Below are 56,990 nucleotides of genomic sequence, written 5' to 3' on the forward strand. Positions count from 1 at the left end.
GTAGGCAGAGAGGAGGAGAATGCCTTGCAACAGCGACTCAAGGAATTAGGATATCCGATGAAATTCGTTATCTATATAATGCTATTCATCGCAACGATAATTGGAATGAAATATGTAGCGGAGACGAGATTGCCGAGCGGGGGCAGACCCCCTTATTTATTTTTGATCTGGAACACTTTTCTTGCCTGGATTCCACTCGGATTTGCCGTAATGCTAGACCTGGTCAGCCTGCTCCATTCCCGTACCGCAAGAAGAGGATTGTATTTGATATTCGGTCTGTTATGGCTGTTTTTTTATCCGAATGCGGCTTATTTGATTACAGATCTATTGCATCCCTTTGTGCGCTATCCCACCCAATCTCCACGCTTCTGGGAGGATATATCCTTCTGGAATCATTTAAATACGGTATTCTTTACAGCTATTATCGGTCTGGCTCTAGGTTCGCTGGCGCTTGCTTCGGTACATCAACTGGTGCGCAGAGCCTACGGCAGCTTCGTCGGCTGGTCTTTTGCTATCGCCGTCCTGCTGCTCAGCAGCTTCGGGGTTTATCTGGGCCGCTTTAACCGCTGGAACAGTTGGGATATTCTGCGCACCCCGATCATTGTACTACGGGAGACGGCGAAGTATTTTTTACAAATAGATAATTTACGACATGCGTGGGGCTTCTGCAAATGGGTTTTTCTGGTGACTGCCTTTTGTTATTTGTTGCTCTATTTATTCGGGAAACTCGGGAGCAGTATGGCTTCTATTGAAAGGGAGCGAGAACATGGACACGAAGCAGCAGTTAAGCATGCAGCAGCAGCTGAAAATGAAATTTCCCGTATTGGAGAGCGAACGGCTACGGCTGCGAAAAATAGAGTCTGAGGATAGCAAGCTATTATTTCAATATGTAACGGATCCCCGTACCCAGCGGCATATGTCTTTTCAACCGGACACCTTGCTTTTTCCAAAGCGGCTGTTTCGCTACTTTGAGGAGAGTTACCGGAATCTGCATGATTTGCACTTCGCGGTGATCTGGAAAGAGACAGATGAGGTGATTGGCATTTGTTCTCTGCAACAGTGGTCAGAGCTGAACGGTAAGGCGCGGCTGGGGTACCTGATATCGCCGCCCTTCTGGAACCTGGGGATTGCGACTGAGGCCGCAGGATTATTGCTTCACTTTGGTGCTGAAGTGCTTGGATTGAATGAAGTCGAGGCGCGATGCGGGGTAGACAATCCTGCCTCTGAACGGGTGCTGCAGAAGCTGGGGTTGTCCTTCCAGGCTTATGCGGATAATAGCGTAGGTCATCGCAGCGATGAATATTGCCGATTGAAGGTGTATTCAATACGACTTTAATAGATAATTATTATAGCAGGCGACTCCAAAAGTACGCTTTTGGATTATGAGGTGATTTGTTACACAAATGAAATATTACTGTGATCGAACCCTAATAGTCAGGGGGTACACTTAATACATGACCCCCTTTTGAATATATTTGTATCTGGAATCCGGCGAGATTGCTCGGGTTCCCTTTTTTTGTCTATATGTGCATATACGTGATCGCAGTTAATACGTGAGCATCGGAAGGCCCGGTTGAAGTCAAGATTCGAAGCCGAATCTGCCTCTTAGAGAGGTACGCTTATTTTTTGCTTGTTCTTGAAATAAACCCAATGATCAAACCCAATCTCGCGCAGCCGGTTGGCTACATCTTCCCCTTCATCCCCGACCCGGGATGGGATATGAGCATCAGATCCAAAGGTGACCTCTACTCCATAATGAAGCGCTCGCTCCAGGATTGAATCAGCCGGGTACCATCCTCCGGACAGCTTGGTCTTGCCAGAGGTGTTGATCTCGATCGCGACCTTGTGGTCGGCGATGACCTGCAATGTTTCGTCGATCGCTGCAGCAGCCGGGATATCCGAGAAGGCGGGATAGTTGCCCTTCATGGCATCGATATGGCCAAGAATCTGGAACATTCCGGAGCGTGCCGAATCACGAATCAATTCATAATAGGCTTCTTTATCGGCAATTTGTTGTTGAGGGCTGAGTCCCTTCCAGCGGTTCTTATTGAAGATACTCACATCCTTGACGCTATGCACGGAGCCGATCACATAATCAAACGGGTACTGACTTAGAATATCTCTATAAATCTCGACATGCTCCGGAAAATAATCGGATTCAATACCGAGAAGAACATCGATCTTTCCTGCGTACTTCTGCTTGAGGGATAGCACTTCCTCAACATAGCCTGCAAATGCCGATTTGGCCATGGCAATGCGCGGATGAGCTTGATCCTCCTTGCTCCCGAAATAAGGGGTATGATCACTGATGCCAATAACAGACAATCCGGCAGCGATTCCCGCTTCAATGTAATCGGAGATATTGCCATCGGCATGACCGCACCGGAAATGATGGGTATGAAGATCAAATTTCATAATTAAGGACTCCTTTCTTAGCTGTCTCAAGATTGGGATTATTCTGAGCTAATAAAGTGGGTCTCAGGCATCCCTTTCAGGTCACCGAGAAATTGCTGCATGGCGGAGTTAATGTATCTGCTGGACTTATAAATGACGCCAACGGGGTGAGTGACCTCCAGTTCAGGAATCGCGATTGTCTTTAAGCTTCCCTGGCGAAGCTCGCGCAGAATAGATTGCTTGGAGATGATGGCAGCTCCAAGATTAATCTCGATCATACGCTTTACTTCCTCACTGCTGGACAATTCCATGACGATATGAGGTTCAATGCCATTCCGCTTAAAAAGGTTGTCAACGAACATCCGTCCAACAGTATCCGGGGAGAGCATAATCAGTGGAACATCCTTCAGTGAATCCAGTGTAGGCGAGGTCGTACTGGCTAATGGGTGAAGCGGAGATACCGCCAATTCAAACGTATCGTAGTATAGCACTGAGGATAATACATGGGGATTATTCTCAATCAGATAGCCTATACCGATATCCACCAGTCCTTGCTCCACGTTCTGATAAATAAGAGATGAAGGCATGGATTGGATCGTCGTCTTGATCATTGGAAATTGATCTTGGAAATAGGATAATATCCGAGGCAATATTTGAATGGCGATAGAGGTCGTTGTGCCAAGCACAATATGCCCTTGAGGCGTATGCTCCATGTCGGATAGCTTCTGCTTCAGTTCTTCAACGATATCCAGAATTTGTTCCGCTTTCTCCAGGAATACCTGACCGCGGTCCGTAAGTGTCACCGGCTGATTGCGGTCGACCAGGACGCTTTTGAATTCATCTTCCAAGCTTTTGATTTGCGCAGAGACGGCTGGCTGAGTCAGATTCAGCAATTCACCTGCTTTGCGGAAGCTTTTCGTTTTGGAAATGGTGATTAGTGTCTCCAGTTGACTGATGTTCATCCCACATCCTCCTTTCTTCCACCGTACTCCACTAGTCCGCTGAGTGCGGTCATAAACCTTATAATATTTATTTTAATAATTATAGGTGATTTTTATAGCCTAAGGCAATGATAGGGTGCGAACCCGCCTTTCTCGTGACAAAGATCTAGTTCATTCAGCATAGTTCAATTTATAATGACTTATATCTGGTAATAAAGTATAATAAATTTAATCAAATTACGGGACTTTAGTATCGATTAACTTTCTGTGAAAAGGGGACCAAATAGTGAAAGCGGAAATGATAAATCCTTTTCTTGAGTCAGCTCGGTCTGTGATTGAACAAGTAGTACAGATTAGCCCTTCTACTGGAAATTTGGGGATTAAGGACGTTGTGCCGGCCCGGGATCATATTTGGATTCAGATTGATATGAGCGGTCATTTTAGCGGTATGGTTGTATTTGGACTGCAGGAGAGCGTAGCTCTGCGGATCGTATCGGCCATGATGGGCGGGTTTGTGTTGACGGAAATGGATGAAATGGGACAGAGCGCGATCTCTGAGCTTGGAAATATGATTAGCGGCAATGCGAGTACGATTTTGTCCAACCAGGGAATTATTGTAGACATCACTCCGCCTCGCGTTATTAAGACCGGGCAAAATGACCTGCCGGCACGCAAGGCTTTATGTATCCCGTTATTGATGGAAGGGATCGGCGAACTAGATATTCAAGTCATGGTTTCATAAGAGGTAGAGCCTGGCATATAATAGGAGCTGGGAGTTGAATAACCATGACGCTGAATAATAAAGTGATCGTTGTGACAGGGGCTTCTAGCGGGATCGGGGCATTGACGGCGCAGATGCTGTCGGAGCGGGGAGCAACGGTTGTGATCGCTGCGAGATCATTACATAAATTGCAGAACGTAAGCACTGGAATGATGGGACCTTGCAGAATGCTTGAGCTTGATGTAAGTCAGGATGAATCGGTTCAGGCTGCTTTTGAACAGGTGATTAAGGAATTTGGACATATTGATTGTCTAGTGAATAATGCCGGCTTCGGAAAGTTCGAATATTGCGAGGCCATGCCTGTCACGGAGTTTGCAGAAATGATGAATGTGAACTATATGGGAGTCGTACGCTGTACCAAGGCTGTGCTTCCCCATATGAAGAAAGCGGGAAGCGGGATCATCGTGAATGTAGCCTCCATGGCCGGGAAGCTGGGAACGTCTAAATCGACGGCCTATTCTGCGACAAAGCATGCGGTGCTGGGTTTCAGCAATTCATTGCGTCAAGAACTCCGCGAGCATGGAATTCAGGTGACGACGATTAACCCGGGACCGATTGACACTCCATTCTTCAGCATTGCCGATCCGGAAGGTCATTATGTGAACAATGTGAAGTGGTTCATGATGAAGCCGGAACGGGTCGCCAAGGCAATGGTATCAGCGATTGAGAAGCGGAAGGCAGAAGTGAATCTGCCAAGGCTGGCGGCGGCAGGAATCAAACTGTATCAGCTGTTTCCAAGACTTGCGGACCGCTTAAGCTATAGTATGCTGAACAAGAAATAAGTGAGCTATTGAGCCGGCTGGCAGCAGCCGGCTTTTGTATCGTACAGCGATCATTTGTTGTGTTCTACTGTTATCGCATATAATGGAAATAATAAAATGATTAGGAAGAGGTTGTTTGATAAATCGGCTATCTCTAACGAAATGATTTGAACAAGTATTTTATGATAAGGATGAAAAAAATGTCTAATACAACTTTTACAGGCCTCGGAATAGGCGAGAAGCTTGCGGGGAAGCTCGCTGATTATGGAATTCAGCAGCCGACTCCCGTACAGGAGGAATGCATTCCGGCAGCTCTGGATGGCCGGGATGTGCTTGCCCAATCCCAGACGGGAACCGGCAAGACATTGGCTTATTTGCTGCCAATGCTGGAGAAGATGACCCCTGACAAGATGCTGCAGGGCCTTATTCTTGCGCCTACGCAGGAATTGGCTATGCAGATTCAGCGCGAGGCTGAGAAATATGGGGAAGCTCTGGGAATTACAGTCCAAGCTCTAATTGGCGGTGCAGCGATCAAGAGACAGCTGGAACGGCTGCGTCAGCATCCTCAGCTTGTGGTGGGCACTCCAGGACGAATTCGCGAGATCGTTGAAATGAAGAAGCTCAAGCTGCATACTTTACGGACGGTCGTAGTGGATGAGGTCGACCAAATGTTCAAGCTGGGCGGGACGGCGGATGTAGAACGAATTTTGCGCGGTACGCTTCGTGACCGTCAGCTGCTGTTCCTGTCGGCAACGATTGACGAGCATATTCGCGCTCTGGCAGGGCGGGAAATGAAGGAGCCTGTTGAGGTAGGCATCGAGCCGGAGCAGCGGACTTCGCGGAGCCTGGAGCATCTTTACTTCAAGTGTGAAGACCGGGATAAGATCGATATGGTGCGGCGGATCGTACGTCACTTTAATCCCGAGAGGGCAATCGTATTTATTAACAATACAACCGATATCGCCGAGGTTGAGGCGAAGATGAACTATGTTGGCTTAAGCGCAGGAGCGCTCTATGGCGATGCCGACAAGACGGTGCGCAGCGTAACGCTGCGCCGGTTCAGGGAAGGCAAGATCCGCTTGCTCATCGCCAGTGATGTCGCCGCTCGCGGCCTTGATGTCGAGAATCTGACATTGGTAATCAACCTTGATCCGCCGATTGATGCAGATCATTACGTTCACCGCGTGGGCCGTACTGGGCGCATGGGCCGCTCTGGTCTGGCAGTCTCGCTCGTCTCGTCCAAGGAAGAATTCATTATGCGCAAGTTCTCGCGAGAATTAGGCATCGAGATAACACCGCGCCAGTTATATAAGGGACAGATTGTTGAAGGTGATGCACTTCCTGGAACGAGAAGCAATACGCCTGCTGGAAGGCAAGCCTCCAAAGGAAAAGAGCGGAGTAATGACGCCGCTCGCATCTCGGAGTCCGGGCAGCCCAGACGTCCTGCCAAAGCCAAGGAGAACAATAAGGCGGGGAATCAGCCGAGCAAGTCGGCTCCAGCTCCTGCCCGCAAGAAAGCCCGCGATCAGGATCGGAAAAATAAAGGGGCGCCGAAATGGCTTAAGGATAAGCAAAATAATCAGTAATCCATGAATGTTAAAGGGGGGATTCAACGATGAGTGAGACACCCGTATTGCAAGTGGAGGAACTAAGCGGCGGTTACAGTATAGGACGTCCTGTATTACACGATGTTCAGTTCAACGTGAACAAGGGGGAAATGGTCGGCTTAATCGGCCTGAACGGTGCAGGCAAGAGCACGACGATGAAGCATATACTGGGCCTGATGTCGCCTCACCGTGGTGGAATCACCGTCCAGGGCAAGACCAGGGGAGAAAATCCGGAGGCCTACCAATCTTCACTCGCATTTGTACCGGAATCTCCGCTGCTGTATGAGGAATTGACGGTGCGTGAGCATCTGGAATTCGCGGCCAGAGCGTATAATGTAGCGAAAGAAGACTATGAAGAGAGGGCTGCAAGATTGCTGAAGCTCTTCAATATGGAGGAGAAAGCGGATAGCCTGTCCATGCATTTATCCAAAGGGATGAAGCAAAAGGTCATGATTATGTGTGCCTTCGTGGCCAGACCGCCGCTTTATATCATTGATGAGCCGTTTCTGGGCCTGGACCCGCTGGGCATTCGCTCTTTGCTGGACTTTATGATGGAGATGCGGGCGCAGGGCTCGTCAATTCTTCTTAGCTCTCACATCCTGTCCACGATCGAGAACTATTGCGATCGCTTCATTGTGTTGCATCGGGGGGAGGTCATCGCCCAGGGGACGCTTGCCGAGATTGCAGAGCAGGCCAAGCTGCCGGGGGCTGCGCTGGAAGACATTTTCTATTCTTTAGTTAAAGGCGGAGATTAGAAGATGGAACTACAGGAGCTGCGCCGAAAGCGCAAATCTTCGTTTTGGAGCAAAGTTCTCCCGTTTATACCCTATGTCATTCAGAGCGGCGTTGCTGTTCTGTTCTTATTGCTGCTGATCGCGTTCGCAGCCTGGTACACTAATTTTCTGCAAAATATCCCGCCAGGGCTGCCGGTTCTGTGGATTATGCTGCTCTTGCTCGGTCCGATGACGGTTTATTCGAGTTTTCGCACCTATATGCAGCCCGCTGATATTATCTTCCTGTTGCCAAGGGAAGCTGACATGAAGCAATATTTGTCGCCGTCCCATCGCAGCGGTGTGATATACAAGCTGATCGGCCTGTTTCTCATCTTAGTGCTTGTCTGGCCGTTGTACATCCGCAGCGGAGTGGATACCAAACCGCTCTGGATGGTCATGCTCGTCCTGCTTCTGCTTAAGATCCTCAGCGCCTATGGCTCTTGGCAGGAGCTTAGAATAACAACTGCCCGGGCCAGAACGGGCTATCGCCTGCTTCGTTGGTGCGTTATTCTGCTTATGCTTGCCGCCTGGTTATGGCAGCCTGCCTGGAAGAGCCTGATCTTTATGCTGTTAGTCGGCGTCAATTATGTATTGGCTCTGCGTTTTCCAATGAAGCATGCGGTGGCATGGGACAATCTGATCGAGGCGGAGAAGATCGGGGCGTCTAAAGTGATGATGTGGCTGGGCTGGTTTGTTGAGGTTCCGGCTGACGGACAAAAGGTTATTCGCAGACGCTGGTTGTCTGGTTTGGGCAACAGAACGCCTTGGCAGCGTTCTACCGCGTACCGTTTCTTGATTACCAAGACGTTTCTACGTAGCGAACTGTTAGGGATTGTAGCGAGATTGACATTGCTGGGGATGGTGCTTACCGGTTGGAACGGTGCAAGCTGGCTCGGGATCGGGCTGTATCTGTTCTTTACTTTTCTGATCGCTACCCAGCTTACTTCATTGCACCAAATTCATGCGGATTCGCCGGCTACGGCCTTTTATCCGCTTCCAGCTGGAGCCCATAAAATAGAGGCAATCCGCCTTGCATCGCGCTTGCTCTTGGCACTGACGGTTCTGATGTGGATTCCTCTAGCGGCAGCATCATGGATGGACAATTTAATGTGGGTCCTGCTGAGTCTCGCCATCTCCGTGCTTATGGTATTTGGATTAAGATCTACCTGGATTAAGAAATGGAAAGACGAAGACGAATAATTAGGGGCAGTTTAAAACCACTCTATCATAACAACAGGCCAGCGGCGATATGCCGACTGGCCTGTTGAACGACTATAAGGTATGGTCGAGTTAGATAAATGTACGGCTAACAATAACAAGCAGGATAAAGAGCACGAGAATAACTCCAGTACTGGTCCACAGACCACCATATCCGCCTCTTCCTTCTTCGACAACTCCGCTCATGTACAATTCCCCTTTCTGATTAAGAAGTAATTTATACAATGTATGGTATGACTATAGCCGGGAATGTGCTTGGGCGAATGTATTGGTGGTCTCCGTAAAAATGTATCTAAGCCTGTAGGTCCATAACCCCTTGGTAGATCAGATTAAACAAATCCTCAAGATTCTCTTCGCCGATGCAGGAGAAAGCGATACGCAGGTCAGTATCGCCAAGCGCGATCGTGCCGACGCCGTATTCGCGAATCAGATGCTGACGCAGCGCTTCAGCATTTACTGTCTTCAGCTTGAGACACATAAAGTATCCGGAATTGAAGGGATAGTAATCCCATACGTCTCCGTAGTTACCGCTATCGAGCAGCGTCTTCACCTTATTGGCGCGTCTCTTCATAATTTGGAACTTCTCTTCCTTCTGCGCATGGAAATCAGGCGACTTGAGCGCTTGAAGGATGAAGGTCTGCGAAGGGTGCGAGCCGCTGGAGATCGTGGCGCGAATAATACCTGTTGTCTTCTGGTCCAACGCGGCAAGGACATCAGCATTATCGTTCGCAAAGGTAATAAAGCCGACTCTAAAGCCCCATACATACTCTTCCTTCGTGGCTCCGTCCACCTTGATCGGAAGGATTCGCGGATGGAGGCCAGCCAGCTTGCCGAACAGGGATTCCGTCATCGATTCCTCGAAGAACAGGCCGAAATAGGCGTCATCCGTAACGACAACGACATTGATGCCGGCTTCAGCAGCTTCGTGAATCGCCGACACGATCTCTTGACCTTCCTTGGCTCCCGGCGTATAGCCTGTCGGGTTGTTCGGAAAATTAAGAATGACGATCGCTTTGCCTTTGTCTTGCTGCGCCAGCAGAGCCTCGCGAAGGCCAGCACTGTTAAACTTCATATCTTCAGTAAAGAGGGGATAGTTGACAATATGGGCATGGCGGCGAATGCCGAAGGTCAGCTCATAATTCTCCCAATTTTTATCCGGATAGACGACGACATCGCCTTCATCCACAAACAGATCGGCAACTACGCTCAGACCATGCGTCAACGCATTAGTAACCACCGGGTTCCCGAAGCTCTTACCGTCAAGTGCAGGATTCTCCTCGATCATCTTCTCACGCCATAATTTACGCAATTCCGGTTTGCCAGCCGGTGGTGCATAAGGGTACAAATCCTGCGGTTTATAGGCGGACAGGGTGTCTTGAATGGCGGAAAGATGCATAGGGATGCCATTTTCGGTTGCGATACCAATCGTCGCATTATACTTCTTAGCCCCTGCGGATGCTTCAGCGGACTGGCTCAGGATTCCTTCCTTCGGGAAGTAAATCTCCTTACCCAGCTGAGATAACATGTCATAAACATAGCCTTGCTGCAAGGTCTGGTTCAACTGCTCTGCAAGTGGATTCAGGCTCATTCTCGTTCCATCCTTCCGATCGTTTATTTTTATGGTTTCCAGTAGCAGGCTGAATTCAAGATTTGATGCCGAGTATACCGCTTTTGAACAGCCGCTTTAGGACAAATCCGTTTTAGACTGCCTTACATTATATCATTTACAACATAAGCCGTCACGATGATTTCCTTCTATTCCTCTAGGTGAATGGAACCCCAAGAAGATGTTCAACTGGTATTAAAATGAGTATAATACTTACAAGCCTCTAGAAGGTATCCGTAGAAAACATAACCTTGTAAGCATCGTGCGTAGCCCAGCTAATTTCAAATTTGATGTGGGCATAAGCTTTCTGTTTTTCTGATCAAAAGCGAACTTTTTGAACAACCTCTTACAAGGGAAAAAATTTTGGGGGAGGGAAGGACATGCTTCACGTTTCACCATCATCTTTTATTCTGAAGCCGGCATTTGCCAAAATTGTATGCGAACCTAACTGGAAGTGGCGCAAGCGAGATAAAGCGCTGGAGAACTATGATTTATTCTATGTGTGGAGCGGGGAAGGGAACGTCGTCCTGAACAACCAGACTTTTCAAGTGAGTAAAGGAAGCTGCTTCTTGTTTCGTAAAGGCGATCATCCGACTGCGACGCATAATCCGCAACGGCCGCTAGTACTTACATATATTCATTTTGATATAGATGAGCCTGTCATGGAAGTTCCCGGATCTTATCGGGTATTGGACAATACCCTTGATTTTGAATATATGCTGTCTCGCTATGTACGCTTGTTCCTGGTGAATGCCTATGGAGCGGAGGAGGAGGCTCGTCTGATCCTGAAGCAACTTCTCATCTATTTGCTGCGCGAGGAGCGTGAGGTTCCCCGGGAGAAGAAAGTAAGCAATCAGCTGGTCGAGGTCATCCATGAGGTGGCTAATTATGTTCTGCAGCATCCCGGATTGCCGCATAAAGTTGAAGATTTATCCGCCCGAGCCGGTTTGTCAGCGCGTTACTTCTCAATTAAATTCAAAGAGATCATCGGCATGTCCGTGCAGACTTATATTATTAAATGCAGGATTGATCGCGCTCAGCATCTGCTCTTGCATGCAGGCATGAATGTAACCGAAGTGGCCGATGCTTTGGGGTATAGGGACATATTTTTCTTCAGCCGTCAATTCAAGCAGTATACGGGGAAAAGTCCTTCTGAAATAAGATGAGCGCGCGGGATTGAAAATAAAGTTAGACAAAGAAAAAAACTGAGTCGCACGCACTCAGGTTTTTTTGTACGATTAGTGACTCAGCTTAGAATTGTGAAGATGCCCGAGCAGGGTTCCGACCTTGACTTTACTTCCTACATCCAGGCTGGACGACGGCTCGAAGTTATCCTGCATCAGGAGAACTACAGTGGAGCCAAATTCAAAATAGGCCAGCTCATCGCCGCGCTCCCACTCTTTGGCTTCATCGTCGACATATTTGATACTGCTGACATTCATGGCTCCGACTTTTACGACGGCGCTCTCCCCGTATTCGTGGGAAATATATGTGATGAGCCGCTCGTTGCGGGCAAGTACAGAACGCATATGGGTCATTCCAAAATGGTTCACCGGGTACACCTTCCCCGATATATGCTCGCTCTCCAGCTTGCGTCCGCTCACTGGGGCATGAATCCGATGATAGTCGGTTGGGCTAAGATAGAGCACAAAAGCATAACCATTGCGGTAAGCCTCGCTCCTCGGCGAATGGTTAAGCAGTTCATCAATGGAATAGTCCTGTCCTTTTACATTCAGGATCGTACTGGATTGGATCTTTCCCATAGCAGTAATTAGCGCATCAACGGGGCTTGCGACACCGCCTGGTTCCTGGCAAATCGGGCGCATTCCTGGTTTGAGCCTGCGCGTAAAAAATTCATTCAAAGTATGGTATTCTTTGATTTCCTTCTCCGCTTCATCCAGGGTAATTCCATAAGCTTTAGCAAAGCGCGGAATGACGAACCTGCTCCATTTGGAATGGGAAAAGCGGCCAGTCAGCCGGCAAACCGATTTTCGTGAAGACAGCTCTGTCATCCATATCATCCATTTGGTAGCCAATTGTTATTTCCTCCCATAGGTGAAGGGCAGTTGGAACTGCCGCAATCTACTTCCGCTATCTTGACATAGAATAAGAGCGAAAGCAATAAATATAAAAATATTGTAATTGATGCTTGCTAACTTGGAAACATGTGGTGTATTGTAATGTTAATTGCATAGGGATACGGGGGCTTGAGTGAATCAGGCTGAGATGGCAGCATACTCCGCTGCAGACCGTTAATCTGATCTGGATAATGCCAGCGTAGAGAATCTATCGTCCTGTTCGTGCTTATTTTGTGGACTTATTATGTCTGCATACTGGGACTATACAACCGACTGAGCTTATTCAGCCGGTTTTTTTATTGTTCTCTAGACGGAATATCCCCGCAATAAATTAATTAAGGAGTGATAGGTTATGGTAGAGGTCAACATGCAAAAGGAAAAACGGGGACTGAAGCTTAGCGATCTTCTGGTGACGGTGCTAATCTCGGTCGTGCTCGGAGTAGTGTATCATTTGTGGAGCTCGGTGTATGGACTTTTATCTCCGCTGTTCTTTCAGGCGGATGAACTGGTGTACGGCATGTGGTTCATCGCCTCGACACTTGTCTTTCTATTGATTCGCAAGCCGGGTGTGGCGCTGATTGCCGAAGTTGCAGCTGCGCATGTGGAGGTACTATTCGGCAGCGCATGGGGAATTCAACTGCTTGTCTATAGCCTGCTTCAGGGACTCGCCGCAGAGCTTATATTTGCCGCTTTCCGCTATCGTAACTTCTCTGCACCGGTCGCGGGTCTGGCAGGTCTTGCCGCGTCGATCGGCTCACTGATACCGGACATTTTCTATGGATATGTCGGAGATTATGCGCCATGGATGTTCATTGCCAAATATTCGATGCGTGCTGTCAGTTCGGTCGTCATCGCGGGATTCCTGGCCTATAGCTTGGCCAAAGCGGTCGAGCGCACAGGGGTAACCCATCTGCTTCGCCCTGTTGAATCCAAGGATCTGGCGGCGTTGGATGATTAATGATGAACACAGCTTATGCAAATGGAATGGCAGAGTCTGATATTGAGGTCGCCGGACAAGCGGCTGCGGTACCCGATATTATTTTGGGGGTGGAGGATCTTCGGCTGAAGTTCCCAGGGGAAGCTGCATTTGTATTTAAGGACTTTTCCGTCTCCGTGCGGCGCGGTGAGAAGGTGCTATTGCTCGGGCCCAGCGGTTGCGGCAAGTCCACCTTGCTTCAGATGCTGAGCGGGATCATGCCTGAGATGGTCGAGGTACCGATGCGGTTCAAGGAGAGAATTGTTCCTGAATCGAGAGGGGTGTTGTTCCAGGATCCGGATACGCAGTTCTGTATGCCTTACATAGATGAAGAGCTGGCCTTTGTGCTGGAGAATCTATGTATTCCCAGAGAAGAGATGGAGACACGGATGAGGCAGGCTCTGGATCAGGTCGGCCTGTTCTTTGAGAATTTGCATGTTCCGATAAATTCATTGTCGCAGGGAATGAAGCAGCGGCTGGCGCTTGCTTCGGTGCTTCTGGCCGATCCTGAAGTCCTGTTCCTGGATGAGCCCTCTGCATTGCTTGATCCCGAAGGACGTAAGCAGATCTGGGAGGCCATTCATTCTATCGCCGAAGGACGAACGCTGGTCATTGTTGAGCATCGAATTGAAGAGATGATCGGGCTTGTGGATAATGTAGTCCTGTTTGGCCCGGACGGACAAATTCTCGGGCAGGCTCCTCCAACGAAGCTGTTCGCCTCCTTCCATAAACAATTGGAGCAGTTCGGGATCTGGTACCCAGGGGTATGGGAAGCCTTCTTCTTGTCCCGGGAAGGGGAGAGGCTTCTGAGTCTCCCTAGGGAGGCCCCATATTCTACCCTGGCAGAGCCGCTGATAGAGTTGAAGCAATTTCAGGGCTACAGACAGCGGAGAACTGTGATTGAAGTGGAGCAAGCCGAGATTTATCCCGGAGACTTCATCGTGATTACAGGACCAAACGGTGCGGGGAAGAGCTCATTATTGCTCAGTCTAATGGGGCTTCTGCCAACAGATGGAACCTACAAGCTGCAGAGAATTGATATGGGTGGAGACAAGGCGAAGAAAAGCAGAACCGTGAAGGCGGCTCGGAAAATAGGCTTTGTGTTTCAGAATCCAGAGATGCAGTTTGTAGCTGATCAAGTGAGTGAGGAGATTGCCTTTTCCTTATATGAAGAAGGGTATGACAAAGACCGTATATCATCTCTGGTCAGGCAGGCGATAGGTCAGTTCGGATTAGAAGGAATGGAGCAGCGCCATCCCTATCAGCTCTCGCTGGGTCAGAAGCGGCGTCTAAGCGTGGCTGGAGCGACGGTGCTGAATAAGCCGGTGCTGCTGCTGGATGAGCCGACTTTTGGTCAGGATGCGGTGAGCACCTTTGCAATTCTAAGCCTGTGTGAGGGACTTCGCAGACAGGGAGTCGCAATTGTGATGATCACGCATGAGGAGAAGCTGGCCGACACGATAGCGACTTCGGAATGGCGAGTAGAGAATGGACGTCTTGTCGAGAGAAGGCTGACCATCCGGGGAGAGACAATGGCTAAGCATCATGGAGCGACAGGGGCGTGGGGACATGAATGATTTTTTGATTCCGTATCGCAGTAACTCGTTTCATCGCGCGAATCCGGTTGCTAAGCTGATTTGTATGATTGCGCTATTTATGCTGACACTCTTCACTCATCGGCTTGATTTCATCTTTTACCAGATGACTTGCTTTCTGTTATTGCTGGTGTTCTTCAGCGGACATAAACTCTGGAAAATATCACTTATTATGACGCCGTTCCTCATCGTCTTCCTGGCCTCCTCTTCGACAATGATTCTGTTTGGCAAAGGGGATACGATCTGGTGGACCTGGGGGCTGATCCGAATTTCTCAGGAGAGCTTCTATCGCGGCATACATGTTGGGTTTAAGGCTGTAACGTTTGCTTCGGAAGGCTTATTGTTTGTGCTGACAACTCCATCGGTCGCTCTGTTTTATGCCTTAATGCAGAAGGCGAAGCTGCCGCCCAAATTCGCTTATAGCTTTATGGCTTCGATCCGGCTGCTGCCCATGGTATGGGAGGAGCTGCAGATTCGCCGCAATGCTTTGAAAATCCGCGGAGCCCGCTCCTTACGCGGTGGGATGAAATGGATCGGTGGCCTTAAGCTGTATATCGTTCCGCTGCTTGTTCAAGGAATCAGGAGGGCCCACCGGGTCGCGGTGGCGATGGAGACGAAAGCATTTGACGGGAATGGAAAAAGAAGCTACTATTACCCCTCAGAGTACTCGAGGAATGATGGTTGGGTTGTTCTCTTGCTAGGCGCTACCGTTGGAGCCGCACTGCTAATGTCGGTTCTACTGCCGCCTTTCGGGATAGCTGATGTAAGATATCAGTAATAATAGATGGCGTTACTGCAGAAAAGGAGCTGTCCCTGGTAGTACATACTACTTGTGGGACAGCTCCTTATTGCCGCTCAAATTAGCAGATGGTAAGCGCTGTGTCTAATCAAATTTAGATGTTATTTTATGAATGGGGCTTTCTGTCCGTTTCGGATGATTCAGTAAATACCTTGCATAGGCGATTGGAGTCCGATAAGTGTCCTTCCAAATATTTGTCATTCCCGCTTTGCGAAATCCGTAGCGTTGGTCCCGTCCGTTGCATTCTATAAAGTAAGGGCGTCCGTTATCCGTCAGTCCGATGTCCAGCCCTAGGTCGGCTAACTGCGGCAGATTTGCGGATAACTCTGAAGCGATAGATAAGGACAACGATTTAACATGAGCCAAGACGCCAGCGACAATGGGGGCAGGCAGCAGGTTGCCCAACAGCACAGGAGCCGGGTAGGCCGTCCCTCCCTTGGCAATATTGGAGATGAAGCTATTGGAGGGGGCAACCTTGGCGAATAGACCGGTAACATTCCAGGTACCGTTCATCCCTTTTTGCACAGTGACACGAAGATCAAGCGGCCTGTTATTGTATTCCAGCAAGGGGATACGCTCCTGTATGAAATAAGGTGTGCGGACAAGTAATCTTCCGAGCCACTGCGGCAGATCTCCCGGAGATAGCCGCGCTTTGCTCCAGCTTTTTTGGCGTGAGGAATAATGGATGCTCTCCCAGCCTTTGGTTCCTTTCCGCAATCGTATAATTCCGTGACCCACCGATCCGCGTACTGGCTTGAGAATGAGGTCGGAGTATAGCTCCATCATTTGCTGCAGTCCGGAAGATGTCGCTGGGACAGAGACCGGTAAGTAACTGCGAAGATACTTATTGTTCCACAGCAATTTGTGGATGAGATCCTTGCGATATCGATTATTGGCGTTAAACACGGTTGTTCCCTGTGATATAAGCTGGACGACATTCCTGTGGGCGGCCGGATCTGAGTAGAGAGCCCGGTTATGAATCACCTTGGGGATCGGAATGATAGCTTTGGTATATTCCCGGCCATTGTAGATATAGGCGATGCACTTCCCCTGTTTCAGATCGATATCGCCCAAGCGGAGGAAACAGGGAATGAGATCGAATTCCTTAGCGACTTCCTCGTAATTATTTATCGATTCCTGACCGGTCCGTCTTGTGGGAATACCACGAAACATGCTGGAATTAAGCAGAATTCCGACGTGGTCTGGCCCCATAGTGTTCCTCCTTCCTACTTGAGGCTTCTTTAACACTCTATGTTGGCCTGACCCGAAAGCGTGGACGACTGTTCTGCGGCAACAGCCTGTTTTATGGCCGTTACCCGGATGCACCTTTTACAGAGTCAAATCGTATATTTATCTATGAGATCGAAGAGATTTATGCGGAGGGCTAAGAATGAACAGTATTGTTACGGCAAAGCGGGAACCTGGATCCATGCTGGAGCGCCATAAGGTAGCGGTAATTACTCCCGGCTCCTTCGTTATTCCATCAGGCAGGAGCAGCTCGGTTGAGAGAGTGATTGAGAAGGTAGTACCGCTTGCGTCCGATCAATTGAATATTCGCGTATTCGGGCTATCTGACAGACAGCTTCCGAACTTTGGCATGGTAGGCCATGTTCCGTGCTTTCGTCTGCCGGGCGGGCACCGTTACTTACAGTCGATCCTCCAGCATCTCCGCAAATGGCATCCGGATACTATTGATGTGCATAACCGACCTAGATTGGCTTACCAAATCAAGAGCAAGCTCCCGTTCACCCGCGTTTTGTTGACGCTCCATTCTACAACATTTATCAGTACGACCTATAGTCCTCTGTCTGAGACTTCCCGCTGGCTGAATCGGGTAGATGGTATTGTCGTAAATAGCGAGTATTTACGCTCCGAGCTGTTGCTGCGATTTCCGGGTCTGCAGGTCCCGATCCAGGTAAATCTGCTAGGGGTCAGCCTTGAGGATTTTACACCTCGCTGGACTCCGCTTGGAGAATCGCTCCGTCAGGCCAGACTGGCTGATTTCGGTTGGGAGAACCGCAAGGTCGTTCTCTATATAGGCAGGCTGTTGCCTGCCAAAGGTGTACATCATATTTTGAATGCCTGGCCCACGATTCAGAAGCGCGTACCGGATGCAATGTTGGTAATTGTAGGAAGTGCATTTTACGGAACCGAACGAGAGACCGCCTATGTCCGGAAGCTTAAGAAGTTGGCTGAACCGTATCAGAATCATATCGCCTTCCTTCCATATATTGAATATCCCAGAGTTGCTGATTTCTATAATCTGGCCGATGTCGTTGTCGTTCCTTCCGGTGAGGAAGAGGCCTTTGGACTGGTGAATGTCGAAGCGATGGCGGCAGCAATCCCCGTTGTTGCCACTAATACGGGGGGGATTCCGGAGATTATAGCCGACGGACAGTCCGGATATTTGCTGCCGCCGGGCTCTCTTCAGCAAAGCCTCGCTGAATACGTAGCTTATTTGCTTAATCATGAAGAGGTTCGTCGGAGAATGGGCTGTGCGGGCCGTGAACTCGCTCGCAGCAGGTTTCGCTGGAAGCATACCGCAGAGCGTTGGGGACAATTAATGAGAGGAATCGAATAGCATAGTATGAATGGTGCGTAAGGAGCTTACGCGCTATTTTTTTGCATATTCATATGGATGTACATATGCCGTTGCGACAAATTTACTCTCACATACACTGTTTTATATAGACTGGTACAACAAAACGGGGAGGTGCAGGCTTGATCAGAAGAAGGAAGAGAGGTTTGGTCCCAGGTACCAGAAAACAGGCTGCAAGGCCAAAGCTGCCGAAGATCGTGAATCATCGCGATCCTATGGTCTCTATAATTATTCCGGCTATGAATGAGAGAGCGCGGCTGCCCTCCGTCCTGCGTGAAGCTAGTAAAGTACATCCGCACAGTGAGACGATTGTTGTTGCAAACGGATCGACAGACGGAACGGCTGAGATTGCCGCCGCCGCCGGAGCGAGGGTTATTCGCTTCGCCGAACCGCTCGGGCATGATGTGGGACGACGCGTTGGTGCTGAAGCAGCCAGGGGGCAGGTTCTGTTGTTCATTGATGCGGATATGGTTATTTCAGCTGCAGAGCTAAGGCCCTTCGTCAGAGCTGTGTTATCCGGTGCGGATGTAGCCTTGAACGGATATTCCGGTTCAGCTGGCAGACAAATGGTCCATCCCGTTGTGTTGGCAAAGCACTCGCTAAATGCCTGGTTGTCACGCCCCGATCTCCATGGCGCCTCAATGACAGCTGTACCCCATGCCCTGAGCCGTCAGGCTCTTGCTGTAATAGGCCCTAAGCTGCTGGAGATTCCTCCACTCGCCCATACAGTGGCAGCGGTTAGGGGGTTGAACATTCAAATAGCGAATACAGTCGCAGTAGGGAATATGAATCCTATGCGCCGGAGAGTGGGAAGGTCGGACCCGCTGGCCTCGCTTGTCGTAGGTGATCATCTGGATGCGGTCCATTGGCTGATTCAGGAACAGGGGCTGCGTGGAGGCTACAGCGACTTGAACCGATTAAGGGGCAAGGTGAGGTGATGACATGCGAAGGAGAATACGCACAACTGGGGTAAACAGAACCCGTCGAGATCATGCAACCAGGCGCAGCAGAAGCAAGAGGTATCCTGCCAGACGGAGGAAGGTGTTCTATGAAGCCAATGCTGCTCGAGCCAAAGCACGGCCATACGGTTCAGACGGGCTGGAACGGCTGGCTTTGCAAGCTGGAAGAGAGGCTGCTGCCGGCAGGAGTGAGAAGGAACGTTCTGAAAAACATATGCAGCAGAGCTATAATTTATGGTATTTGAAGCATGGGGCTGGCAAACAGAGGGGGTATTCTACAACACTCCGCATTTCCAAAGCTTTTGCGCATGGTTATGCAGCGGAAGACAGCCTGCTGTGTCATTATATCCCACTTCCGCTTAGCAGAACGACAGCAGCAGTCGTTGTTGCCAGTAATGAGAGAGGGACTTTAAATGCAGTACTGGAAGAGCTTAAACGCCTGCCCTTCGGGGAGATTGTAGTGGTATTGAATGGCTGTACTGACGGGAGCTTTACAGCTTTGGAGCATGATCCTCGCCTGATTAAGCTGAGCTATCCGCAACGGCTTGGCCATGATGTAGGGAGAGCTCTTGGTGCTGCGATGACTGCGATGGAGACGGTTTTGTTCGTCGATGGGGATATGAGGCTGCCCGCTGAGGACCTCGGGGCTTTTCTAGTAGCCATTGAGCAGGGAAGCGATGTGGCGCTTAATGATATTACACCGCTTCTGCCTTCATTTATGAAGCGGGATAGTGTGACGTATAGCAAGATGTTTCTAAATATGTCGCTTGGACGCTCGGATTTATCAGCTAACTCGCTCACTGCTGTTCCCCACGCTCTATCTCGCAGAGCTATCGATACATTAGGCCACGGTAGCTTGATCGTTCCTCCCAAGGCGCATGCACTCGCCATAGCTCACGGATTAGTTGTTACGGCGCCATATTCGGTCAATGTGGTGAAGAACAACCGTATTCGCAGTACAAATACAGGTCCGGCCAATGCGGTGTCCGGACTAATCCTTGGCGATCATATAGAGGCGTTGGCGGAGGTAATGAAAATGTATGGTCCGCGATTGAAATTTACAAGGATGACTCGCAGTGAGCTTGCGAAAGTGAGGAATGGACGTTGAGCAAGTTCGGTTTAACCAGCATCATCATTCCAACCTATAATGGTCTGCACTTATTAATTCCATGTGTGGAGGCGATTCGTCGCTTTACGGAGGTGCCTTATGAGATCATTATCGTAGATAACGGATCGAGCGACGGGACCGCGGAATACGGATTGCATGAGGGACTCATTGTCGTAGCCATGCCGGATAACACAGGTTTTCCGGCAGCCTGCAACCGGGGGTTAAGCATTGCCTCAGGTGACCAGCTTCTATTACTTAATAATGACGTGATTGTCTCGCCACGGTGGCTCAGCAATATGTTAACGACACTGTACAGTTCGCAAGACGTCGGAATGGTCGGACCTGTAACCAATTATTGCAGTGGAAGACAGCAGGTGGATATTCAATGGGAGGGACTGGCGGAGTATTACGCGCTGGCGGAGCAATATAATCAATCCAGCCCTGAGCGATGGCAGGAGGTGCCGAGGCTCGTCGGAATGTGTCTTCTGTTCAAGCGGAAGCTGTTCAGAGAGCTCGGTTTGCTTGATGAGCGATTCTCGCCAGGACACTATGAAGATGACGATTATTGCTATAGAGCCAGGAGGCGTGGATACCGCCTTATGATATGCGGCGATACACTAGTCTACCATGCCGGAAGCGCCAGCTTTAGGGAGCAGCATCCCGAGGGATGGAACTCTCTGATTGAGAGGAACCGAGGATTGTTTATCGAGAAATGGGGTATAGACCCTTGGCAGTTTATATAGATGAGTTGAATTAAGGAGGGGATCCCATGAAAGGTGTGATTTTGGCGGGGGGAACCGGAACACGGCTGTACCCGCTGACTCGATTAGTGAATAAGCACTTGCTTCCGGTCGGGCGATATCCTATGGTCTGCTACGGCATAGAACGGCTGCGTCAGGCCGGAGTCACTGATATTCTTATGGTTATCGGCAAGCAGTCAGCAGGCCTTTATGCCGATTTTTTCGGAAGCGGGGAGAACTACGGTGTGAAGCTGAATTTTCGAATTCAGGAATCCGCCGGAGGAATCGCCGAAGCGCTGGAATTGGCAGAAGGCTTTATAACTCCCGGGGAGAAGTTCGTCGTATTGCTTGGCGACAATTTATTCCTCGACGATCTTACCCCTTATGTAGAGAAGTTCAAGCAGCAGCAAGGTGGTGCCAGAGTTCTGCTTAAACCGGTGGATGACCCGAGACGCTACGGAGTTCCCGTCTTCGATCCGAAGCAGCCTGCGCTGATTTCGTATATTGAAGAGAAGCCCAAGCATCCGAAGTCGAGATACTCTGTAACAGGAATATATATGTATGACTACACGGTATTCAGCCTGATTCAGGGCATCACCCGTTCGGCCCGGGGTGAACTGGAGATTACGGATGTGAACAACCGATATGCGGAGCAAGGCAAGCTGGAATACGACATATTGAAGTTATGGTGGGGGGACGCAGGCACACCGGAATCTCTGCGTGAAGCTGAAATATATATGAGAGGCGTACTGCCTTGATTCAAGGGGCAGAAGCGATTTGTATTCCAGCTGTGAAAGAGGTTGCTGTAAAATAGTCCAACCTGCTTGGAGAGGAGAGAACAGGATGTCGGTCAGAGGGGATCGATTCCGAACAGCCGGCAGAAGTCGGAAAATCAGGAGAAAACCTCGTCAAGCCGGGCTCATGTATGACGGACCGCCGGCAAGAAGAGGAAGGATGTCACGGCGTGGGCATTGGCGAAGACGGGCCGGCTTGTATTCAGGGAGCGGTATGGACAGGACCGGGCGGGGGAGGGGGAAGCGCCAGCGTCAAGCTGGAGGCTCCTCTCCCGGATTTCACAGGATGAACAAAATGCCCGGAAAACATGGAGACAAAGTGCTGGGAGGAACTTTGCCCGCGCCGATTGCTGAAACGGATGTAGCTGTAGAGGAGCAAGGAATCTCTAAGCCGGCGGAGACGCCAATGCAAGTCTCTGTTCCTCCGAATCAGAGCAGAACGCGGCAGAAGATCGAGACTTTACCTTATGAAGAAGGTTATCGGCAAGGGTTATATGATGGCGGAGAGGCCAAGGTAGAGAAATGGATACCACACCAGATGGTACTGCCAGAGTTGACTGTGGATGATGTTATACAGGCGGGGGTGCAGAGTCTGACGGCATCGTTAATACCGATCCTCACTACTGCCGACGTCTCTCATGAGCTGGAAGAAGCACTTAAGAGCGGCAGGCCCTTCTCATTAGTACGCCTTGGTGATGGAGAACTGTTAACCTTAGCCTATGATACGGTGATGTCCGGCGAAGAGGTTCGACGCTGGGGAAGCTTTTTATCATATGCAGGAGTAAATCTTCCTGATTCCCATGTACGGTTGGCGTTAGCTGAAGCCATTTCCAGCGCAAGCATCGTCGGGATCCCCAAGTCACGCCATCCTTCCTATCAAGGACTCTTATTTCCGGTGTTGCGGCACTTTGGAATCGATTATGGCAGCCTGAAGCTGACCTCGTCCACTATAAATTATGCTCTCAATGAAGAGGGAGAGCTGAGACAGCTGCTGACCGGGCGTAAAGTTCTGCTGATTGGCAACGAGACTCCCGGCCTGGCTAAGCATTTGCAATCTCTGGGGATACAGGTCCGGGGAATTATCGCCCCGGTGCTTGGAGTCTCTGATGTTCAGCGGGTGATGAACCAGATTGCCCATATCGATTTCGATATTGCATTTGTGGCTGCCGGGGTTGCCGCCGTTATTCTATGTGCAAGAATCGCAAATGAGCTGGGCAAGGCAGCTCTGGACATGGGGCATCTGGCGAATAAAATCACTTCAGGGGAAATGTCGATCACATGAGAAGGGAGGCAGCTTCTTGCATAATACCAGGCACACAGCCCATGAGTCTGATTTCCAGCAGGGGTATCACAGGGGTTATGACCAGGGTTTTAAAGTCGGCAAAGAGACATTTGGCACCTGGTTCGAGGGAACCAGCATCATTATCCCGACTTATAACCAGAAGCAATTGCTGCTTCAATGCGTGGATTATATAGAAGCCCACACGGTATCACCCTACGAAGTAATTATCGTTGATAATGGGTCACAGGATGGAACAGTGGAGGCATTACGTCATCGTAGAGGATCACTTCGCATCGCTGCCCATTCGACCAATCTGGGCTTCGCACAAGCGATTAATACCGGACTTATGATGGCCAGGGGGCAGACGATCGTACTTCTTAACAATGATGTATTTGTTACGGAGGGCTGGCTGACCCAGATGCTGGCCTGTTTGTTGGAAAGTCCGGATACAGCGGCGGTTGGTCCGGTAACGAATTACATTAGCGGGGAGCAGAAAATAGAGGTTCCTTATCATGATTTAGCGGAGATGCCTGGATTTGCAGCTGCCTATAATCGCCGTGACACTGGAAAATGGCGGGACACGAGTCGTCTCGTAGGTTTTTGCATTCTAATGAAGCGCAGTACCTTTGAACAGGTGGGGTATTTGGATGAAGGGTATGAAGTCGGAAACTTTGAGGATGATGACTGGAACTTGCGCTTACGCTTGCAAGGCAAAAGAATGCGTATTGCCGGGGATACCTTTGTTCATCATGTCGGAAGCGTGACGATGAAGGGGCTTGGCGCGCAGTTTTTTACCGTGAATGACAGTAACGAGCGATTCTACATTGAGAAATGGGGGAATCGCTACGATCAAATAAGGGGCAGGGTTGAGGAATTGATCACTACCCCGCACAAGGCTGCCGATTTCTTTCCGACCCATATCTGGATCAGAAGCGCCAGCGGGCAGCTATACTGGATGCAGCACGGCGTAAAATATCCTGCAGCTACCCGGGCGAAGGACGACGTCATGATGGCATCAGCAGTGCGATTGTCCGTCATGGAATTGCTGCAGATTCCAACGGGACCGGAGTATGGAGAAACGGAGCTGGCAGCGATCAAGGCAGACTCCTCCAGAGATGGAGTCGTTGTAATGGCGGGGGACGGAACGATTTATCAGCTTGATCGGGGGGCCAGGAGAGAATTTGTGTCGTATTATGCTTGCACTGCTTGGGGATTTATCATTCCGCAGCAGGCCGCCGCGCACGAAGCATGGAATCATTGGCCGGAGGGCCTTCCGATTGCACCGCCTACCCGGGTGAAAGCGGAGGATTTGTAGGTTGTCATCCAGGAACGACAGGCTATGGCCGTGCATATGCTGGAACAAAGATGAATGCCGGGCATAGCCTTGTTGCCATCTCATGCAATGATTATATTTTTGCTTGGAGGAATCAGGATGGAGGAGAAAATTACAGAGATCATTGTTCACTTGTCTCATTCACATCAGCAGATGGCAAGAGTGATGGATGCTGAGCGGCAGGTTGTTGTTCGTATGGCACAAATCGTCCATGCCATTCCTGACGCCGAACCCGGATTTGAAGGAGTGCCCGGTTTGATCGAGAATACGGGCCGGATCAACAAAAGCGTAATTTCTTATTTAAATGCTATTGCTGATCTTCAGGAGGCTATGGCTGAGAATTTGGGCTTCGTCTTAAAAGAGCTGAGAAGCCAGGATGAAGAGTAAGCTTGAAAGCGGGGAGGATGCTATGAGCAGAGAACAGGCTTATTTGCATATTTTAGATGCAGCCTCCAAAGTCCAGTGGAATGTCGCTATGATCCTGGAGGCTAAGGCGCTTGAAGCTGAGAAGGTGCGCAACTGGGTTTTGCATCATGTCCATCATGCCAGCTTCGAAGAGGATGAGAAGCGGCTATCCGAGCCGCTTGACATTCATGAACAGGTTGTAGAGATGGTGGAGGGACTTACTAAGCTGCAGAACGGGTTATGCAGTAATTTAAAGACAGTACTTACCTCAGCAGAAGAGGAAGGGGATAAGGAAGGAAGCCTTGACGGTTTGTTTGGCGGTGGCTTCGATTTGGAGGATACGGACAAATGATGATCGATCTTCATGCTAGAGAGAAGGCCAAAATAAGCGTTATCGAATCCATTGCCAGGAGCCAAATGGCATTGGCGCGCATTCTGGATAGCATGGCAGATGTGACTCATTCCGAAGGAACGGCCCGCCATCTGGTGGAAAATGTGAAGATATTGATGGAATATCAGCAGGCCATAGCTCGTACGATATGCGGAGTAACACTGCATCACGTCAATTATGGAACTCCTTCATCGCCCTGGATCACGAACACTTGTTATGCAGCAAAGGACGCCACCCGAGGAGAACAGGAGGAAGATAAAATATGTTAAAAGCGAAGGTACGCGCAAGACGCCGATCTAAATCGAAAAAGCCTAGACGGGCTAATACTGCCAGGCGCAAATTGGCGCTCAAACGCGGACGCAAACTGAACGGCCGAGGTCTGCGCAGGCGTCGATCAAAACGTAGAGGAAGATCCCGTCGCACGCGTTATTTGAATCGCCGTCGATCAAGCAACTTAGCGCCCGATCCTGTAGTTGTTACGGTCCCGGAGGAAGTGCCGGATGAATCGAGTTATCAGAATTCTTATGACGAGGCCTATCAGGAGGGCTTCGATTCCGGGTTCTCCCAAGGGTTTGAGGATGGGCATAAGGTAGGTTATAAGGAACAGGTATAGGACACTGATCTATTAATCTATAAATTTCATAGAGTGCAGCTGTAAGCCCTTATTCGGCCACAAGGCCGGGTAGGGGCTTTGTCTATTACCTAGAAGGCATTCGCCAATTTATGCCGACGCGGGGTAGTCGTCCATGATGCACGTGTACCCCTAGCATATATTTATACAGACCTAGGAAATCCATTCACAGATAGGATGAATACCTTGAAGAATGCGAACAAGAGTACTCCCAGCATGGTCTACCAAGCCGGATACCTAGAGGGATACCGTTATGGTGGGTGCCAGGCAATTCTGGAGAGAATCCCGCCGCAAATATTTGGTAAAAAAAACATCAGGGTTCTGTACATCCCTCAAGGATTCGATGCTATTGATCAAGGGGTAAGCGAGGCGCTTCAGCAGTTGGCGTCAGAGTGTATTATTGCCACTCCGGATAAGATGCTTGAAACGGCGATACGCAGCCGACCGGATGTGGTGCTTGTTATGAACGGGCTGCATGTTTTTCCTGCCGATCATCCGGATCATATCAGCAAGATTCGTCAGCTGGGAATCAAGACCGCGGTGTGGTTCGCGGATGATCCTTACTTTACCGATGATACGGTGGAGTTATCCGCGGCCTATGATGTAGTGTTCACTCATGAGCAGGACTGTATTTCCTTCTACAAGGAGGTCGGATGCTCACAGGTTTATTATTTACCTCTGGCAATATCTCCGGCGATGTTCGCACCGATCAGGACGACGAGAGAGCAGCAATTCGATATTTGCTTTATAGGCAGCGCCTTCTGGAATCGAGTCGAATTGTTCGATCAACTGGCACCGTTCTTGCTGGATAAGAGGGTGATCATCGCGGGGGGACATTGGGATCGGCTGAAGCATTACGATCAATTGTCACGCTTTATCCGCAGCGGCTGGGTTCCTGTTCCGGAGACGGTTGCTTATTACAATGGTTCCAGAATCGTGATTAACCTTCATCGTCCGACGACAGCGGGTTCGGATAACCGCAACGGCAAAGGGATATCCGGGAGCTCAATCAATCCGCGAACTTATGAGATTTCAGCCTGTGGAACATTGCAGATTACCGATGTGCGCAGCGACCTGCTTCGGCATTACCGTCCGGGGTACGATATTGAGACCTTTCATGGCGCCTCTGATCTGCGATCCAAAATTGACTATTATCTTCAACATGAGGAAGAACGTCGAGCCATTGCCTGGCGTTCCCTATGGACGACCCGGCAATACCATACATTTGCCCATCGGGTCAATGAATTGTTAGAGATCGTTAGCTAAATTTCCATTGAAGAAGGAGTGACAGTTTGTGCTACAACCAGAGATGCATTTCACTCGTCCGTTTCCAGGGAAGCCTTCGGACAACAACGGACGCAAAGGATGGGAAGATGGGCTCAGAGATGGGTATGCTGAAGGATACTTGCGAGGGCATGCGAAGGTCATTGTGGAGAGAAACAGACCCTCCTTTCCGATTCGGCAGATCAAGGTTCTGTATGTAACCTCCGGCAAAGGCTTCCCGTATATGCCGATGGATGAAGCGGTCGTTGAGACCTTGAAGACGCTAACCGAAAATGTAATTACAGTCGAAAACAAACAGCCGATCCAGGAGCTGGCGGCAATGCATCGCCCTGATCTGGTGCTTGTGCTTGACGGTATGGATCTGCCGGTGGAGCAGATCGACGGGGTTCGGGCGTTAGGAATTAGAACAGCGATCTGGTTGACGGATGATCCTTATTATACCGATATGTCGACGAAGATCGCACCCCATTATGATTATGTCTTTACATTGGAGCGGAACTGCGTTGATATTTACCGTGCCCTTGGATGTCCCAATGTCTATTATTTACCGTTCGCCGCGTATGTAGGTCATTATCGCCCGACATTAACCCGCTCTGCAATTCGCCGACAGATCAGCTTCATCGGCTCTGCCTACTGGAATCGCATAGAGTTTCTGCGCCCGATCATCGGTGGTCTGATGGAGCAGGGATTAATGATTAACGGAATCTGGTGGGATCGACTACCGGAATACAGTCAATATCCTGATCGGATTGAGATTGGCAAATGGATGGGGCCCGTGGAGACATCGGAGGTTTATAGCGGTACTAAAATCGTGATTAATATGCATCGTTCAGCGTTTGATGAGACGGTAAACAACAATACAGCCAGGGTCGAAGCACTTTCACTTAACCCTCGCACCTTTGAGATTTCTGCATGCGGAACGCTGCAGCTTGTAGACATTCGTGAGGACCTTGCCTCCTTCTACAAGCCAGGTGTGGAAATTGAGACATTCTCAAGCTCCGATGAGCTGATGGATAAAGTGAATTATTACCTGTCCCATGAGAAGGAACGACAGCAGATTGCATTGAGGGCTCTGGAAAGAACATTTAGTAATCATACGTATAGCCACCGGTTGAATGAACTGCTTGGCTATATTTTCGGATAAAATGATGCAATCTTGCCATATGGCAGTGTATATCGGCTATCACCTTCCAGCGCAGGAAGGATAGAGGGATTTGGGGGAAGTTGATGATGTCAGATAAAAAAAAGCTGATGCTCTTCTCACATGTGTGTAACTCACGGAACATTACAGGGGCAGAAAAGCTGCTGCTCTTTCTGGCTCGAAATTTCTCTCCTTATTTCGACTGCACGATTGTTATGCCGCGGGAGGGGAGACTGACCCAACTGGCTGCAGAAGCGGGAGTTCGCACAGTAATCCGCGAGCTTCCGCTAATGTATGGGATATTTACTCCCTATGAAGGGCTGATCCAGGATATTAAGACTTATATCCAGACTCCTGGCTGCAGGGAGGCGATTGCCCTGCTCCAGGATGAACGGCCTGATTATGTCTTCGTGAATACATGCGTAAATGTAATGCCGGCTATTGCAGCCAAGTCGTTAGGTATTCCTGTAATTTGGCATATTACCGAGGTCATCACGGACACCGCTTATATCCACCATGCTATCCATACCATTGATCGGTATAGCGATTTGATTATTTGTATCTCCAATTCGGCCATGGCTCCCTTTCTTGGTTATCAAATTGAGCATAAGCTGGCGCTGCTCTACCCCTCGTGGAATGATGACGAGCTGAACTCGTCTGAATGGCAGAACTGGAGACGTAAGAAGCGCATGAAATGGGGGATATCAGCCAATGAGACACTGATCGGTTATATCTCTTCATTCTTGACTCCGGAGAAGGGAGCTGACCATTTCATCCGCGCAGCAACGCTGATCGGAGCAGCGCATCCTGAGACGAGATTCGTCATCATCGGCGGAGAGTTCGACAAAGAGTTTACCCGTAAGCTTAGACGCCTGGTCACTCACTCTGGAATAAAACACCGGTTTCTCTTTGTAGATCATGAGCAGAACATTGAGGCAGCCTATTGTGCTATGGATATCGTCGTTATTCCCGGATTAGTGAGAGAGGGATTCGGGTTGACGGCGCTGGAAGCGATGGCCTTCAGCAAGCCGGTTGTGGCTTATGCCTCGGGCGGGCTGGAAGAGATTCTGACATCTGTTGGAAGTGGCTACTATCTGGCTCCTCCCGGGGATGTGGAGGAATTAGCCTACAAGGCAAGGGAGCTGCTCAAGACGCCGGATCTGGCGGAGCAAGTCGGCAGAGCCAATCAGCATGGGGCGATTACCCACTTTGGAAAGGGGGCCTACGGCGAGCGAGTGCAGGAGATGATCCGCCGGATACAAGGGCTGAGTGGAAGCCAGGTTCCTCTTCCGCCTTCCTCTGAGCCTCCCCAGGCAGCGCCTCAAAGTTTCGTTGAACCAGGGGGGCTGCCAGTAAAATCTAAGGCGAGACGGACGCAAGGGAAGAGCGGTTATCGGCGCCGTTTGGCATCCGCCAGACGAAGAAAGAGGAAAGCCGGGGTGAAATCACGATCCAGACGTAGAACAACCAAAAGATTATCACAACGGTTAACTCGGCGAAGGTCTTCCCGTCGGCATAGGGGCGTCAGAAAGTCCAGATAATCAAGGTGTTTGTACCCTAATAAAAGTTGCCCCTAAGCTATTTACGAAGGAGTTGAGAATGTGAGGATCATGACGATTTTAGGTACGCGTCCGGAAATTATCAGATTAAGTCTAATTATTCCGTTACTGGATCGATATGCAGATAAGCACATTCTAGTGCATACGGGACAGAACTTTACCAAGAGCCTAAGCGGAATCTTCTTCCAACAATTGCGATTAAGACAACCGGATTATGTCCTTCAGGATCGGCAAGCAACGCTCGGTGAGCAATTGGCCGCCATGTTCTCACAGATCGAAGAAATTCTGGATACGGAGAAGCCGGACCGGGTGCTGGTGCTGGGAGATACGAACAGTGCACTGTGCGCGATATTAGTCGAACGAATGGGTTACCCGGTCATTCATATGGAGGCGGGGAACAGATGCTTTGATCTGGAGGTGCCGGAAGAGAAAAACCGAAAAGTGATTGATGCTATTTCCTCGATTAATATGCCGTATACGGAACAGAGCAAGCAGCACTTGATCGCCGAGGGAATTCCCGGATACCGGATTGTCACGACCGGAAATCCGATTTGTGAAGTCATAGAGCATTACAAAGAGGACATTTCCGCGAGCCATATTCTGGAGCGGTTGTCGCTGAAGTCACGGGAATATTTTCTGGTTACAACCCACCGTGCCGAGAATGTGGATCATCCCGAGAATCTTCAGGAAATTATGAATGGGCTCAATCTGGTAGCCGAGAAGTTCGGGCATCGTTTGATTTGCAGTCTTCATCCGAGGACCAAATCGCGAATGACGAATGAGCTTAAGCTCAAGCTGAACCCGCTAATCGAGTTCCATGAGCCATTTGGCTTCTTCGACTTTGTCATGCTGGAACGTCACGCATTATGCGCCCTCACTGACAGTGGCACAGTGCAGGAAGAGTGCTGCATCATGCATGTGCCAACCGTGACATTGCGAAGATCTACAGAGCGCCCGGAGACTGTGGATTGCGGCAGCAACATCGTGTCGGGTCTCCATGCCGAGAGGATATCTGCAGCTGTTCGGTTGATGACGGGGATGGATCGGAATTGGGAGTGTCCTAAGGAATATATGGCGGAACAGGTTGCAGAGAGAGTAGTCAAATTTATGTTTGGAGGGAAATGGCATGTTTGAGAATAAGCGTATATTGGTGACTGGGGGCACCGGTTCATGGGGATATGAATTGATCACCCAATTACTGCCTCAGCAGCCTAAAGAGGTCATTATATATTCGCGGAACGAATCAACCCAGGTAGCGATGAACCGTAAATTTGAGGATCCGAGGCTGAGCTTCTGCATCGGGGATGTCCGCGATAAAGAGGCACTTAAGGCAGCATGCCAAGGTGTGGACTATGTGTTCCATCTGGCCGCGCTCAAGCATGTTCCCGTGTGTGAAGACCAGCCTTATGAAGCGCTCAAGACAAATGTGATCGGTACGCAAAATGTGATCGAAGCTGCAATAGATAACGGGGTCAGCAAGGTCATTTATATATCCACCGATAAAGCAGCGAATCCATCCAATTTCTATGGAATGACCAAGGCGATTGGAGAAAAGCTGATTGTTTACGCTAATTTGCTGCATAGCAAGACCCGTTTTGTAACTGTAAGAGGCGGCAATGTATTGGGAACAAACGGAAGTGTGGTCCATCTGTTCAAAGATCAAATCCAGAAGAAGAAACAAGTCTTTATTACGGACTTTAATATGACCCGCTTCTTTCTGACGCTTCGCGATGCGATAACTCTCTTGTTCAAGGCTTCTGTGGAGAGCATAGGCGGAGAGATCTTTGTTATGACGATGCCGACCTGCCGGATCGTAGATCTAGCCGAGGTGCTCATTGAAGATTCAGGAATTTCTGGAGTAGGACTCGTGGAGAGTGGAATACGCCCCGGTGAGAAAATCCATGAGATATTGATGAGCGATTTCGAGAGCATAAATACCGTTGTGTATGATGATCAATACCTGGTTATTCTGCCGACCATCAATATGCCGGAATTAAAGGAGCATTATAAGGACTGCAAGTCAGTATCCTTCAACAGCTTCAGTTCGGATCAGAACTTGATGACCAAGGATGAGATCAAGGATATATTGAAGCGTGGAGGTTTTCTCTCATGAAGCTGCTCGTTCTGGGCGGCCAGGGCATGGCCGGACATCTCATTATTGAATATTTCCGGCGACAAGGGAGACATACCGTATTTTATACGACTCGGGATAAATCGGATGAAGGCGGTCTGCTGCTTGATGTAACAGACTGCCTTAAGGTGGAGAAACTGCTGGAGGCTGTCCGTCCCCAAGTTATTATTAACGCGGTAGGGGTTCTGAATCAGTTCGCAGAAAATGACAAAATAAATGCTTACCATATCAATGGTTTTCTCCCGCATCGCTTGCAGCGGATGGCTGACAGCCTGGGCGCAAGATTGATTCATATTAGTTCGGACTGCGTATTCCTCGGTTCACGAGGGGGATACCGGGAAGATGATGAGCCGGACGGAACCAGTGTCTATGCTTTAACGAAGGCTCTGGGTGAAGTGCGTTCGCCAGGTCATGTCACTATCCGTACTTCTATTATCGGTCCCGAAATTCGAAGCTCTGGAATTGGCTTGATGCATTGGTTCATGCAGAGGAAGGGAACCGTTCAGGGATATGTTAATGTGCTATGGAATGGTGTAACAACTCTGGAGTTGGCCAAAGCGATCGATTCTTTATTGGACTCTTCCGTATCAGGTCTGGTGCATCTGGCTTACCCGGAGAAGATTAGTAAATACGAGCTGCTCCTCCTCATGCAGGAAATCTGGAATATAACTGAAGTAAAGATTATACCAAGCGATACTCCGGTATTGGATCGAAGCATCATTTCTACCCGCACAGATTGGAAATATGAGGTTCCCCATTATCGCGAGATGCTGAAGGAGATGGAAATATGGATGAGACAGAAGTCCTCCGAGGCCGAGTAATCCTCATTACCGGCGCTTCTGGCTTTACCGGCAGACATGCTTGCGAATATTTCTCTGAGCTTGGGATGCAAGTTGCAGCAATTGTACGCGATATGGATCAAGTTGCCAAGGTGGATGCTATTCAGTATTATTCCTGTGATTTATTGGATCAGCCTCGTATAAGCGGCCTTATAAATAGAATTGCTCCCGACTATATTCTCCATCTTGGAGGGAAGAATTCGGTCTTCGAGTCATGGCATAAGCCCATAGTCTATATCCAGTCGAATTTAATGCCTACGCTATACCTGCTTGATGCGATGCGTGCTAAACCGGACTGCATCATGCTGGTCGTTGGCTCAAGAGTATCCGCAGATTTAACCATTCTTGACAAAGCGACCCATCCTTATGGCCTAAGCAAGAGTTTGCAAAAAGCGGTAGCCTTGTCCTGGAGAAAGTTATTTGATCAAAAAGTGATTTTGGCAGAGCCGTCAAATTTAATCGGTCCGGGAGTTTCCACAGGCTTCTGTACATTATTAGGCAGATATATAGTAGAGAGCGAATTGGGCAGACATCCGAGCCCTTTTCGCATCTCTTCTCGGGCTGACCGCCGCGATTTCCTGGATGTACGTGATGCCGTTCGCGCTTACGGGTATTTACTGGTGTCGGGGTCATTTGGCGAAGTCTATCCGGTGTGTTCCGGAACAGAACGGAGCTTGGAAGAGATTACAGATAAAATGCTGGAGGTTGCGGATCGGAGTGTCCCGCTGATATGGGGAGATAATCGGTCCTCGGAGGGATCCAGCCCCTCCGAGCGAGCAACATTGGTAGAAAGTCTCGGCTGGTATCCTAAGATCCCGCTTGCAAAGTCGCTTGGAGATGTTATTGAATATTTGCGCACTATGGAAGGGGAGATTCGATGAACCCTCTAGTTACGATTGTGATACCTTTCTATAATTGTTCCTATGTTAATCAGGCGATTGAGAGTGCCTTGCATCAAACTTACTCCAATATTGAGATTATTGTGGTAGACGACGGGTCAACCAGTCATCAGGAGCTGGTGGCCCCTTATATGCATCGGGTGCATTATTTGGGCAAAGCCAACGGGGGAACAGCAACCGCGCTTAACCATGGAATCCGCTATGCATCGGGCGATTATATTGCCTGGCTCAGCTCTGATGATCTGTTCACTCCTGATAAGATCAAAAAGCAGGTTCAGTTCATGATCAAGCATAAAGCCCTCATCTCACACACAAATTTCCATTATATCGACGATCTGGGGAGAATTACGCATGCTAATGTTGTTCCTAATAATATGTTCAACGATTTACAGGTGTTCTATCGTACCTTCCTGACTTCTAATCCAGTAAACGGCTGTACGGTCATGATACGCAGAGATGTATTTAGGCAGATTGGACTGTTTAATGAGTCACTTCGCTACACGCATGATTTGGACTTCTGGCAGCGTGTTGTTCTATCGGGAATTCGTTTCCCCTTCCTGAATGAGTCATTGACGATGTACCGCTGGCATGATGGGATGGGTACTCTTCGTTATACAGATGCTGTGCACATGGAATACAATCAAGTCCAAGGGCGGGCAAAAGCGGCTATCCAAAAGTTGATTCGCAGAAAAAAGGGTGCTAGATAGCACTCTTTTTTCTTTTATAAGTAAAATTCCTCCTAGCAAAATGCCTTTTTATTGTTTATGGAGAGTGTGTCCATACCAAATCGATCGCTCAGCATAGAATAGCATCAGAAAGGAGGGAAATCCCAATGTCAAATATTTTGCTAGATAGTCAGGTTTCTATGAACTCATCGGCAACGGGCTCGATTGCTGTACCACTAACTACAACACCAACAGTATTTGCAACCCTGGGTCTTGATGCTACTACCGCGGGACCTAACCTGGAGGTGCAATTCACATTTACAGCAACGGTTTCCATGCTGGTATCGCTTTTAATCACTCCGGTGGTGATTACGGTTGAACGTGTGGTCGGTGGTGTTCCTACTCCTATTTACAGTGTCACACAGGATATTCCGATCGTTACGGCTCTATCGAACTTCGTCATTACTGCTAACGGAGTAGACTACCTGCCACCTGCCGATTTTCTTGTCTATCAGGCTTCTATCAGTGTTCCAACTGGCCTGGGCATCGTCATCTTCCCGACACGTGTTGGTCCAGAGAGCATGATTGCTGCAGCATATTCCGATCTTCCAGTTTAAGAAGCAGAGATTAATAGGATATAAAACAAGGTTAGGCCTACAACAGGCGGGCGGTTCGCATTCACGGAATGCGGACCGCCTGATTTTATATAGGGATCTGCCTATAACTTGATAGATTTTCGGGCAGGGGTGCAAATGTCGTGACTTGCTGTCCCGTATTTCAATATATTGTACTATCCAGATTTTTTTTGGCAATCAATTAGCTCAGAACATACGATCTACAGGAGAGATTCGGCTGGGAACGGATCCTCGTCTGGGAAGGAGAGAATATGAAGATATTGCTGGCTACTTACTGGCTGATTCCTCATGTGGGCGGGGTATGGAAATATATGACCCAGCTCAAGGAATGGCTTGAAGCTAGAGGACATGAAGTGGATCTGTTAGGGAACAGTCCGGATTACTCCAAGTACCACGTGCTCAATCGCGGTTGGGAATTGCCAAAGGACCTCCTGCAGCCGTTGCTGAACGCCAAGCTGAATCCAGGGAGCGCACCGGCATTATTCGCGTCGCCCTTGATCGCGCATTATGAGATGGATCGTTATTATCTGGAGTTGGCCGCCGCTTATTTCGATCTTAACCAATATGACATTATCGATACGCAGGATATATTCGCAGCACGGGCGCTTAGCCGGGTGAAACCGCGCCATATTCCACTTGTTGCCCATGTACACGGGTCGGTGTCTGCCGAATTAAAACGATTTTTCCAGCTGAATCCCCAGGTCGGCGTTACGGAGAAGGACCCTGCCTGGAAGTATTTCGAATCGATTGAATTTTATGGGGCGCTGTCAGGGACACCTACTATTACAGCGAATCAATGGATGAAGAACTTGCTGGTGCATGAACTTGGTGTATCCAATCCGAATATTGAGGTCATCCAGTATGGAGTTGATGCCGGGGCCTTTTGGAATAAGATGAGCCAAGGTACAACCATCACGAAGCCCGCTGGTAAGAAGGTTATTATCTGCCCGGCCCGTCTCTCCTTTGTCAAAGGGGTGGATGTTCTAATATCTGCGCTTGGTATATTGAGAAGCTTACGTAACGATTGGGTATGCTGGATTGTTGGAGCCGGTGATAAAAGGGAGGAGCTTGAGCAGCAGGTGCGAGGTTTATCCCTTCAGAATGATTGCTTATTCTTCGGAGAACGGGAGGATGTGCCAGGGCTTTTAGCCCTTTCAGACATCTTTGTTCATTCCTGCATTCAGGACAATCAGCCTTTCTCTGTCATGGAGGCTCAGCTGGCAGGGGTTCCGGTATGCCTCTCCAACGCTTGCGGACTGCCTGAGATGGCTAAGCATGGCAGGACAGGACTCATTCATCCGGTCAAGGATCCGGTGGTTCTGTCAGAGCATCTGCAATTGTTGCTGCAGAATGAACCACTCCGTTTGAAGATAGCAAGGGAAGCGAAAAATTGGGCCAATTCACATTGGTCCATGGAAGTGATGATAAGCCGCTTACTCGGGGTTTACCACAAGGCTTTGAATCTGAATTACTAAGGGGAGGTTCATGATGAGCGATCGCTTTTTGGTCACCTCAGATTTATACAATCGAATATTCACCGTACAGGTTTCTCATCCGGAAGTAGAGGTGGATTATGTAACCTGGAACAGATTATTCACACTTCTTCCGCGCGAATATAAGCTTCCAGACCATGAGGTTCTATCTCTTCCTCTGAAGAGCAGCAGCTAAAAATAATAAGGATAAGGCCGATGGGCTGACTATTTTAGCGTGCCCATTGGCCTTATTTTGCGAATTATGATTCTAAGGTAATTCCGCTCAGGATTTGCGCCCATAACGAATTGTTGCCATTCCAGATTTCGCGGTCTGGAAGAGACAGAGAGCAAACCTTGCTCTGAGGACAATGATGATCAATGATCCCCTGAACAGGTGCATGGTTGACATGAAGCAAACGGAAATCACCAGCAACGATTCTGGAGAGTACGGAGGTCAGCGTTGGAATCTGCTGCAATGTACCACCGCTATGAACAAACAATATACGCTGGGATGTCGCTATTTTCTCGAGGAAGCGGTTTACTCTGCGATCGTATTTTGCTTTCACTTCAGAGTAAGCAAATAGCTGGGTCTCCGTATTGTTATGAGTGAAGAAGTCATGATTCAAATACAGTTGATAGAAGCTTTCCTCTACTAAAAAAAGCCGATCGCTCACTTTGGAGACGACCTTCAAATGACTGAGGTCCATGAATCCGGCGAATCGGTTCAATAGCAAGCGATTCAGATCGGATATTTGCGGAATGGCTAACCAATCCAGCGGTCCCGAATAGGGACGAAGCCCGTTTCTCTCCAGTTGAATGGCGGGAAGACAGTTATCGCCCAAGCTGAACACAGCTTGGTATTGTCCTTTTATTTCATGCAGCAGCATGTCAATGCCTCCTCTTGTATTTTCTATAATCTATTAAATGCTCCGCATATTTCATTGCTTGGACCTATGTATAACGACTTTAGAAATAGGTGGAGCAACATAGATGGATGACCTGTGCATTTTGATTCAGGAAGCATAGGATGATAGAAATCATAAAGATTGCTGGAGGGCACGATATGTCCATTTTACGATTGAATTCGGTTGAACATGGCACAATAGATTCTCGATTCATTCAAGGTTTTGACTTGGAGCTATCCAATCTGGGTAGCGAAGGATTTGAGATGCTAATTACGGTCTATACGCCGCAGGGCTTATTATATCGCGGGTTGTACCATTTAGCTCAGGGTGTTCATGTAATCATTCCGCGTATTACAACTCAATTCTCACCGTTTCAGTTGATCATGGTGACGAACATCAATAAGTATGACACCACAGCAGTGACCGTCAGGGCTTGGAATGGCGTGCACCCCGTAGCTATCTTTACGCAAGAGGAAGCTGTCAGAATTAATTAGGCGTCTGGAGGTGGATGCACTGAATATCCTGTTTGTATTTTACGTCCCGAGCGGGGGGATGGATTCGATTAATCGGCAGCGCTGTCGGGCATTGAGGCGATACGGAATCCAAGCGGATTGTCTGTATTACAATTGGGGGGCAGGGATGCAGAATCCCACTGATTTTCCTATTTATATTACAAGTGATGATTATGAGACGAAGCAAATATTGGACCGCGGCAACTATCAGACGATTATTGTAACCACGGATCATCAGTGCTTTGAACGCTTTCGCAGGTTGGGTTATACCGGGAAATTCATTCTCGAAATTCAAGGCTACGGGCCGAAAGAGACAGCGAGGCAGAAGCTGACCGAAGCTGTCCCCATCGTCAATACACATGCCTCCGCACTGTTGAATCCACGAACACCACATATAGCCGCTTTATTTAAGGAATTGTACCCTTATATTCCGCATTTTAATTTCAACAATTGCTTTGATTCCGAATTCTTTACTTATCAGCCGGTATATAGGCCGCTCCATCCGATTATGGCCTGGGTCGGAAGGATGGAGGATAATAAAAATTGGCGGGAATTTCTCGTGATCGGCCATCAGTTGTCTTATTATTATCCCGATTTAGAGCTGCTCATGTTCGAGGATATGAACCTTTCGGTTCCATCGGAACGCGAGCAATTTATCCAAATGCTCGCTCAGCTGAATTTGCATGGCCGGGTTCGCTTGCTCTCCAATGTACCGAATTCCGAAATGCGATATTATTTCTCTACAATCGGCGAGTCTGGCGGATTCCTGATCTCCACTTCTAAGGTGGAGGGGGCGCCCCAGTCCGTCCTGGAAGCGATGAGCTGCAGATGCCCTGTATTGGCTACGAACTCGGATGGTGTTGCCACATCGATTATTCATAATGTAACCGGCAAGAGCTATGCTCTTGGCTCCATTGGCCAGGCTGTTAAAGAAGCCAGAGATTTGATAGATAATCATACCGGAAGAGAAGCTATCCGGGAAAATGGCTACCGCCATATTTGTTCAGAATTCGGGATCGATCAGTACTGCAAAAATTTCATTCATATGCTGTACAGCATTTAATATAGGGAGGGAGCTTTGATGAAGAGAGGAGCCGCAAGGGGGGGGTTCCAGCCTTTCATTATTGGACCCCAGGAAGTTACATTGACTTCGATAGATGTCAGGGGAATCGTAATAGGTCAGCGGATACAGATCAAAATTGAAGTAGGCTGGGAGAAGCCCATTCATTGGGATACCGGAGAGATGGAAATTATCATTCGCAGGGATGCTCTGGATGGACCTGTGGTGTATTGGTCACAGGAGGCATGCTTTGAGAAATGCCTGCTGATCGAGACCTATTCGGAAGCGGCGACGCAAGCGAATCATAGCTACTATTTAGGCGTACGTTCCGAGGAATCCCGGGCGATTATGACTGGACCGTATTATCTATCAGCCCTAATATAGAAAGTGAAAGGCCGAACCCCTGAAGCGATATCAGGGATCGGCTTTTTTCATATGAAATTAAGAGGCTCCAGTTCCCGGAGGATTCGGATGGGGGGCCATGGCGCTGAGATAGGTTTTCTCCAGTCCTTGCCATAAGCTATGCGATGGCTGCCATTGCAGAAGCCGGGCGGACTTGGAGTTGGATAAGCAGCTATGCTTGATGTCTCCAGGTTTATCGGGGCGATGGGTCACTTGTATGGGCTGAGAATGTAGTATACCCAAAAGGCCGATCATTTCATTTAGAGAAGTACGTCTCGCTGTACTGGCATGAGCAATACCCCGATATTCACAATCGGCAGCTGCAATAATTGCACTTACGATGTCCTCAACGTAGATAAAATCACGTGTTTGCTCACCATCTCCATTGACAGTGAGCGGAAGCCCTTTTTTTAACTTATCCATAAAAATAGCGATTACACCGCCCTCTCCTTTGGGAGTTTGACCGGGCCCGTAGACATTAGCAAGACGAAGTATCGTGTAAGGAAGATCAAATAAGCGATCGAACAAGGCAATATATTGCTCCGCAGCCCATTTAGACAAGCCATAGAAAGAAATTGGCTTAGCTGGATCAGATTCAACGAGAAGCTCCCGGCTGTTCTCGCCGTAAACCCCTGATGTTGATGTAAATACCAGCTTGCCAACCTTGGCTTCCCGGCAAGCCTTCAAGATATTTAAGGTCCCATTCACATTGATATCCAGATCCGCTGCCGGATCGAGAACGGAGCGTTGAACATCGGCCTGAGCGGCCAAGTGCACCACAATTGAGGGGCGGATTGTCGCGATCAGATCTGCGGCATCCAACGAACGGATATCCAGCACATGCAGCTTGGCTTCCGAATGAACATGCTCAATATGACCTGTGCTAAGGTCGTCAATGACATGAACCTGATTCCCCAGGCCGATTAAGTGTCGTACCAGATGGGAACCAATAAATCCAGCTCCGCCTGTCACTACTACTTTCTTCAAGTTATTAGCCTCCCTTAAAATCCGCATAATATGTATCGTATGTGGGGGAGGAATTATTGGCGCCAGGCATGGGCAGTCGGTTAAGTTTACCTGAATTTCGTATGCGCGATAAGAGCATCCTAAGTTCTGTTCATCATAAAATTATATCGTTGGAGGATGACTATATGCGCAAAATCATTAGCTTATCGCTCTCCGCTGCTTTAATCGCCGGAATGGTGAGTATTACTGGTTGCGGTACGACAACGAAAAATAACAATGTTCGCACGCAGAGCTTACGCCAGACCGAGCATCGTTATGACGTGAATTCCATTAAGCCGGGAAATCGCATGTTCACACGCAGTGCCGGACACGGAACGACGCACCGCGTTCATTCTCTGAAATCCAGCCCCATATTAAGCAATAAAATATCCGGATTATCCGATGTACAGACCGCACATGTATTAGTATCGGATCGTGATGCTTATGTCGCGGTAACGATGCATAATCACAACGGGGTCAACCGTAGCTCCGACATCTCCGCCAAAGGTTTAGGCGCACCATTAAGTCCTTCAGGAATGATGGGGGGGACTAATATGAATGGTACTACAGGCAATTATGGTGCTTACGGTATGAATGGCACTTATGGAACCAATGGGCTGCATGGAGTTAATACGAACGGGCTTAATGGAACTCTTGGAAATCGAACCAATGGATTTGATGGAACCTATGGGAATCATGGAAACACCGGTATGGGGGGGACCCACGGAACATATAATTTCATGTCCAGCGGCACCCATCACGGGATAAGAAACAATACAATGAGTCCGTTCAGCACGAATGCCACGGGGGGCACGGGGAATGTAAGGGATTATATTCCACAGCAAGTTAAAGATGAAATTACGAACAAAATCAAGAAAACAGCCCCTCATATTCAGAATGTCTATATCTCTTCGGACCCTGACTTTGTAACAGGTGTGGGTGGATATACGACTAAATCACGTGACGGAGCAACCTTGAACGGTTATGTACGTGATTTTGAACGGATGGTGGAGCGAATCTTCCCGGGGCGTGCAGGAACGATGACGGGTCCTAACGGGTATACGCCAAGCGGTGTTAACGGATTATCCACCGATGGCTATCGCACGAATATGAACCGCTAAATTATAGATCCACGTAAAAAAGAGGCTCCCTATGGTATATAAGGAGCCTCTAACTTATTTTCTCTTATTCCTGAAATTGACGGCCTTTGATCCAGATTTGCTGCAGTTCCAGATCATGATCTACCAGCAACAGGTCGGCTTGTTTGCCGGTTTCAATGGTGCCGGTGATGTGGTCCATACGAAGCAATCTGGCCGGGTTCCCGCTGGCTGCCTCGGAAGCTCTCTCGATGGACAAACCGACTTCCAGTACAAGATAGCGGAAGCCGCGAATCATCGTAAGCGTACTGCCGGCGAGTGTTCCTTCGCTTTCCTTTAAAGTACATACATTGTCCTTAACAACCACGGGCAGGTCGCCCAGCATATAATCGCCATTCCCTAGTCCAGCTGCAGACATCGCATCGGTAATTAACAGCAAGTTATGATCTGTCTTCACGCTGGCCAGCAATTTAATGGCGGCTTTGTGCACATGAATACCGTCGGCGATAATCTCTGCGCTAATGGCTGGTGTGCTGAGAATCGCACCCGCTGTGCCCGGCTTGCGATGATGCAGCGGAGTCATGGCATTGAACATATGAACGGAGTGGTTCAGGCCTACAGCTTGAGCAGACATAATGTCTTCATAGGTTGCGTCCGTATGACCTGCGGCAGCGGCGATTCCCTTCTTGCGCAAGAAACGGATAAGCTCATGTGAACCCTCGCGCTCCGGTGCGAACGTAACTTGCTTGATCAATCCGGGATATTGCTCTTCCCATTGCTCGATCCAATCTTTGTTTGGCGGAACGATATGGGCCGGATTCTGGGCGCCAGGCCATTTCGGGCTGATAAAGGGTCCTTCCAGATGGACACCGCCGAGCTGAGCATACGGCATATCCTTCTCCATATAGTTCTGCACTTCAGCTAATACCTCATCAAGAACTTCCTTCGGCATGGTCATCGTCGTGGCCAGCATAGTAGTTGTTCCTTGGCTCGCATGCAGCTTGGTGATCGCGTCTATACCCGCTTTACTTGGCTTAGAGAAGTCCTCCAACATGCCGCCATGTACGTGGACATCAATAAATCCGGGCAGAATGTATTTTCCGGCTGCATCGATGGTTTCCAATTGGGCCGCATCCAGTGGGGTGCCCGAGGTTGAGCCTACATAGGTAATAATCCCGTTCTCGACGGTAACAGCGCCGTCCTCGATGATCCCTTTCGGAGTAACGATTTTGCCGTTTACAATTTGAAAATTATAGTTGCTCATTATACAAGACTCCCTGCTTCTTGGTCTAGAATAACTACCACATTAGGATGAGTCTGCAAGAACGAGGCTGGGCATTTCGTCGTAATCGGTCCCTTGAGCGCCTTGGCGACGATCTCCGCCTTATCTTTCCCTTTAGCCATTAACAGAATTTGCTTCGCCTTCAGGATCGAGCCGATGCCCATCGTAATGGCATGGGTAGGTACGTCCTCGATGGAATCGAAGAAACGTGCGTTAGCCTGGCGTGTAAGTTCATCCAAGCTCACGACATGCGTCTGGCCTTGCAGATCTTCATCAGGCTCATTGAATCCGATATGACCGTTATGACCAAGGCCAAGCAATTGCAGATCAACCTGGCCTGCTTCGTCCAGCAGACGGTTGTACTCGTCGGCAGCTTGCTCCGCATTGCTGGAATTGCCAGAAGGAACGTGCGTGTTCTTCAGCGGAATATCAATATGGTTAAACAGCTTTTCGTTCATGAAACGTCTGTAGCTCTCCGGATGATCCTCAGGGAGCCCGATATATTCGTCCAGATTGTAGCTGCTGGCCAGCTTGAAGCTTACAACGCCTTCCTTGTAAAGCTCGATCAGTCTCTGGTACAGGCCTACCGGCGTGCTGCCTGTAGCCAAACCAAGCTTGGCCCTCGGGTTGGTCTGTACCAGGCTGGCGATGATGCCTGCACCTGTCTCATTAAACTGCTGCTCATTGTTAACTTTAATAATATTTATCATTATTAATAACCTCCTTGTCGTTTCCTATAGGTTTGAACATTTTGATAAGAATTTTCCAGCTTGGGAATGAAATCTTCGAATTCCGTACTTACCATGCCAGTGAACAGAATATCGATGACGTGCAGTTGGGCGATGCGGGATGCCATATCACCGCGCCGCATACCTTTCTCTAATGAAGAAGAGAATAAGGATACGTCGGCAAAGGAAGCGAGTTGATTGTTTCCGTATTGGGTCAGTGAGACTGTGGTGGCGCTGCTATCCTTAGCGCATCTGAGCGCATCGATGGTCTCCGGGGTCTCTCCGGAATAGGAGATAGCCAGGGCGACATCCTCTTCCCCTAGTGTGGAAGCAGAAGTGATCTGCATATGCGAATCCGAGAAAGCGGTACAGTTCTTGCCAATCCGAATTAACTTCTGGTAGAAATCCTGGGCGATGATGGACGATGTTGCAACCCCATACAGATCGATTCTCTTCGCTCTGCACAGTATTTGCACAGCCCGCTCAAGTTCATTCATATCAAGCAGCCTAGTCGTATCTGTAATGGAGGCTAGATGATTGGCTTCGATCGCCCTGACGATTTCCTGCAAGTCATTGCCAGCCTTCAAATCCTGATACTGATTGACATCTGTCTTCTGACCGAGTTCGCCAGCGAGCTTCATTTTAAAATCGGGAAATCCCTTGAAATGGAAAGTTTTACAAAAACGCGTTACGGTTGACGGGCTAATGCTGCAAGCGTAAGCGAGTTCGGTAATACCGAGATGAATGACGGAGGAAGGGGCCTGCAAAATATATTCTCCAAGCCTGCGCTCTTGGGGAGGTAAATTGTCCAGATTGCTGGAGAGCGCATGCAAGATTGGAGTGAGCATTGGAATCACCCTCTTTAATGTGAAATAATGATGAAAATTATTTTTGTTATTATTACTAAATGCGTGAAAATTATTTCGACCTCATCATAGTTCATTTTGCCGATAAAATCAAGTGATTACAGCACACCAGGCCGGAAATTATGACACATTCCTTGTATTTTCGACGCTCCCATAATACACTTGAAGCAGGCATTACGATTCGAAGAGGGGGATTAACATTGGATTCGAATCTTGATGAATATGTAGAGCGGCTAATGACTGGCTGGTCCAGAACTTTCAAGAGGATGCAGACTGAAATTATGCAGCACCGGGAGCTTGGATTAACAGGACCTCAGTTCCATATGCTTGCTTTGATTGCTCGAACTGATCCATGCAATGTCAGTTACTTGGCTGATGCACTGGAAGTTAAGCCTAGCGCGATTACTGTTATGGTTGACCGCCTCGTTCAGAGCGGATATGTGCAGCGCCGTCACGATGAGCAGGACCGCAGGTCAGTGCTTTTGTCGGTAACCGACAAGGGGGCCGAGGTATTTGCAGAGGCCGGGAGGAAGTCGAGGGAAGTGGTTCGACGTTATCTTCAGGACCTGGAGCCCCATGAGCTGGAGGTTTTGATTCAGGTAGTTGAGAAGCTAGGATCGGCTGGGCATTCTGATGTGTCTGTATGTAAAATGAAGTAATTTTCATGCAAATAGAAAACCGCCTTTGACGGAACCGTCAAAGAGCGGTTTTTTATTTGAGCAATTATGAAACAGAGGCGGTTTTAGGTGTGTCTGTACGCTTGCTTCTTGTGAGCTGCCAGATAATGAAGAGCAGTGCCACCAGCTGTGGAATCAGGGTCTCCCAAGTAGGATAGGCTCCAATCCAACCTGCTGAAGGAAGCCATGCCTGGCTGTGGGCCGGGAGTAATCCGGCAATTTGCAGAGAGTGGATGCTCTCTCCAAGGAAGCGGATAACCAGATAGTAGATTAGCAGAGTAGCGCAAAGCATAAATGGCCGGATCGGTAGCTTAATGCCGAAATAGATCAGGCAGAAGCCCAGAACGATCAGAACGATCAGTGCTCCCAGAATTCCAATAATCAGCTGATGCGGTTCAATAGAAGGGACCATGCCGATATAAAAAATCGCCGTCTCGGCTCCTTCCCGCAATATAGCCAAGGCGGATAGAAGGAATAGGGACCAGCGGCTACCGCGCTGAACCGCACCGCGGGTCCGCTCAGATAAATACTGATTCCAGGCCTTGACGTTGGATTTGCTGTGCAGCCACCAGCCAACCGTAAGCATCATAGCGACTGCGAATAGTCCTATGAAGCCTTCAATCATTTCTCTTGCGCCACCTGCGATGGCTTGCGAGATGGTATAGGTCAGAATGATAGCCAGAATCACCGAAATCAATAGTCCGGTTCCCGCTCCAGCCCAAACGGAGGTACGCAGTGCAGCATCCTTGGAGCGGTTCACAAAGGCCAGCAGGGCGGTTAACACCAGCAGAGCCTCAAAGCCTTCCCGAAGAAGAATTAACGCCGCATCCCAGGCGGTATAGGTTGAGCGTTCGGCCAGCGGCTGAAGATCCCGGATCATCGTCTCGATAATCTGCTCCGCTTTGTTGAGATTCGGCGGATTCGAGATCAGATAGCTCTGCGCCTCTGCCATACGGTTCTCAGTTGACGTGTACAGCTTGGCAGAAGAGACAGAGACCTCGCCTTCTACAGAAGGCCACTGCCGAATGAACTGGCTCATTTGCTCCGCTGCTTGTTCCGCATGATTGGCTGCAACAGCCTGTTTGGCTTTGTCGAGCAGCGGAAGAGTATCGGCCAAAGTGGTCTTATTTTGTGACGCAGCTGAATCCGTCAAGCTATCCAATTTGCCTTGGGTGTAATCCTGAAGCAGGCTATTCAGCGCAGTCAATTCTTTTGCGGCCTGCTCTGTTTTAACGGGAGTCGCTTGCAGCGCGATTCTGATTAAGCTCATTTGAGTCTCAATATCGCTGTATACGCTAAAGTTTCCTCCGCGGATCGGCCCTTCGAGCTTTTTCCATGTGTTCAGAATTTGCTTGTATTCAGCTTGTGCCTGCTCGACGGAACCTTGTTCCAGAGCAGATAATGTCTTTGCGCTCATCTCCAGCAGCTGGCCTGCGGATTCTTTGCCGTCCGGCTTCTCTGTCTCAGCAGAATAAGCCGAGGTATATTCGTTCACCTTCTTAGCCAATGAAGAGAGAGCCTGCTTGGCTTCGTCCTGATCCTGCGCTGCAATGGCCTGCTTCGCCGTTATTAATCCGTCTTCAATCTGCTTAGCAAGTTCGGGGGAAGCAGAGTGATCCAGAGCGTTCCAAATGCTGCTGAACTCGCTCAGCTCTGCAGCAGCCGTGTCCCAATTTGGGGTTCCTGCTTCGACAAGTGCGCCGCCAACTAGCGGGAGCAGCTTATTATAGGACGGGTTGGAAGCGTTCTCTGCGGCAGCCTCAGCCGCTGCTGCAGGAACAGACCCTAAGGCTGTCAGGATCAAGATAAACGCTATAAGAATTGCAGCCGGCTTAAGTTTTATAATAATTGAGCTTTCCTGTTTGATGTGTGGGAGTTCCATTGGACTCTCTACACCTCCTTATTAAATTAGAAGAGGTAGGTGAAACTCTCACTAGAAGAGTGTATCCCCGATATATCCGCTCTGGCGGACGCCGGGGAAACAAGCGAATAGGGCACTGCCAACATGGACGATATATTCGTTCAGCTTATCGCTGGCGGCCAGCTTTTGCTGCATCGCTATAAATTGTTTCTGGATATCCTTCTGATAACAGATGAAAAACAGGCCGGCGTCCAGCTGCCCTGTCTTCGCATCGATACCGCCGGTATAGGAATAGGCCCGGCGCAGCATTTGGATCTTGCCATCCATATGGGCAAGGCGGGAATGGGAATTAAGCGGAATAAGCGGCTTGCCTGAAGAATCCTTCGCTTCCAGATCAAGCGGATCGAATTCATCCCTGGACCCGATCGGAGCTCCGGAGTCGCGATAACGGCCGAAGGTCTGCTCTTGATCGCTTAAGGGGGAACGATCCCATATTTCGATCCGCATCCGGATACGACGTGCTACCATGTAGCTGCCGCCTTGCATCCAGTTCGCTACGTTGTCAGCGCCGGCCCATACGATCTCATTCATGGCTTGCCCATCCTGAGTATCCGGATTTCCGGTTCCATCCTTGAAGCCCAGCAAATTGCGCGGCGTACCTCCGCTTGGGTCAGCCGCAGAGCTGCGCTGGAAACCTTCCTGCATCCAGCGCATTACGGCGGTTCCACGCGCGATTCTGGCCAGATTGCGTACAGCATGGAAGGCCACTTGCATATCATCCGCACATACCTGAACACCGATATCGCCGCCGCACCACTCCGGCAGCAGAGCATCTCCGCGGAAGGAAGGGAGCTCATCGAATGAAGCAGGTTTCTTTGACGATAAGCCATAACGGCTATCAAAGAAGGAAGGGCCAACTCCAAAGGTGATTGTCAGCTTGGAAGTTGTTAGTCCCGCGGCTTCACCGGTATCCGAAGGGGGGAGATTCTGGTTATTATTAGCGTTGCCTAGCATCTGACCAGAGGTCATTAGGGAGGCGGATTCTGTCCACAACTGGAATAACTTTCGCACCTCAGACAGCGAATTCGTGGTCAAATCAAAGGATGCAAAGCATAGAAAGTTCTGCGCTGGGGTAATAATTCCGGCTTGATGTTGATCATAGAAGGGGATCTGTTCCATTGAAGCAATGCGATTGTGGTTTTGCCTGGAAGAGGGTGACAGCTTTTCTTTAGCCGCGAGCAGCCCGTAGCCGCCACCGCCTCCCAGAAGCAGACCGATCCCTCCGATACCTGCATATTTCAGCACCTCACGTCGGCTTATTTTCTTGGAGAAAAGGCCCTGTGTTTGGTCTTTTACGTCTTGATTAGCGCGAATGTTTGATGCATGTGAATCCACTTCTGGTTCATGGTTAGTCATACTTTTACACTCCCAGCAGAGTACCCATTTGGGACAGCGGCTCGGCTAAGGCATCGAGATTCTGGCTTAGCTTGCGCACATCCTGATCCTGCAGCTGCTCATAACTAACGTAGCCATCGCCTTGTTGAAAGGGTGCTAATTCCTGCTCAAGGGCTGAGAAGCGTTCACTGATATTTTTGCTCAGTTCGGCATCCTTGGCTTTGAGCTGGGGTTCCAGAAGTTCATATATTTTCTTGGCGCCCTCCACATTGGCGGCGAAATCGTAAAGGTCTGTATGAGAGTAACGCTCCTCTTCACCTGTAACCTTGGAAGTAGACACTTCGTTAAGCAGTTCTACGGCGCCGGTAACAAGCAGGGAGGCATCGATATCCACCGTTTCCACCTTGGCACGAAGCAGCTTGGCATCGCTTAACAATTGATCAGCGATATCCTCTTGTCCGGCTGTTGTGTTATTCTCCCACAAAGCTTGTTCCAGCTTGTGGAAGCCGCGCCACTCTGAGCTGTCTACGTCGCCGTCTCTGGCATCGATATTAGGATCAAGATCGCCCAGCGCTTCAGCAATCGGTTCGATTCGTTCATAATACATGCGTGCCGGGGCATAGAGAGACTTGGCAGTCTCGAGATCACCGTCTTTCATCGCAGCCGTAAATTTGGCTGTCTCAGTAACGAAGGCATCGCATTGCTGGATCACATATTCGCGGTATTGATCGATGGCTTGCTTGAAATCATCTTCATTCGAATTCGAAGCAGCCGCGGAATTAGCCGTGTTGTTTACGGTCGCCGCGTTATTGACCGAAGCTCCCTGGTTTGCATTCTTATCTCCGGCGTTGCATCCGGATAGCAGGAGAATTGCCGATATGGCTGCTGCTGGAAGCGCGTAATATATTTTCATGATCATAGACACCCCTTGGTATAAGTATCGAAAGTTAAATGAGTCTTATTGATAATGATTATCACTTTCGATTACATATATTAATAGGAAGGATTCCACCCGTCAATAGAAATTTTCGCGGCGGTTAAGGTCAGCGTTAATCTGCAGAATAGAGATGGTCTGGAAATAAAGCGCCTATTTTACTTCCTTACGGCACCAATAAACCGATCTCTTCATAAAATGTGTTGACTGTATCCCTTAACCTTGTAAACCACAAAACCCGAGCAAGGAGGGGTGACGCATATTGAAAAGTAGCGATCGTAACAGCAAATTTCTGTTAACTCATCGTGAACGGGAAGTTTTCGAACTCCTCGTGCAGGATAAAACGACACGCGACATTGCCGGCCAATTATTCATCAGTGAAAAGACCGTCCGAAACCATATCTCTAATGTCATGCAAAAGCTTAATGTCAAGGGTCGCGCGCAGGCGGTTGTTGAGCTGATCAAGCTTGGGGAGCTAAAAATCTGACGGTTTTACCAAGGGCGCAGAGAACATGGACCTTCCTTTTCCCTCCATAGCGGGAAGAAAGGGGAGGTTTTTTGTTTTATTTTATCTTCCTGGCCCATGCTGGGCGTACAAAAAAACAAGGCCATCGTTTCATCGACAGCCTTGCTCGTTATAGGACATTTCATTCTTGTCTTAGGCTTGCTTCACCGCGCCCATTCGCATGAACATCTTGATAATCTCGTTTATGATGAGCGGAAGCAAGGACAAACCAATGACTACTCCCCAATCAACGAGGGATAGATTGTGCACTTGGAATGCCGCCGCCAGGAATGGAATGCTGATCGAGGCAAACTGGAGAATCAGACCCGCCGCGACCGCGCCAACCAGAAACTTGTTGGATAACAAGCCGATCTGGAAAATTGATTTCGTGTCGCTCCGCTTGGAGAACGAGTAAAACAACTGCGATGCGGCAAGAACAACAAAGGCCATTGTCCGGGCATAAGTCATCGCCTCTTCGGAGATATTCGCCGAGTTCAGGCTAAAGCCATGCTCTCTTAATCCCAGGTAAAAGGCAACTAAAGTTAAAGCTCCGATCAGAACGCCGCCAAGAATGGCCCGGAATGCCGCACCACCGGCAAAAAAGCTTTCCTTGGGATCTCTCGGCTTTCGCTTCATCACATCCTTTTCGCCTGGATCCACACCCAGCGCGATAGCCGGCAGCGTATCTGTGACCAGGTTGACCCAGAGAATCTGCGTAGCCAATAGCGGCAGTGGCCAGAAGAACAAGATCGATGCCAGGATGGCAATGACCTCGCCGAAATTACAGGACAAGAGGAAAGTGACGGTCTTACGGATGTTCGAGTAGATATTTCGTCCTTCCCGGATCGCATGCACAATCGTGGTGAAGTTATCATCCGTCAGGATCATGTCGCTGGCGCCCTTCGACACGTCGGTTCCGGTGATTCCCATGGCAACGCCGATGTCGGCGTTCTTTAAGGAAGGAGCATCATTTACCCCGTCACCGGTCATCGATACCGTATTTCCTTGCGCTTTGTAAGCTTTCACGATCTTCACTTTGTGCTCTGGCGAGACGCGGGCAAAGACTCGAATATTTTTGATTTTTTGCGCAAATACCTCGTCAGAGAGCTCATCAATTTCTGCACCGGTCATGCTCTGGTCGATCGAATTGGCAATGCCGAGCTCCTTGGCAATGGCTACAGCTGTGTTCCGATGGTCTCCCGTAATCATCACAGCAGTAATACCGGCCGACTTCGCCTCTTGGATAGAGTCCTTCACTTCAAGTCTCGGCGGGTCAATCATGCCGACGAAGCCCAGGATCGTTAAATCTTGTTCCATCTCATCCGCTGACAGAAGCTGTTCCGTGTCTTTGTATGCTGCGCCAAGCACTCTCAAGGCATTATCCGACATTCCCTCGGCCGCTTTCACATATTGCTGCTTCAGCTCCTCGGTTAAGGGAACCACTTCCCCGCTTACAATGGCAGAGGTTGAAATATTCAGCAATTGATCGAGGGCTCCTTTAGTATGAACACGGTAGCCTGTTCTCGTCTTGTTTAATGTGGACATGAGCTTGCGGTCGGAGTCGAAAGGCTTTTCCGAGACTCTTTTGTACTCAGCCTCCAGCGATTTCTTCATAATTTGGTTCTGTTCACCGTAAATGACGAGGGCAACCTCGGTCGGATCTCCCGTGCTTTCTCCGTTCTCATGCGTCGCATCGGAACAGAGCACGAATGATTTAATTAACTCCACCGGAGGTTCATCACCGAGGGGAGTAGCGGTGTAGTACTTGACGACCGTCATTTTATTTTGCGTTAGCGTACCTGTCTTGTCGGAACAAATAATATTGACAGAGCCCAGCGTCTCTACAGCGGGAAGTTTCTTCACGATAGCGTTGATTCTGGACATTCTGGTTACGCCTAGTGCAAGCACAATCGCAACAATCGCCGGAAGGCCTTCCGGAATCGCTGCCACAGCCAAGCTGATGGCTGTCAGGAATAACTCAAATATATCGCGCTTCTGAATAAGACCGATAACGAAAATCAGCACGCATATGCCTATAGCGATGAAGCCCAGCATCTTGCCAAGCTCTTCAAGCTTCTTCTGCAACGGGGTCATCTCATGGATGTCTTCATCCAGAATCGTCGCGATTTTCCCCATTTCTGTGTTCATCCCTGTAGCTACGGCAATGCCTTCCCCTCTTCCATAGGTTACCAGGGTAGACATGAAGGCCATGTTGGACATATCCCCAATTGGAGTCTTGGGATCTTCGAACAGAGAAGCGGCATCCTTATCCGAAGGCAGGGACTCCCCAGTTAAAGCGGATTCCTCAATCTGCAAGTTGGCGCTCTCGAGCAGTCTGAGATCAGCCGGTATGTATCGACCCGCATCCAGTATCACAATGTCCCCGGGAACGATATCCTCGGAATTGATCTCCTTCACTTCTCCTTGACGGCGAACGAGCGACTTGGGCGTAGTCATTTGCTGAAGGGCCTCAATAGCCTTTTCCGCCTTGTGCTCCTGGAATACGCCGATCAGTGCATTGAGCAGAACAACAGCCAGAATAATGATGGCATCCACATATTCCCCTACGATAAGGGTTACTACCGCTGCGCCCAATAGCACATAAATGAGCATATCCTTTAACTGGGCCAGAAACAGAGCGAGCATGCTTTTTTTCGGTTTGCCCCTTAGTTTGTTTGGCCCGTGCTGCTCCAGCCTCGCGCTTACTTCTTCCTCTGAAAGCCCAACCGCCGGATTGACTTGCAGCTCCTTAAGCACTTCTTCCTGCGATTTTGAATGCCACATCCAAGAAACACCTCTTATTTTTGATAAAATGCAAGTTTGTGTTATCTACATTGTAACCTCATCGATCAGAAGTAATCGATTGGATTATTACTATATACGATCCAGCACGTAAATTTACTCAAACTCATTTCAGCAGGAAGCTCAGATGGGCTTTTATAGAAGCCTTCCAGCGTTGTGTCCAGCGTTATGCGTCCAATCATTATGCTGTGGAGCGGGCAGATCTACGGGCGCAATTCAGCGTCTGAGGGCATATCTCCGCCAAGATCCAGCTTGGGAAGTTAAATCTGACGGTTTAATCGAGGTCGCCGAGTTCTTGGACCTTCTTTTTCTTCCGGTTGGAAGAAAGACGGAGGTTTTTTGTGCAAAAAAAGACTATCCGCCCGTCATCCGTAAATGACCTGGCGGATAGCCTTTTTGCGATTACATCCCGCAGCTACAGGGATTTCAGATATTCAACGATGGTCAGCAGACCTTTGTCGAAGTTTTCAAGGTTGAAGTGCTCGTTTGGTGCATGCAGGTTCTCGTCAGGAAGACCAAAGCCCATCATGACAGCCGGAGCTTCAAGAACACGGGACAAGGTCTCTACGATCGGGATCGAGCCGCCGTCCTTGGTGAACAAAGCGCGCGTCCCATACACTTTCTCATAAGCGTCAGCAGCCTTTTGCAGCATTGGAATCTCCGGATCTATATTGAAGGCGTGAGCTTTTTCCATCTGCTTCACGACCAGCTTGGCGCCGGGCTGCACACGCTGTTGCAGGTGAACATCGATCTTATCGAGAATATCCTGCGGGTCTTGATCGCCAACCAGACGGCAAGTAATCTTGGCATGAGCTTCCTTCGGAATTACGGTTTTGCTGCCCTCGCCTTGGAAACCGCCGTATACCCCATTCAGCTCCAAGGTTGGACGAACACCGGTACGTTCTGCGAAGCTGTAGCCTTCTTCGCCATACAACGTCTCCAGGCCGAGACTTGCTGCAAGCTTGTTCTCATCCAGCCCGCGCTTGGAGATCTCCTCTCTCAATTCAACAGGCAGCTCAGGCGTGCCTTTATAGAAGCCTTCCACAGCCACGCGTCCTTTGTCGTCATGCAGGGAAGCAAGCAAAGCCACGAGCGCATGCAGCGCATTAGGAACTCCGCCGCCAAATGTACCGGAGTGCAGGTCCGTATTTGCCGTATGCACGCTAACTTCCAGGGAGCAAAGACCACGAAGTCCCGTGCAGATGGCCGGCTTGCCAGGCTCAAGCAGTGAAGTATCGGAGATGACCACGACGTCGGCTGCCAGTTTGTCCTGATTTTTCTCCAGGAAAATAGGAAGATTCGGGCTGCCAACCTCTTCTTCACCCTCGATGCAGAATTTGATATTTACAGGAAGCTCTTTCTCTTGCTTGAGGATCGCTTCTACAGCTTTGATATGTAGGAACATTTGTCCTTTGTCGTCGGTAGCGCCGCGAGCGTATAGCTTGCCGTCACGGATCGAAGGCTCGAATGGCGGCGTATCCCACAGATTGAGCGGGTCAACGGGCTGCACATCATAGTGCCCGTATACGAGTACCGTTGGCTTTCCAGGGGCGTGCAAATATTCGCCAGTTACGATAGGATGTCCAGCCGTAGGGTTAACCTCTACGTTCTCCATTCCCGCTTGACGAAGCGAGCCTGCAATCCATTCAGCCGCCTTCTGTACATCACCTTTATGATCAGACAGTGCCGAGATGCTAGCGATTTTCAACAGTTCCGTCAGCTCATCCAGATGAGTCTGGCGGTTATTTTGGAAATAATTTTGATAATCCATTTTTTCAGTTCCTCCCGAACGTGTTTTCCTTATCATTTTACTACTTTTTGAGCCAGAACAGAAATGATAGCTCGATCTTACATATTGATTGTTCACAAAAAGCAAATAAAAAAACAATATTTTATATTTCTTTAAGGTTAAAAAGGGACAAATCTGTTAAAGTCATAGAAGTGAAAGAGTTTCCAATTGAAGAAGGGAGTCACAAGCTGAATGGAAGACAAAGAGAAAGATCTTGAGCTAACAGGCAAGCAAGAGGACACGGCGGGCGAACCGGAGAATGATCATGAGGATTCGGCCGGACAAGCTGTTCCTGATAGCGAGGAAGCAAACTTGACAACAGAGTCCCATGCTTCGGCAGAGACTACAGAGAATAATCAGACAGATATAGAAGAACAACCGCAAGCGGACAACACAGATGAAGCGGACGGAGAAAATGTAGTGAAGGAAGGGCTGGCTGATGACCGCGATGAGCCTAAGCCTGTCGAGCATTATAGCTGGACGCCATCCCAGGAGCCTGAGAACAGCGGGAAGTCAGGCTCCAAGGTGTGGCCGATCGTATCGCTGGTGCTTGCTGTATTGCTGATCATCGTGCTTATTAAGCCGCCGTTTGCCAGCAATAAGGCCGAGGCGATCGCTACGGTCAATGGAGTTGAGATTTCCAAAGACACTCTGTTTGATGAATTGGCCGCCTCCGGGGGTGGAGAAGCAGCGCTTGACAACCTCATTAACCGTGAGCTGGTGAACCAGGAAGCGAAGAAGGCTAACGTTCAGATAACCGCTGCTGATATCGATAAAGAAATTGAAACTTACAAAGAGTCCTTCGGTTCAGAAGATGCGTTTAATCAAGCGCTCGCTTCTTCCGGGATGACATTGGATGAGTTCAAAGAGCGCCTTGATATGCAGCTCAAGCTGACGAAGCTGCTCGAGCCGAAAATTAATGTTACCGATGAACAAGTCAAAGAAACATTTGATCAGTACAAAGAATCCTTCAATACGCCGGAGGAAGTCCGTCTTTCCGTTATTCTTGTCGGAACAGAGGATGAAGCGAAGAGCATCATCAAGGAATTGAACGGTGGTGCGGATTTTGCTGAACTGGCGAAGAGCAAATCGTTGGATACAGCTACGAAGGATAGCGGCGGCGACACCGGATTTTTCGGCAAGGGCGAGAACGGTGAAGAAGCCGTTGAAGAGGCCGCTTTTAAATTAACCAAGGATGAGATCAGCACACCGATCAAGACGGATGACGGATACAAGGTCATCAAGCTGACGGATCGCAAAGAAGCACATACAGCTACTCTTGAGGAGAAGAAGGATGAGATTCGCAAGGGTCTTGTCTCTCAGCAAGTGTCGCAAATGTCTTCAACATGGCTTGATGAAGTACGTGGCAAGGCAACAATTACCAATAAGCTTGCCAATAGCGCAGATGCAGCTGGCGAAGATGATACAGCCGCAAAGTAGAGTATTAGATCCTCAGAGGGGGCATATTCATTATGTCCCCTCTATTTTTTTGCATATTATGTGATATTGGCTCTTATAATGCTACATCTCGCTTGAGTTCTAGACAGGATTCGGTACAATGGAGGGAAAACAAAGATCGGTATTGGAGCGGAGCTGTTAGAGAGGAGACAGACAGAAATGGCAGAATGGTATGAACAGAGCTTTGGTGAGGATTACTTGCTCGTATATAAGCATCGCGATTTTCAGGGTGCAAAACGTGAAGTACATAAAATGATCTCTTGGCTTGGGCTGCCTATGGGTGCCAAAATTCTGGACCTCTGCTGTGGAATGGGACGGCATGCGATGGCGCTTGAAGAAGCGGGGTATGAAGTGACCGGCGTTGATTTATCCGAGGTTCTGCTGCAGGAGGCAAGGAGAAATGATCCTGGCCAACGGGTTACCTGGATGCATGCAGATATGCGCAATTTGCCGCTGACAGGAGGTTTTGATGCGGTCGTTAACTTGTTCACTTCGTTTGGCTATTTCGATCAGGATGCCGAGCATATTAAGGTATTGAAGGAAGTGCGGAGAATGCTGAAGCCGGGTGGACAGTTCATTATAGATTTCCTGAACCCCGAATATACGAAGGCGCATCTGGTTCCTGAATCGGAACGAACCTACGATGGCCAGCTTATTAAAGAGCGTCGCGTAATTGAAGAGGGATATGTCAAAAAAAGAATCGAGATTATCGATCAAACACGCACCGCGGACTTCAAGGCACAGCCCAGACATTATCTGGAGAGAATCAAACTCTACACCCGGGAGGACTTTACGGCCATGATGGAGGAAGCCGGTTTGGAGCTGAAGGAGATCTATGGCAGCTATGACGAGGATTTCTTCGATCCGCTTGTCTCGCCCAGGATGATCATGGTGGGGGATGTATCATCATGAATTCACAGATTGAAGTATGGGCAGATTACAACCTTACCCGAATCCCCGTCCCGATGGCGCCTCCGCTGCGCTACGTCAATAGCTATATCCTCCATGGCGATGAGGGGGTAACGCTTATTGATCCCGGACCGCATACACCGGATGGGGAAGCCGCATGGGAAGCTATTCGAAGGGAATTGAAGCTTGCGCCACAGGACATCTGCTCGATCGTAATAACCCATCACCATCCGGATCATTATGGGTTAGCCGGTTATTTGCAGCAGTGGAGCGAGGCTCCCGTCTACCTGTCACGCCGTGCGCATGAAGAGACGCAGCGGATGTGGGGGCCGGAGAGTACCATGAATCAGGCTCTGACGGAACTGTATGAGGCTCATGGCATGCCAGCTGAATGGATTAGTCAGCTC

Annotated in this window: 59 protein-coding genes and 1 riboswitch (1 of these 60 only partly in view); of the genes, 43 read left to right on the top strand and 16 right to left on the bottom strand. The window is 49.1% G+C overall.

The annotated features are described in order from the left end of the window. Positions 1-24 precede the first annotated feature (24 nt). Together DMN77_RS14575 and DMN77_RS14580 are read left to right on the top strand one after the other, a co-directional pair. Positions 25-864: a DUF1361 domain-containing protein gene (locus tag DMN77_RS14575; protein WP_256872402.1), complete on the top strand. Its 840-nt coding sequence runs from the start codon at positions 25-27 to the stop codon at positions 862-864. After that, positions 809-1,336: a GNAT family N-acetyltransferase gene (locus DMN77_RS14580; protein ID WP_179015524.1), complete on the top strand. Its 528-nt coding sequence runs from the start codon at positions 809-811 to the stop codon at positions 1,334-1,336. The genes DMN77_RS14575 and DMN77_RS14580 overlap by 56 nt, the downstream gene beginning before the upstream one ends. Before the next feature lie 269 nt (positions 1,337-1,605). On the opposite strand, the gene DMN77_RS14585 is transcribed toward DMN77_RS14580, so the two are convergent. Together DMN77_RS14585 and DMN77_RS14590 are read right to left on the bottom strand one after the other, a co-directional pair. After that, the gene (locus DMN77_RS14585) at positions 1,606-2,415 is read right to left on the bottom strand and encodes a histidinol-phosphatase (protein WP_179015525.1); all 810 of its coding nucleotides are present in this window, start codon (positions 2,413-2,415) and stop codon (positions 1,606-1,608) included. 38 nt (positions 2,416-2,453) lie between these two features. Then, complete coding sequence (locus DMN77_RS14590; RefSeq protein WP_179015526.1) at positions 2,454-3,356, bottom strand: LysR family transcriptional regulator; 903 nt, start codon at positions 3,354-3,356, stop codon at positions 2,454-2,456. A 265-nt stretch (positions 3,357-3,621) separates the two neighbouring features. Here DMN77_RS14590 and DMN77_RS14595 point away from each other — a divergent pair, with 265 nt between their 5' ends. The 5 genes from DMN77_RS14595 to DMN77_RS14615 all read left to right on the top strand — a co-directional run bounded on the left by DMN77_RS14595 (position 3,622) and on the right by DMN77_RS14615 (position 8,457). Beyond that, complete coding sequence (locus tag DMN77_RS14595) at positions 3,622-4,077, top strand: chemotaxis protein CheX (protein ID WP_068777927.1); 456 nt, start codon at positions 3,622-3,624, stop codon at positions 4,075-4,077. Positions 4,078-4,121: 44 nt separating this feature from the next. Beyond that, positions 4,122-4,898 (top strand): SDR family NAD(P)-dependent oxidoreductase, encoded by a 777-nt coding sequence (locus DMN77_RS14600; RefSeq protein WP_068777926.1) that lies wholly within the window; start codon positions 4,122-4,124, stop codon positions 4,896-4,898. A 179-nt stretch (positions 4,899-5,077) separates the two neighbouring features. Then, positions 5,078-6,463, top strand: a complete 1,386-nt coding sequence (locus tag DMN77_RS14605; protein WP_179015527.1) for a DEAD/DEAH box helicase — start codon at positions 5,078-5,080, stop codon at positions 6,461-6,463. 29 nt (positions 6,464-6,492) lie between these two features. Beyond that, positions 6,493-7,239, top strand: a complete 747-nt coding sequence (locus DMN77_RS14610; protein WP_068777924.1) for an ABC transporter ATP-binding protein — start codon at positions 6,493-6,495, stop codon at positions 7,237-7,239. A gap of 3 nt (positions 7,240-7,242) precedes the next feature. Next, positions 7,243-8,457 (top strand): ABC transporter permease, encoded by a 1,215-nt coding sequence (locus DMN77_RS14615; protein WP_179015528.1) that lies wholly within the window; start codon positions 7,243-7,245, stop codon positions 8,455-8,457. A gap of 90 nt (positions 8,458-8,547) precedes the next feature. Here the strand turns inward: DMN77_RS14615 and DMN77_RS23645 are convergent, their stop codons facing one another. Continuing rightward, positions 8,548-8,661 (bottom strand): sporulation protein YjcZ, encoded by a 114-nt coding sequence (locus DMN77_RS23645; RefSeq protein WP_218652976.1) that lies wholly within the window; start codon positions 8,659-8,661, stop codon positions 8,548-8,550. Between the two features lie 106 nt (positions 8,662-8,767). Further along, positions 8,768-10,057, bottom strand: coding sequence for an aminotransferase class I/II-fold pyridoxal phosphate-dependent enzyme (locus DMN77_RS14620; protein WP_068777986.1), 1,290 nt, complete (start codon positions 10,055-10,057; stop codon positions 8,768-8,770). Between the two features lie 404 nt (positions 10,058-10,461). On the opposite strand from DMN77_RS14620, the gene DMN77_RS14625 reads away from it, so the two are divergent. After that, positions 10,462-11,247: a helix-turn-helix domain-containing protein gene (locus DMN77_RS14625; protein WP_068777922.1), complete on the top strand. Its 786-nt coding sequence runs from the start codon at positions 10,462-10,464 to the stop codon at positions 11,245-11,247. A gap of 72 nt (positions 11,248-11,319) precedes the next feature. Here DMN77_RS14625 and asd read toward each other — a convergent pair whose 3' ends face one another. Beyond that, positions 11,320-12,117, bottom strand: coding sequence for an archaetidylserine decarboxylase (gene asd / locus DMN77_RS14630; RefSeq protein WP_148466486.1), 798 nt, complete (start codon positions 12,115-12,117; stop codon positions 11,320-11,322). Between the two features lie 153 nt (positions 12,118-12,270). After that, positions 12,271-12,382, top strand: a riboswitch (TPP riboswitch). A 129-nt stretch (positions 12,383-12,511) separates the two neighbouring features. On the opposite strand from asd, the gene DMN77_RS14635 reads away from it, so the two are divergent. From DMN77_RS14635 to DMN77_RS14645, 3 genes are read left to right on the top strand one after another with little or no spacing between them, the layout of a single operon-like run. Then, the gene (locus DMN77_RS14635; RefSeq protein ID WP_256872403.1) at positions 12,512-13,117 is read left to right on the top strand and encodes an ECF transporter S component; all 606 of its coding nucleotides are present in this window, start codon (positions 12,512-12,514) and stop codon (positions 13,115-13,117) included. Continuing rightward, positions 13,117-14,712 (top strand): ABC transporter ATP-binding protein, encoded by a 1,596-nt coding sequence (locus DMN77_RS14640; protein ID WP_256872404.1) that lies wholly within the window; start codon positions 13,117-13,119, stop codon positions 14,710-14,712. The genes DMN77_RS14635 and DMN77_RS14640 overlap by 1 nt, the downstream gene beginning before the upstream one ends. Beyond that, complete coding sequence (locus tag DMN77_RS14645; protein ID WP_068777920.1) at positions 14,705-15,508, top strand: energy-coupling factor transporter transmembrane component T family protein; 804 nt, start codon at positions 14,705-14,707, stop codon at positions 15,506-15,508. The genes DMN77_RS14640 and DMN77_RS14645 overlap by 8 nt, the downstream gene beginning before the upstream one ends. 105 nt (positions 15,509-15,613) lie before the next feature. Here DMN77_RS14645 and DMN77_RS14650 read toward each other — a convergent pair whose 3' ends face one another. After that, positions 15,614-16,741: a YheC/YheD family endospore coat-associated protein gene (locus tag DMN77_RS14650; protein ID WP_068777919.1), complete on the bottom strand. Its 1,128-nt coding sequence runs from the start codon at positions 16,739-16,741 to the stop codon at positions 15,614-15,616. Positions 16,742-16,919: 178 nt separating this feature from the next. Between DMN77_RS14650 and DMN77_RS14655 the strand changes: the two genes are divergently transcribed. The 23 genes from DMN77_RS14655 to DMN77_RS14765 all read left to right on the top strand — a co-directional run bounded on the left by DMN77_RS14655 (position 16,920) and on the right by DMN77_RS14765 (position 36,592). Next, the gene (locus tag DMN77_RS14655) at positions 16,920-18,110 is read left to right on the top strand and encodes a glycosyltransferase family 4 protein (protein WP_256872405.1); all 1,191 of its coding nucleotides are present in this window, start codon (positions 16,920-16,922) and stop codon (positions 18,108-18,110) included. A 140-nt stretch (positions 18,111-18,250) separates the two neighbouring features. Continuing rightward, the gene (locus DMN77_RS14660) at positions 18,251-19,066 is read left to right on the top strand and encodes a glycosyltransferase family 2 protein (RefSeq protein ID WP_068777918.1); all 816 of its coding nucleotides are present in this window, start codon (positions 18,251-18,253) and stop codon (positions 19,064-19,066) included. A 4-nt stretch (positions 19,067-19,070) separates the two neighbouring features. Beyond that, positions 19,071-20,195: a glycosyltransferase family 2 protein gene (locus DMN77_RS14665; RefSeq protein WP_256872406.1), complete on the top strand. Its 1,125-nt coding sequence runs from the start codon at positions 19,071-19,073 to the stop codon at positions 20,193-20,195. Further along, on the top strand, positions 20,192-20,938 hold the full coding sequence (locus DMN77_RS14670) for a glycosyltransferase family 2 protein (protein WP_179015529.1): 747 nt from the start codon (positions 20,192-20,194) through the stop codon (positions 20,936-20,938). The genes DMN77_RS14665 and DMN77_RS14670 overlap by 4 nt, the downstream gene beginning before the upstream one ends. Before the next feature lie 26 nt (positions 20,939-20,964). Continuing rightward, positions 20,965-21,693 carry a sugar phosphate nucleotidyltransferase gene (locus DMN77_RS14675; RefSeq protein WP_068777916.1) on the top strand — a complete coding sequence of 243 codons (729 nt, stop codon included), beginning with the start codon at positions 20,965-20,967 and terminating at the stop codon, positions 21,691-21,693. Between the two features lie 167 nt (positions 21,694-21,860). Then, a complete protein-coding gene (locus DMN77_RS14680; RefSeq protein WP_179015530.1) occupies positions 21,861-22,019 on the top strand; it encodes a hypothetical protein in 159 nt (52 codons plus the stop codon). A 5-nt stretch (positions 22,020-22,024) separates the two neighbouring features. Further along, complete coding sequence (locus DMN77_RS14685; RefSeq protein ID WP_256872407.1) at positions 22,025-23,011, top strand: GT-D fold domain-containing protein; 987 nt, start codon at positions 22,025-22,027, stop codon at positions 23,009-23,011. A 16-nt stretch (positions 23,012-23,027) separates the two neighbouring features. Next, the gene (locus DMN77_RS14690) at positions 23,028-24,326 is read left to right on the top strand and encodes a glycosyltransferase family 2 protein (protein ID WP_256872408.1); all 1,299 of its coding nucleotides are present in this window, start codon (positions 23,028-23,030) and stop codon (positions 24,324-24,326) included. Positions 24,327-24,443: 117 nt separating this feature from the next. Further along, positions 24,444-24,731 (top strand): nucleoside-diphosphate sugar epimerase, encoded by a 288-nt coding sequence (locus DMN77_RS14695; protein ID WP_068777914.1) that lies wholly within the window; start codon positions 24,444-24,446, stop codon positions 24,729-24,731. A gap of 22 nt (positions 24,732-24,753) precedes the next feature. Continuing rightward, the gene (locus DMN77_RS14700; RefSeq protein WP_068777980.1) at positions 24,754-25,101 is read left to right on the top strand and encodes an alpha-helical endospore appendage domain-containing protein; all 348 of its coding nucleotides are present in this window, start codon (positions 24,754-24,756) and stop codon (positions 25,099-25,101) included. Continuing rightward, positions 25,098-25,409 (top strand): hypothetical protein, encoded by a 312-nt coding sequence (locus tag DMN77_RS14705; RefSeq protein ID WP_179015531.1) that lies wholly within the window; start codon positions 25,098-25,100, stop codon positions 25,407-25,409. Before DMN77_RS14700 ends, DMN77_RS14705 begins: the two co-directional genes overlap by 4 nt. Continuing rightward, positions 25,403-25,753, top strand: coding sequence for a hypothetical protein (locus tag DMN77_RS14710; protein ID WP_068777912.1), 351 nt, complete (start codon positions 25,403-25,405; stop codon positions 25,751-25,753). The genes DMN77_RS14705 and DMN77_RS14710 overlap by 7 nt, the downstream gene beginning before the upstream one ends. 195 nt (positions 25,754-25,948) lie before the next feature. After that, positions 25,949-27,037, top strand: a complete 1,089-nt coding sequence (locus tag DMN77_RS14715; protein WP_179015532.1) for a CgeB family protein — start codon at positions 25,949-25,951, stop codon at positions 27,035-27,037. A gap of 43 nt (positions 27,038-27,080) precedes the next feature. Further along, a complete protein-coding gene (locus tag DMN77_RS14720) occupies positions 27,081-28,199 on the top strand; it encodes a CgeB family protein (protein ID WP_068777979.1) in 1,119 nt (372 codons plus the stop codon). Between the two features lie 83 nt (positions 28,200-28,282). Next, positions 28,283-29,737 carry a glycosyltransferase family 4 protein gene (locus DMN77_RS14725; protein ID WP_179015533.1) on the top strand — a complete coding sequence of 485 codons (1,455 nt, stop codon included), beginning with the start codon at positions 28,283-28,285 and terminating at the stop codon, positions 29,735-29,737. Between the two features lie 60 nt (positions 29,738-29,797). Then, complete coding sequence (wecB, locus tag DMN77_RS14730; protein WP_179015534.1) at positions 29,798-30,889, top strand: non-hydrolyzing UDP-N-acetylglucosamine 2-epimerase; 1,092 nt, start codon at positions 29,798-29,800, stop codon at positions 30,887-30,889. Then, entirely contained in the window at positions 30,882-31,868 is a 987-nt protein-coding gene (locus DMN77_RS14735; RefSeq protein WP_179015535.1) for a polysaccharide biosynthesis protein, read from the top strand. The genes wecB and DMN77_RS14735 overlap by 8 nt, the downstream gene beginning before the upstream one ends. Beyond that, entirely contained in the window at positions 31,865-32,707 is an 843-nt protein-coding gene (locus DMN77_RS14740; protein ID WP_179015536.1) for a dTDP-4-dehydrorhamnose reductase family protein, read from the top strand. Before DMN77_RS14735 ends, DMN77_RS14740 begins: the two co-directional genes overlap by 4 nt. Then, positions 32,674-33,606, top strand: a complete 933-nt coding sequence (locus tag DMN77_RS14745; RefSeq protein ID WP_179015537.1) for an NAD-dependent epimerase/dehydratase family protein — start codon at positions 32,674-32,676, stop codon at positions 33,604-33,606. The genes DMN77_RS14740 and DMN77_RS14745 overlap by 34 nt, the downstream gene beginning before the upstream one ends. Beyond that, positions 33,603-34,331 carry a glycosyltransferase family 2 protein gene (locus tag DMN77_RS14750; RefSeq protein WP_068777905.1) on the top strand — a complete coding sequence of 243 codons (729 nt, stop codon included), beginning with the start codon at positions 33,603-33,605 and terminating at the stop codon, positions 34,329-34,331. Before DMN77_RS14745 ends, DMN77_RS14750 begins: the two co-directional genes overlap by 4 nt. Positions 34,332-34,456: 125 nt before the next feature. After that, positions 34,457-34,906 carry a hypothetical protein gene (locus tag DMN77_RS14755; RefSeq protein WP_179015538.1) on the top strand — a complete coding sequence of 150 codons (450 nt, stop codon included), beginning with the start codon at positions 34,457-34,459 and terminating at the stop codon, positions 34,904-34,906. A 269-nt stretch (positions 34,907-35,175) separates the two neighbouring features. Further along, entirely contained in the window at positions 35,176-36,399 is a 1,224-nt protein-coding gene (locus DMN77_RS14760; protein ID WP_179015539.1) for a glycosyltransferase family 4 protein, read from the top strand. Between the two features lie 10 nt (positions 36,400-36,409). Further along, a complete protein-coding gene (locus tag DMN77_RS14765) occupies positions 36,410-36,592 on the top strand; it encodes a hypothetical protein (RefSeq protein ID WP_256872410.1) in 183 nt (60 codons plus the stop codon). Between the two features lie 64 nt (positions 36,593-36,656). On the opposite strand, the gene DMN77_RS14770 is transcribed toward DMN77_RS14765, so the two are convergent. Further along, positions 36,657-37,283, bottom strand: a complete 627-nt coding sequence (locus DMN77_RS14770) for a DUF1796 family putative cysteine peptidase (protein WP_179015540.1) — start codon at positions 37,281-37,283, stop codon at positions 36,657-36,659. Positions 37,284-37,459: 176 nt separating this feature from the next. Between DMN77_RS14770 and DMN77_RS14775 the strand changes: the two genes are divergently transcribed. From DMN77_RS14775 to DMN77_RS14785, 3 genes are read left to right on the top strand one after another with little or no spacing between them, the layout of a single operon-like run. Further along, a complete protein-coding gene (locus DMN77_RS14775; RefSeq protein ID WP_069188257.1) occupies positions 37,460-37,795 on the top strand; it encodes a hypothetical protein in 336 nt (111 codons plus the stop codon). A gap of 10 nt (positions 37,796-37,805) precedes the next feature. Next, positions 37,806-38,876: a glycosyltransferase family 4 protein gene (locus tag DMN77_RS14780; protein ID WP_372775963.1), complete on the top strand. Its 1,071-nt coding sequence runs from the start codon at positions 37,806-37,808 to the stop codon at positions 38,874-38,876. Between the two features lie 18 nt (positions 38,877-38,894). Next, positions 38,895-39,257 (top strand): hypothetical protein, encoded by a 363-nt coding sequence (locus DMN77_RS14785; RefSeq protein ID WP_068777900.1) that lies wholly within the window; start codon positions 38,895-38,897, stop codon positions 39,255-39,257. A 57-nt stretch (positions 39,258-39,314) separates the two neighbouring features. Here the strand turns inward: DMN77_RS14785 and DMN77_RS14790 are convergent, their stop codons facing one another. Continuing rightward, on the bottom strand, positions 39,315-40,262 hold the full coding sequence (locus tag DMN77_RS14790) for an NAD-dependent epimerase/dehydratase family protein (RefSeq protein ID WP_229520695.1): 948 nt from the start codon (positions 40,260-40,262) through the stop codon (positions 39,315-39,317). Between the two features lie 164 nt (positions 40,263-40,426). Here DMN77_RS14790 and DMN77_RS14795 point away from each other — a divergent pair, with 164 nt between their 5' ends. Next, positions 40,427-41,401: a YhcN/YlaJ family sporulation lipoprotein gene (locus DMN77_RS14795; RefSeq protein ID WP_179015541.1), complete on the top strand. Its 975-nt coding sequence runs from the start codon at positions 40,427-40,429 to the stop codon at positions 41,399-41,401. A gap of 64 nt (positions 41,402-41,465) precedes the next feature. Here DMN77_RS14795 and nagA read toward each other — a convergent pair whose 3' ends face one another. From nagA to DMN77_RS14810, 3 genes are read right to left on the bottom strand one after another with little or no spacing between them, the layout of a single operon-like run. Continuing rightward, positions 41,466-42,641 carry an N-acetylglucosamine-6-phosphate deacetylase gene (gene nagA, locus DMN77_RS14800; RefSeq protein WP_068777897.1) on the bottom strand — a complete coding sequence of 392 codons (1,176 nt, stop codon included), beginning with the start codon at positions 42,639-42,641 and terminating at the stop codon, positions 41,466-41,468. Further along, a complete protein-coding gene (gene nagB, locus DMN77_RS14805) occupies positions 42,641-43,369 on the bottom strand; it encodes a glucosamine-6-phosphate deaminase (protein WP_179015542.1) in 729 nt (242 codons plus the stop codon). Before nagB ends, nagA begins: the two co-directional genes overlap by 1 nt. Before the next feature lie 2 nt (positions 43,370-43,371). After that, positions 43,372-44,235, bottom strand: coding sequence for a MurR/RpiR family transcriptional regulator (locus tag DMN77_RS14810; protein ID WP_179015543.1), 864 nt, complete (start codon positions 44,233-44,235; stop codon positions 43,372-43,374). Positions 44,236-44,453: 218 nt separating this feature from the next. Between DMN77_RS14810 and DMN77_RS14815 the strand changes: the two genes are divergently transcribed. Beyond that, complete coding sequence (locus tag DMN77_RS14815) at positions 44,454-44,912, top strand: MarR family winged helix-turn-helix transcriptional regulator (protein ID WP_229520685.1); 459 nt, start codon at positions 44,454-44,456, stop codon at positions 44,910-44,912. A gap of 64 nt (positions 44,913-44,976) precedes the next feature. Here the strand turns inward: DMN77_RS14815 and DMN77_RS14820 are convergent, their stop codons facing one another. Genes DMN77_RS14820 through efeO form a run of 3 tightly spaced genes read right to left on the bottom strand, consistent with a single transcriptional unit; the run spans position 44,977 to position 49,099 of the window. Continuing rightward, positions 44,977-46,812: an FTR1 family iron permease gene (locus DMN77_RS14820; RefSeq protein WP_179015544.1), complete on the bottom strand. Its 1,836-nt coding sequence runs from the start codon at positions 46,810-46,812 to the stop codon at positions 44,977-44,979. Between the two features lie 51 nt (positions 46,813-46,863). Then, positions 46,864-48,207, bottom strand: a complete 1,344-nt coding sequence (efeB, locus tag DMN77_RS14825) for an iron uptake transporter deferrochelatase/peroxidase subunit (RefSeq protein WP_082789875.1) — start codon at positions 48,205-48,207, stop codon at positions 46,864-46,866. A gap of 4 nt (positions 48,208-48,211) precedes the next feature. Continuing rightward, a complete protein-coding gene (gene efeO / locus DMN77_RS14830; RefSeq protein ID WP_179015545.1) occupies positions 48,212-49,099 on the bottom strand; it encodes an iron uptake system protein EfeO in 888 nt (295 codons plus the stop codon). 283 nt (positions 49,100-49,382) lie between these two features. Between efeO and DMN77_RS14835 the strand changes: the two genes are divergently transcribed. Then, positions 49,383-49,607 (top strand): helix-turn-helix domain-containing protein, encoded by a 225-nt coding sequence (locus DMN77_RS14835; protein WP_009225122.1) that lies wholly within the window; start codon positions 49,383-49,385, stop codon positions 49,605-49,607. Positions 49,608-49,778: 171 nt separating this feature from the next. On the opposite strand, the gene DMN77_RS14840 is transcribed toward DMN77_RS14835, so the two are convergent. Next, the gene (locus DMN77_RS14840) at positions 49,779-52,409 is read right to left on the bottom strand and encodes a cation-translocating P-type ATPase (protein WP_179015546.1); all 2,631 of its coding nucleotides are present in this window, start codon (positions 52,407-52,409) and stop codon (positions 49,779-49,781) included. Positions 52,410-52,842: 433 nt separating this feature from the next. Continuing rightward, a complete protein-coding gene (locus DMN77_RS14845; RefSeq protein ID WP_068778180.1) occupies positions 52,843-54,198 on the bottom strand; it encodes a dipeptidase in 1,356 nt (451 codons plus the stop codon). Between the two features lie 210 nt (positions 54,199-54,408). Here DMN77_RS14845 and DMN77_RS14850 point away from each other — a divergent pair, with 210 nt between their 5' ends. The 3 genes from DMN77_RS14850 to DMN77_RS14860 form a co-directional block, all read left to right on the top strand. Further along, positions 54,409-55,656: a peptidyl-prolyl cis-trans isomerase gene (locus DMN77_RS14850; RefSeq protein ID WP_179015547.1), complete on the top strand. Its 1,248-nt coding sequence runs from the start codon at positions 54,409-54,411 to the stop codon at positions 55,654-55,656. A gap of 177 nt (positions 55,657-55,833) precedes the next feature. Beyond that, positions 55,834-56,586, top strand: coding sequence for a class I SAM-dependent methyltransferase (locus tag DMN77_RS14855; protein ID WP_179015548.1), 753 nt, complete (start codon positions 55,834-55,836; stop codon positions 56,584-56,586). After that, positions 56,583-56,990 carry the 5' portion of an MBL fold metallo-hydrolase gene (locus tag DMN77_RS14860; protein WP_179015549.1) on the top strand. Its footprint extends 603 nt past the window's final position, so 408 of the gene's 1,011 nt are visible here — the first part of the coding sequence; the start codon lies at positions 56,583-56,585; its stop codon lies off the right edge, out of view. The genes DMN77_RS14855 and DMN77_RS14860 overlap by 4 nt, the downstream gene beginning before the upstream one ends.

Source organism: Paenibacillus sp. 79R4, from assembly GCF_013393165.1.
Lineage (GTDB): Bacteria > Bacillota > Bacilli > Paenibacillales > Paenibacillaceae > Fontibacillus.

Coding starts and splice junctions, on each gene's coding strand:
- DMN77_RS14580 (WP_179015524.1), top strand. CDS start 809: ATGAAATTTCCCGTATTGGAGAGCGAACGGCTACGGCTGCGAAAAATA.
- DMN77_RS14585 (WP_179015525.1), bottom strand. CDS start 2,415: ATGAAATTTGATCTTCATACCCATCATTTCCGGTGCGGTCATGCCGAT.
- DMN77_RS14590 (WP_179015526.1), bottom strand. CDS start 3,356: ATGAACATCAGTCAACTGGAGACACTAATCACCATTTCCAAAACGAAA.
- DMN77_RS14600 (WP_068777926.1), top strand. CDS start 4,122: ATGACGCTGAATAATAAAGTGATCGTTGTGACAGGGGCTTCTAGCGGG.
- DMN77_RS14605 (WP_179015527.1), top strand. CDS start 5,078: ATGTCTAATACAACTTTTACAGGCCTCGGAATAGGCGAGAAGCTTGCG.
- DMN77_RS14610 (WP_068777924.1), top strand. CDS start 6,493: ATGAGTGAGACACCCGTATTGCAAGTGGAGGAACTAAGCGGCGGTTAC.
- DMN77_RS14615 (WP_179015528.1), top strand. CDS start 7,243: ATGGAACTACAGGAGCTGCGCCGAAAGCGCAAATCTTCGTTTTGGAGC.
- DMN77_RS23645 (WP_218652976.1), bottom strand. CDS start 8,661: ATGAGCGGAGTTGTCGAAGAAGGAAGAGGCGGATATGGTGGTCTGTGG.
- DMN77_RS14625 (WP_068777922.1), top strand. CDS start 10,462: ATGCTTCACGTTTCACCATCATCTTTTATTCTGAAGCCGGCATTTGCC.
- DMN77_RS14635 (WP_256872403.1), top strand. CDS start 12,512: ATGGTAGAGGTCAACATGCAAAAGGAAAAACGGGGACTGAAGCTTAGC.
- DMN77_RS14640 (WP_256872404.1), top strand. CDS start 13,117: ATGATGAACACAGCTTATGCAAATGGAATGGCAGAGTCTGATATTGAG.
- DMN77_RS14645 (WP_068777920.1), top strand. CDS start 14,705: ATGAATGATTTTTTGATTCCGTATCGCAGTAACTCGTTTCATCGCGCG.
- DMN77_RS14650 (WP_068777919.1), bottom strand. CDS start 16,741: ATGGGGCCAGACCACGTCGGAATTCTGCTTAATTCCAGCATGTTTCGT.
- DMN77_RS14655 (WP_256872405.1), top strand. CDS start 16,920: ATGAACAGTATTGTTACGGCAAAGCGGGAACCTGGATCCATGCTGGAG.
- DMN77_RS14665 (WP_256872406.1), top strand. CDS start 19,071: ATGCGAAGGAGAATACGCACAACTGGGGTAAACAGAACCCGTCGAGAT.
- DMN77_RS14675 (WP_068777916.1), top strand. CDS start 20,965: ATGAAAGGTGTGATTTTGGCGGGGGGAACCGGAACACGGCTGTACCCG.
- DMN77_RS14680 (WP_179015530.1), top strand. CDS start 21,861: ATGACGGACCGCCGGCAAGAAGAGGAAGGATGTCACGGCGTGGGCATT.
- DMN77_RS14685 (WP_256872407.1), top strand. CDS start 22,025: ATGCCCGGAAAACATGGAGACAAAGTGCTGGGAGGAACTTTGCCCGCG.
- DMN77_RS14695 (WP_068777914.1), top strand. CDS start 24,444: ATGGAGGAGAAAATTACAGAGATCATTGTTCACTTGTCTCATTCACAT.
- DMN77_RS14700 (WP_068777980.1), top strand. CDS start 24,754: ATGAGCAGAGAACAGGCTTATTTGCATATTTTAGATGCAGCCTCCAAA.
- DMN77_RS14705 (WP_179015531.1), top strand. CDS start 25,098: ATGATGATCGATCTTCATGCTAGAGAGAAGGCCAAAATAAGCGTTATC.
- DMN77_RS14710 (WP_068777912.1), top strand. CDS start 25,403: ATGTTAAAAGCGAAGGTACGCGCAAGACGCCGATCTAAATCGAAAAAG.
- DMN77_RS14715 (WP_179015532.1), top strand. CDS start 25,949: ATGAATACCTTGAAGAATGCGAACAAGAGTACTCCCAGCATGGTCTAC.
- DMN77_RS14720 (WP_068777979.1), top strand. CDS start 27,081: ATGCATTTCACTCGTCCGTTTCCAGGGAAGCCTTCGGACAACAACGGA.
- DMN77_RS14725 (WP_179015533.1), top strand. CDS start 28,283: ATGATGTCAGATAAAAAAAAGCTGATGCTCTTCTCACATGTGTGTAAC.
- DMN77_RS14735 (WP_179015535.1), top strand. CDS start 30,882: ATGTTTGAGAATAAGCGTATATTGGTGACTGGGGGCACCGGTTCATGG.
- DMN77_RS14740 (WP_179015536.1), top strand. CDS start 31,865: ATGAAGCTGCTCGTTCTGGGCGGCCAGGGCATGGCCGGACATCTCATT.
- DMN77_RS14745 (WP_179015537.1), top strand. CDS start 32,674: ATGGATGAGACAGAAGTCCTCCGAGGCCGAGTAATCCTCATTACCGGC.
- DMN77_RS14750 (WP_068777905.1), top strand. CDS start 33,603: ATGAACCCTCTAGTTACGATTGTGATACCTTTCTATAATTGTTCCTAT.
- DMN77_RS14755 (WP_179015538.1), top strand. CDS start 34,457: ATGTCAAATATTTTGCTAGATAGTCAGGTTTCTATGAACTCATCGGCA.
- DMN77_RS14760 (WP_179015539.1), top strand. CDS start 35,176: ATGAAGATATTGCTGGCTACTTACTGGCTGATTCCTCATGTGGGCGGG.
- DMN77_RS14765 (WP_256872410.1), top strand. CDS start 36,410: ATGATGAGCGATCGCTTTTTGGTCACCTCAGATTTATACAATCGAATA.
- DMN77_RS14770 (WP_179015540.1), bottom strand. CDS start 37,283: ATGCTGCTGCATGAAATAAAAGGACAATACCAAGCTGTGTTCAGCTTG.
- DMN77_RS14775 (WP_069188257.1), top strand. CDS start 37,460: ATGTCCATTTTACGATTGAATTCGGTTGAACATGGCACAATAGATTCT.
- DMN77_RS14785 (WP_068777900.1), top strand. CDS start 38,895: ATGAAGAGAGGAGCCGCAAGGGGGGGGTTCCAGCCTTTCATTATTGGA.
- DMN77_RS14795 (WP_179015541.1), top strand. CDS start 40,427: ATGCGCAAAATCATTAGCTTATCGCTCTCCGCTGCTTTAATCGCCGGA.
- nagA (WP_068777897.1), bottom strand. CDS start 42,641: ATGAGCAACTATAATTTTCAAATTGTAAACGGCAAAATCGTTACTCCG.
- nagB (WP_179015542.1), bottom strand. CDS start 43,369: ATGATAAATATTATTAAAGTTAACAATGAGCAGCAGTTTAATGAGACA.
- DMN77_RS14810 (WP_179015543.1), bottom strand. CDS start 44,235: ATGCTCACTCCAATCTTGCATGCGCTCTCCAGCAATCTGGACAATTTA.
- DMN77_RS14820 (WP_179015544.1), bottom strand. CDS start 46,812: ATGGAACTCCCACACATCAAACAGGAAAGCTCAATTATTATAAAACTT.
- efeB (WP_082789875.1), bottom strand. CDS start 48,207: ATGACTAACCATGAACCAGAAGTGGATTCACATGCATCAAACATTCGC.
- efeO (WP_179015545.1), bottom strand. CDS start 49,099: ATGAAAATATATTACGCGCTTCCAGCAGCAGCCATATCGGCAATTCTC.
- DMN77_RS14840 (WP_179015546.1), bottom strand. CDS start 52,409: ATGTGGCATTCAAAATCGCAGGAAGAAGTGCTTAAGGAGCTGCAAGTC.
- DMN77_RS14845 (WP_068778180.1), bottom strand. CDS start 54,198: ATGGATTATCAAAATTATTTCCAAAATAACCGCCAGACTCATCTGGAT.
- DMN77_RS14850 (WP_179015547.1), top strand. CDS start 54,409: ATGGAAGACAAAGAGAAAGATCTTGAGCTAACAGGCAAGCAAGAGGAC.
- DMN77_RS14855 (WP_179015548.1), top strand. CDS start 55,834: ATGGCAGAATGGTATGAACAGAGCTTTGGTGAGGATTACTTGCTCGTA.